General features: G+C 35.5%; 57 protein-coding genes, 1 pseudogene and 1 riboswitch (1 of these 59 running past the window's edge). Of the genes and pseudogenes, 11 read left to right on the top strand and 47 right to left on the bottom strand.

Features of this window, described 5'->3' with window-relative positions; genetic code table 11:
• From MKY90_RS05390 to MKY90_RS05330, 13 genes are all read right to left on the bottom strand, one after another.
• Window positions 1-1,241, bottom strand: the 5' portion of a protein-coding gene (locus MKY90_RS05390) for a PH domain-containing protein (protein ID WP_341090681.1). Its footprint begins 178 nt before the window's first position; only the first 1,241 of its 1,419 coding nucleotides appear in the window; its start codon is at window positions 1,239-1,241; the stop codon falls past the left edge of the window.
• Window positions 1,234-1,710: a PH domain-containing protein gene (locus tag MKY90_RS05385; RefSeq protein WP_002186468.1), complete on the bottom strand. Its 477-nt coding sequence runs from the start codon at window positions 1,708-1,710 to the stop codon at window positions 1,234-1,236. Before MKY90_RS05385 ends, MKY90_RS05390 begins: the two co-directional genes overlap by 8 nt.
• A gap of 74 nt (window positions 1,711-1,784) precedes the next feature.
• A complete protein-coding gene (locus MKY90_RS05380) occupies window positions 1,785-2,081 on the bottom strand; it encodes a protoporphyrinogen oxidase (protein WP_341090678.1) in 297 nt (98 codons plus the stop codon).
• Window positions 2,082-2,339: 258 nt separating this feature from the next.
• Window positions 2,340-3,329, bottom strand: a complete 990-nt coding sequence (locus MKY90_RS05375) for a hypothetical protein (RefSeq protein WP_341090676.1) — start codon at window positions 3,327-3,329, stop codon at window positions 2,340-2,342.
• 801 nt (window positions 3,330-4,130) lie between these two features.
• Window positions 4,131-11,459, bottom strand: coding sequence for a SpaA isopeptide-forming pilin-related protein (locus MKY90_RS05370; protein WP_341090674.1), 7,329 nt, complete (start codon window positions 11,457-11,459; stop codon window positions 4,131-4,133).
• A gap of 60 nt (window positions 11,460-11,519) precedes the next feature.
• Window positions 11,520-11,612: riboswitch (cyclic di-GMP riboswitch) on the bottom strand.
• A gap of 171 nt (window positions 11,613-11,783) precedes the next feature.
• Window positions 11,784-12,320, bottom strand: coding sequence for a TetR/AcrR family transcriptional regulator (locus MKY90_RS05365; protein ID WP_078184623.1), 537 nt, complete (start codon window positions 12,318-12,320; stop codon window positions 11,784-11,786).
• A 417-nt stretch (window positions 12,321-12,737) separates the two neighbouring features.
• Window positions 12,738-13,004 (bottom strand): CPCC family cysteine-rich protein, encoded by a 267-nt coding sequence (locus MKY90_RS05360; RefSeq protein WP_341090672.1) that lies wholly within the window; start codon window positions 13,002-13,004, stop codon window positions 12,738-12,740.
• Window positions 13,001-13,438 carry a hypothetical protein gene (locus MKY90_RS05355; RefSeq protein ID WP_002188650.1) on the bottom strand — a complete coding sequence of 146 codons (438 nt, stop codon included), beginning with the start codon at window positions 13,436-13,438 and terminating at the stop codon, window positions 13,001-13,003. The genes MKY90_RS05360 and MKY90_RS05355 overlap by 4 nt, the downstream gene beginning before the upstream one ends.
• A 211-nt stretch (window positions 13,439-13,649) precedes the next feature.
• Window positions 13,650-14,303, bottom strand: a complete 654-nt coding sequence (locus tag MKY90_RS05350; protein ID WP_016093140.1) for a DUF975 family protein — start codon at window positions 14,301-14,303, stop codon at window positions 13,650-13,652.
• A 201-nt stretch (window positions 14,304-14,504) separates the two neighbouring features.
• Window positions 14,505-15,944 (bottom strand): PH domain-containing protein, encoded by a 1,440-nt coding sequence (locus tag MKY90_RS05345; protein ID WP_341090669.1) that lies wholly within the window; start codon window positions 15,942-15,944, stop codon window positions 14,505-14,507.
• Window positions 15,937-16,413: a PH domain-containing protein gene (locus MKY90_RS05340; protein WP_063217561.1), complete on the bottom strand. Its 477-nt coding sequence runs from the start codon at window positions 16,411-16,413 to the stop codon at window positions 15,937-15,939. Before MKY90_RS05340 ends, MKY90_RS05345 begins: the two co-directional genes overlap by 8 nt.
• 83 nt (window positions 16,414-16,496) lie before the next feature.
• On the bottom strand, window positions 16,497-16,667 hold the full coding sequence (locus MKY90_RS05335) for a hypothetical protein (RefSeq protein ID WP_002188645.1): 171 nt from the start codon (window positions 16,665-16,667) through the stop codon (window positions 16,497-16,499).
• Window positions 16,668-16,669: 2 nt separating this feature from the next.
• The gene (locus MKY90_RS05330; protein WP_215598972.1) at window positions 16,670-17,254 is read right to left on the bottom strand and encodes a TetR/AcrR family transcriptional regulator; all 585 of its coding nucleotides are present in this window, start codon (window positions 17,252-17,254) and stop codon (window positions 16,670-16,672) included.
• A gap of 156 nt (window positions 17,255-17,410) precedes the next feature.
• Here MKY90_RS05330 and MKY90_RS05325 point away from each other — a divergent pair, with 156 nt between their 5' ends.
• A complete protein-coding gene (locus MKY90_RS05325; RefSeq protein ID WP_407707977.1) occupies window positions 17,411-17,524 on the top strand; it encodes a sporulation protein YjcZ in 114 nt (37 codons plus the stop codon).
• A 193-nt stretch (window positions 17,525-17,717) separates the two neighbouring features.
• Here MKY90_RS05325 and MKY90_RS05320 read toward each other — a convergent pair whose 3' ends face one another.
• The 6 genes from MKY90_RS05320 to ecsA form a co-directional block, all read right to left on the bottom strand.
• Window positions 17,718-18,419 (bottom strand): LutC/YkgG family protein, encoded by a 702-nt coding sequence (locus MKY90_RS05320; RefSeq protein ID WP_098167224.1) that lies wholly within the window; start codon window positions 18,417-18,419, stop codon window positions 17,718-17,720.
• Window positions 18,400-19,830, bottom strand: a complete 1,431-nt coding sequence (locus MKY90_RS05315; RefSeq protein WP_016119766.1) for a LutB/LldF family L-lactate oxidation iron-sulfur protein — start codon at window positions 19,828-19,830, stop codon at window positions 18,400-18,402. The genes MKY90_RS05320 and MKY90_RS05315 overlap by 20 nt, the downstream gene beginning before the upstream one ends.
• A gap of 2 nt (window positions 19,831-19,832) precedes the next feature.
• Window positions 19,833-20,570 carry a (Fe-S)-binding protein gene (locus MKY90_RS05310; RefSeq protein ID WP_002168964.1) on the bottom strand — a complete coding sequence of 246 codons (738 nt, stop codon included), beginning with the start codon at window positions 20,568-20,570 and terminating at the stop codon, window positions 19,833-19,835.
• Between the two features lie 128 nt (window positions 20,571-20,698).
• A complete protein-coding gene (ecsC, locus tag MKY90_RS05305) occupies window positions 20,699-21,406 on the bottom strand; it encodes an ecs operon protein EcsC (protein WP_002030211.1) in 708 nt (235 codons plus the stop codon).
• Between the two features lie 13 nt (window positions 21,407-21,419).
• The gene (locus MKY90_RS05300; protein ID WP_098167223.1) at window positions 21,420-22,631 is read right to left on the bottom strand and encodes an ABC transporter permease; all 1,212 of its coding nucleotides are present in this window, start codon (window positions 22,629-22,631) and stop codon (window positions 21,420-21,422) included.
• Window positions 22,624-23,367, bottom strand: a complete 744-nt coding sequence (gene ecsA / locus MKY90_RS05295; protein ID WP_001292616.1) for an ABC transporter ATP-binding protein EcsA — start codon at window positions 23,365-23,367, stop codon at window positions 22,624-22,626. The genes MKY90_RS05300 and ecsA overlap by 8 nt, the downstream gene beginning before the upstream one ends.
• 581 nt (window positions 23,368-23,948) lie before the next feature.
• Here ecsA and MKY90_RS05290 point away from each other — a divergent pair.
• From MKY90_RS05290 to MKY90_RS05280, 3 genes are all read left to right on the top strand, one after another.
• Window positions 23,949-24,383 (top strand): HIT family protein, encoded by a 435-nt coding sequence (locus MKY90_RS05290; protein ID WP_001016832.1) that lies wholly within the window; start codon window positions 23,949-23,951, stop codon window positions 24,381-24,383.
• Window positions 24,384-24,591: 208 nt separating this feature from the next.
• The gene (locus MKY90_RS05285; protein ID WP_002011120.1) at window positions 24,592-24,954 is read left to right on the top strand and encodes a YtxH domain-containing protein; all 363 of its coding nucleotides are present in this window, start codon (window positions 24,592-24,594) and stop codon (window positions 24,952-24,954) included.
• A gap of 299 nt (window positions 24,955-25,253) precedes the next feature.
• Complete coding sequence (locus tag MKY90_RS05280; protein ID WP_002134805.1) at window positions 25,254-25,811, top strand: HTH-type transcriptional regulator Hpr; 558 nt, start codon at window positions 25,254-25,256, stop codon at window positions 25,809-25,811.
• A 5-nt stretch (window positions 25,812-25,816) separates the two neighbouring features.
• On the opposite strand, the gene MKY90_RS05275 is transcribed toward MKY90_RS05280, so the two are convergent.
• Window positions 25,817-26,152 carry a DUF1878 family protein gene (locus tag MKY90_RS05275; RefSeq protein WP_098167222.1) on the bottom strand — a complete coding sequence of 112 codons (336 nt, stop codon included), beginning with the start codon at window positions 26,150-26,152 and terminating at the stop codon, window positions 25,817-25,819.
• A gap of 118 nt (window positions 26,153-26,270) precedes the next feature.
• On the opposite strand from MKY90_RS05275, the gene MKY90_RS05270 reads away from it, so the two are divergent.
• From MKY90_RS05270 to MKY90_RS05250, 5 genes are all read left to right on the top strand, one after another.
• Window positions 26,271-26,465, top strand: coding sequence for a hypothetical protein (locus tag MKY90_RS05270; RefSeq protein WP_000172693.1), 195 nt, complete (start codon window positions 26,271-26,273; stop codon window positions 26,463-26,465).
• A gap of 447 nt (window positions 26,466-26,912) precedes the next feature.
• Window positions 26,913-27,785: a peptidylprolyl isomerase PrsA gene (prsA, locus tag MKY90_RS05265; RefSeq protein ID WP_061674036.1), complete on the top strand. Its 873-nt coding sequence runs from the start codon at window positions 26,913-26,915 to the stop codon at window positions 27,783-27,785.
• A gap of 293 nt (window positions 27,786-28,078) precedes the next feature.
• The gene (gene helD, locus MKY90_RS05260; protein ID WP_341090659.1) at window positions 28,079-30,415 is read left to right on the top strand and encodes an RNA polymerase recycling motor HelD; all 2,337 of its coding nucleotides are present in this window, start codon (window positions 28,079-28,081) and stop codon (window positions 30,413-30,415) included.
• Window positions 30,416-30,499: 84 nt separating this feature from the next.
• A complete protein-coding gene (locus MKY90_RS05255; RefSeq protein ID WP_341090657.1) occupies window positions 30,500-31,066 on the top strand; it encodes a hypothetical protein in 567 nt (188 codons plus the stop codon).
• Window positions 31,067-31,319: 253 nt separating this feature from the next.
• Window positions 31,320-32,324: a hypothetical protein gene (locus MKY90_RS05250; protein ID WP_341090654.1), complete on the top strand. Its 1,005-nt coding sequence runs from the start codon at window positions 31,320-31,322 to the stop codon at window positions 32,322-32,324.
• 184 nt (window positions 32,325-32,508) lie between these two features.
• Here MKY90_RS05250 and glpD read toward each other — a convergent pair whose 3' ends face one another.
• The 24 genes and pseudogenes from glpD to MKY90_RS05135 all read right to left on the bottom strand — a co-directional run bounded on the left by glpD (window position 32,509) and on the right by MKY90_RS05135 (window position 55,348).
• Complete coding sequence (gene glpD, locus MKY90_RS05245) at window positions 32,509-34,191, bottom strand: aerobic glycerol-3-phosphate dehydrogenase (protein WP_098167214.1); 1,683 nt, start codon at window positions 34,189-34,191, stop codon at window positions 32,509-32,511.
• Between the two features lie 133 nt (window positions 34,192-34,324).
• Window positions 34,325-35,815 carry a glycerol kinase GlpK gene (gene glpK / locus MKY90_RS05240; protein WP_002011107.1) on the bottom strand — a complete coding sequence of 497 codons (1,491 nt, stop codon included), beginning with the start codon at window positions 35,813-35,815 and terminating at the stop codon, window positions 34,325-34,327.
• A 12-nt stretch (window positions 35,816-35,827) separates the two neighbouring features.
• Window positions 35,828-36,649, bottom strand: coding sequence for a glycerol uptake facilitator protein GlpF (glpF, locus tag MKY90_RS05235; RefSeq protein ID WP_002030197.1), 822 nt, complete (start codon window positions 36,647-36,649; stop codon window positions 35,828-35,830).
• A gap of 227 nt (window positions 36,650-36,876) precedes the next feature.
• Window positions 36,877-37,437: a glycerol uptake operon antiterminator GlpP gene (glpP, locus tag MKY90_RS05230; protein WP_000394293.1), complete on the bottom strand. Its 561-nt coding sequence runs from the start codon at window positions 37,435-37,437 to the stop codon at window positions 36,877-36,879.
• Window positions 37,438-37,527: 90 nt separating this feature from the next.
• Window positions 37,528-37,977: a helix-turn-helix domain-containing protein gene (locus tag MKY90_RS05225; RefSeq protein WP_002087188.1), complete on the bottom strand. Its 450-nt coding sequence runs from the start codon at window positions 37,975-37,977 to the stop codon at window positions 37,528-37,530.
• Between the two features lie 273 nt (window positions 37,978-38,250).
• The gene (locus MKY90_RS05220; RefSeq protein WP_050001273.1) at window positions 38,251-39,447 is read right to left on the bottom strand and encodes an oxalate decarboxylase family bicupin; all 1,197 of its coding nucleotides are present in this window, start codon (window positions 39,445-39,447) and stop codon (window positions 38,251-38,253) included.
• A 212-nt stretch (window positions 39,448-39,659) separates the two neighbouring features.
• On the bottom strand, window positions 39,660-39,860 hold the full coding sequence (locus tag MKY90_RS05215) for a sporulation YhaL family protein (protein WP_002087191.1): 201 nt from the start codon (window positions 39,858-39,860) through the stop codon (window positions 39,660-39,662).
• Window positions 39,861-39,937: 77 nt separating this feature from the next.
• Entirely contained in the window at window positions 39,938-40,810 is an 873-nt protein-coding gene (locus MKY90_RS05210; RefSeq protein WP_002186501.1) for an alpha/beta fold hydrolase, read from the bottom strand.
• 237 nt (window positions 40,811-41,047) lie between these two features.
• Complete coding sequence (locus MKY90_RS05205) at window positions 41,048-41,377, bottom strand: Phr family secreted Rap phosphatase inhibitor (protein ID WP_341090647.1); 330 nt, start codon at window positions 41,375-41,377, stop codon at window positions 41,048-41,050.
• Window positions 41,377-42,471, bottom strand: coding sequence for a response regulator aspartate phosphatase (locus MKY90_RS05200; RefSeq protein ID WP_215598977.1), 1,095 nt, complete (start codon window positions 42,469-42,471; stop codon window positions 41,377-41,379). Before MKY90_RS05200 ends, MKY90_RS05205 begins: the two co-directional genes overlap by 1 nt.
• A 256-nt stretch (window positions 42,472-42,727) precedes the next feature.
• Window positions 42,728-43,705, bottom strand: coding sequence for a ring-cleaving dioxygenase (locus MKY90_RS05195; protein ID WP_001072570.1), 978 nt, complete (start codon window positions 43,703-43,705; stop codon window positions 42,728-42,730).
• 44 nt (window positions 43,706-43,749) lie between these two features.
• A complete protein-coding gene (locus MKY90_RS05190; RefSeq protein WP_098167208.1) occupies window positions 43,750-44,694 on the bottom strand; it encodes a ring-cleaving dioxygenase in 945 nt (314 codons plus the stop codon).
• 631 nt (window positions 44,695-45,325) lie between these two features.
• The gene (locus tag MKY90_RS05185) at window positions 45,326-45,583 is read right to left on the bottom strand and encodes a hypothetical protein (RefSeq protein WP_071737263.1); all 258 of its coding nucleotides are present in this window, start codon (window positions 45,581-45,583) and stop codon (window positions 45,326-45,328) included.
• A gap of 18 nt (window positions 45,584-45,601) precedes the next feature.
• Window positions 45,602-46,603, bottom strand: coding sequence for a WXG100 family type VII secretion target (locus tag MKY90_RS05180; protein WP_137076301.1), 1,002 nt, complete (start codon window positions 46,601-46,603; stop codon window positions 45,602-45,604).
• 411 nt (window positions 46,604-47,014) lie between these two features.
• Window positions 47,015-47,347 (bottom strand): DUF2185 domain-containing protein, encoded by a 333-nt coding sequence (locus MKY90_RS05175; protein ID WP_098169169.1) that lies wholly within the window; start codon window positions 47,345-47,347, stop codon window positions 47,015-47,017.
• Entirely contained in the window at window positions 47,340-47,495 is a 156-nt protein-coding gene (locus tag MKY90_RS30380) for a hypothetical protein (protein ID WP_012260494.1), read from the bottom strand. The genes MKY90_RS05175 and MKY90_RS30380 overlap by 8 nt, the downstream gene beginning before the upstream one ends.
• Window positions 47,478-47,756, bottom strand: a pseudogene (locus tag MKY90_RS05170) (MerR family transcriptional regulator); the annotation flags it as partial. The gene MKY90_RS30380 and the pseudogene MKY90_RS05170, both read right to left, overlap by 18 nt.
• Window positions 47,757-47,882: 126 nt before the next feature.
• Complete coding sequence (locus MKY90_RS05165) at window positions 47,883-48,227, bottom strand: DUF2185 domain-containing protein (RefSeq protein WP_012260493.1); 345 nt, start codon at window positions 48,225-48,227, stop codon at window positions 47,883-47,885.
• A 1-nt stretch (window position 48,228) separates the two neighbouring features.
• Window positions 48,229-48,756 carry an ankyrin repeat domain-containing protein gene (locus MKY90_RS05160; protein WP_215598980.1) on the bottom strand — a complete coding sequence of 176 codons (528 nt, stop codon included), beginning with the start codon at window positions 48,754-48,756 and terminating at the stop codon, window positions 48,229-48,231.
• Window positions 48,757-48,772: 16 nt separating this feature from the next.
• Complete coding sequence (locus tag MKY90_RS05155; protein WP_341090634.1) at window positions 48,773-49,696, bottom strand: WXG100 family type VII secretion target; 924 nt, start codon at window positions 49,694-49,696, stop codon at window positions 48,773-48,775.
• Between the two features lie 137 nt (window positions 49,697-49,833).
• The gene (locus MKY90_RS05150) at window positions 49,834-50,076 is read right to left on the bottom strand and encodes a hypothetical protein (RefSeq protein WP_098169104.1); all 243 of its coding nucleotides are present in this window, start codon (window positions 50,074-50,076) and stop codon (window positions 49,834-49,836) included.
• A gap of 123 nt (window positions 50,077-50,199) precedes the next feature.
• Complete coding sequence (gene yhaM, locus MKY90_RS05145) at window positions 50,200-51,144, bottom strand: 3'-5' exoribonuclease YhaM (protein WP_002011096.1); 945 nt, start codon at window positions 51,142-51,144, stop codon at window positions 50,200-50,202.
• A 41-nt stretch (window positions 51,145-51,185) separates the two neighbouring features.
• On the bottom strand, window positions 51,186-54,110 hold the full coding sequence (locus MKY90_RS05140) for an ATP-binding protein (protein WP_341090630.1): 2,925 nt from the start codon (window positions 54,108-54,110) through the stop codon (window positions 51,186-51,188).
• Window positions 54,107-55,348: a metallophosphoesterase family protein gene (locus MKY90_RS05135; protein WP_098169102.1), complete on the bottom strand. Its 1,242-nt coding sequence runs from the start codon at window positions 55,346-55,348 to the stop codon at window positions 54,107-54,109. The genes MKY90_RS05140 and MKY90_RS05135 overlap by 4 nt, the downstream gene beginning before the upstream one ends.
• Window positions 55,349-55,700: 352 nt before the next feature.
• On the opposite strand from MKY90_RS05135, the gene MKY90_RS05130 reads away from it, so the two are divergent.
• Entirely contained in the window at window positions 55,701-55,886 is a 186-nt protein-coding gene (locus MKY90_RS05130) for a YhzD family protein (protein ID WP_000539550.1), read from the top strand.
• A gap of 26 nt (window positions 55,887-55,912) precedes the next feature.
• On the opposite strand, the gene MKY90_RS05125 is transcribed toward MKY90_RS05130, so the two are convergent.
• Complete coding sequence (locus tag MKY90_RS05125; protein ID WP_002064091.1) at window positions 55,913-56,275, bottom strand: hypothetical protein; 363 nt, start codon at window positions 56,273-56,275, stop codon at window positions 55,913-55,915.
• 152 nt (window positions 56,276-56,427) lie between these two features.
• Here MKY90_RS05125 and MKY90_RS05120 point away from each other — a divergent pair, with 152 nt between their 5' ends.
• Window positions 56,428-56,568 carry a YflJ family protein gene (locus tag MKY90_RS05120; protein ID WP_000273535.1) on the top strand — a complete coding sequence of 47 codons (141 nt, stop codon included), beginning with the start codon at window positions 56,428-56,430 and terminating at the stop codon, window positions 56,566-56,568.
• 40 nt (window positions 56,569-56,608) lie between these two features.
• On the opposite strand, the gene MKY90_RS05115 is transcribed toward MKY90_RS05120, so the two are convergent.
• Window positions 56,609-57,025 (bottom strand): hypothetical protein, encoded by a 417-nt coding sequence (locus MKY90_RS05115; RefSeq protein WP_341090628.1) that lies wholly within the window; start codon window positions 57,023-57,025, stop codon window positions 56,609-56,611.
• Between the two features lie 122 nt (window positions 57,026-57,147).
• The gene (locus tag MKY90_RS05110; protein ID WP_002087210.1) at window positions 57,148-57,582 is read right to left on the bottom strand and encodes a hypothetical protein; all 435 of its coding nucleotides are present in this window, start codon (window positions 57,580-57,582) and stop codon (window positions 57,148-57,150) included.
• Between the last annotated feature and the right edge of the window lie 89 nt (window positions 57,583-57,671).

The following is a 57,671-nucleotide window of genomic DNA, read 5'->3' as shown; positions in this document are numbered from 1 at the left end:
ATGATCCCTGTATATTTCGCGAGACCTCGGTGCACCATTACTAACTGATTGTCTCGTATCATATATCCACCACTTTTATATCTAGCGTATGCAAGTATTGTAAATACAATAAATAGCGGTATAAGAACGAACAACGCAGTATGTTGTTTAAAATATATACTCGCACCAGTGATTGGCACAGCGAGCACAGCACTTGTAATCCAGCCCATTACGACGTAACGGCGTAATGCAGCCTTCGGTAAATGAACGATTTCCTCTTCTATTTCATACGGCAACTGTAAATAGGCAAGTAGCTGCTGTACATCTTTTTTCTTCATAAAAGGATGTAACATCACTTCATTCCCTGCCGCTTCTATACTTTGAATGACTTCCACTTCGACAGAGCAATAACCGAAAGGCTGGCGGAGAATTCCTTCTTTCACAGTAATTGCTTGAATGCGGTGTAATTTTAACACAAACTCTTTCTTATCAAATAACCCTTGCACAATACGAATTTCATTTCCGTTTCGCTCTATTTTAAAGTTCGCATATTTTAGCGCATAACCAGCTGTCGAAACGACCCACGAAACCGCCATTAAAATCGCGGCCATAACGATTAATTCATATACACCGTTATCCATCACATACGCTTCCACTTTATTTATGAGCCATTCTGGAAGAAATTGATTAAACTCTGTGTAAATAAGAAGTAATCCAGAAAACACTAATCCGAATCTACCAGACGTAATGGAAGCTACTAAAATCTCTTTCATCGTTAACTGATAAATCGTCTTACTTTCTTCTGCCATGGGTACTTCTTCACTCGCAGTGCTTCTTTTTTTATTTAATAAGGCAATCAGTTCCTTCGCTTCATCTTCTTTAATACCAGCTAACATCAATTCCGGCTCACTACCGCCGCCCGCTACTTCTATATTTAATTTCGTAAGCCCAAGCATTTGATAAATGACATTAGAAGATGTACTAATGTTTTGCACACGGTCTTTATTTAAATAACTTTCCTTCTTTACAAAAACACCGTGTTTTATATGTAAAATATTATTTTCAACCCAGTACACTTTGAAATACCATTTTATAGCTGAAAATATCGTCATAATGAATATAATAAACAAAATGAAAAGATAAAATAAATACCAGGGTTTCACTTGTTCTTCAGGTTTAAACATAACAAGGATAATAAGTGGAAATAAACTAGAAATCCTAATACCTAACAATATCGTGATCGGATGTTGCCTCTTATACACCCTCATCACTCACTTTCGCAAGCTCTCCAATTTGTCTTTTCAGCTGCTCTGCTTCTTCTTTCGTTAAACCTGGAATACTATGAGAAGTTGCCGCTGTTGAAATATGTAATTCTGCTAAATTATACTTTCTCATAATTGGTCCTTGCTCAATCGTTACGTGCTGCACGCGAATCATCGGAATAAGTACGCGTTTTACAACGAACATTCCCTTTTGAATCTCAATCTCTTCTTCATTTAATCTGTAACTATAATAACGTTGACGTAAATTTGGAAATACAAAATAGTCGAGTGGTATGTATATAACTGCTCCTGTCACTAACAATCCAAACAACCAGCCCCACCAGTTAAAGTTAATCATAAAAAAGAAATACGCAATTACGACTGCTAGTATAACTGCCGCCCCAATTAAAGCATGAATTCTCCACACTTTTAGCATATTAGAATGAATCTCCCTCTCTAACGGCTGCATCTCATCACTCCAATTATATGAATTTATTAATTATATATTAGTTGTTATATACAGTTTTGTAAAATTATAGTTCCTTACATTGTGTCGAGCATTTCTTTAAAATTCCCTTCATTAATGGAATACACTTGAAACTGAATGTAATCTATTTCATTCGTATTAGGACGAGCAAATGGCAAAATATTAAATTTAGAAGCTGATCTTCCTAACATATCTATAATCATTAGAGAAACGTCAATATATTCGAAGTCTACACGGAATACTACTGCTTCTCCCGTAAATTCATAATCTTTAATCGCGTCATAAGACTTATTCGCACTAATTAACATCACTTTTAATAGTTGGTTTAAATTTTCTGGCTTAAAATTAATCATGGACACAACTCCTTTTCTTAATAAAACACTACGAAAATAGTGTAATCTTTTACTTTCATAGCCTCACACATTCATTATATTAAAAATAAAGCTAGTTTTTTATAATTTTTTTGATATAATTACTTACGGGAAAAGGGAAGACATTTATCTTCCCTTGTGTTTTTATTTGCATCTAGTACTTTTGCTAGATGCTTTTTTTTATGCTAAACAAACTTAAAAAGGTATCCTCAAATACTTTGAGGATACCTTTTTATCGATTTAGTGTATTTCAACAATTGTACCATCTTCAAATACTTTGAATACGCCAGTAAATCCTGGTCCAGCTGCGCCTTCTATTTTATATGTCGTACGCACTCTAATTTGATAATATTTCTTTCCATTTTCTACTTGCGTATTCTCTAGTGTGTAATCATATTCTTCTTTATATTCATTTTTGATATATTCTTTAGCTTTCTCAAAAGTAAATGCATCTTGATTCTTTCCTGTCTCTACCTTTTTGGGCTTCTCTGCCGTTACCTTTTCATTCTTTTCTGTTTCTACTTTTTGCGACTTCTCTGTCGTTACCTTTTCATTCTTTTCTGCCTCTACCTTTTTGGGCTGCTCTGTTGTTACCTTTTCATTCTTTTCTGCCTCTATTTTTTGGGGCTTCTCTGTCGTTACCTTCTGATTCGTTACTACATTTGTTTTTTGTGCCTTCGTTGCTTCACTCTTTGCATTTTTTTCTTCTTCATCAATTTTAGTGATTAATCCTAAAGCCGTTTTATTATATTCTTCAAGGTTCTTGTTATCTTTTGTTTCTGAAACTACCTTATTTAACATCTCTTTCGCTTCTGCATAATTTTTCTTACTTATTAACTCTTCGCTTTTTGCCAGTTGCTCTTCATACTTCTTTTTTTGTTCTAAGATCGCTACTAATGCTGTTCGTTCTTCCTTGGCTTGTTTTATAAGCGTATTATTTCCATTCTTCATGTTCTCTACTTTTCCAAATGACTTGATTGATTCTTCTACCTTTGTTTCTTCTTTTAACTTCACTGCTTCAATCATTACTTTCGTTTGTTCTACAAGCACTGTTGCATCTGAATCATCTTTTTTCTCATCTAATGCTCGTTCAAATGATGATAAAGCATTTTTATATTCTTTATTCGTTAACGCGGTCTTCCCTTCATCCATTGCTTTGTCAAAATCCCCATTACTACATCCAGCTAGCATTAAAAACGTAAGTCCAATTACCGTTAATAACTTTCTCATTTTCTCTCCCCCTATATATACCTAAAACAATAACATCATATGTATAAAAGTCTGTGTAGTAATTAGACTGAAAGTAAATATGTACTGTACATTTCATTTACTATCATTACTTAAAACTCCTAAATAGTTGGTAGTTGGTTTTCTTCTTCTTTTAAGACAGAAAGGAATTTTAATAAAGCCCTTACTCAGAATCTTTACTACACACACTCTTATACACATAGAAAAATCATTTTTCGTTTATAGTTTGCTATTTCTTCAGCTTTAAATATTCTCAGCTAATTGGAATACAAACTATAATATGTAACATACCGAAAAGCAACAGAAAACAAACCGTAACAAAAGTCACAATTCGTAACTCTCTTGTAACACAAATGTAACATAAAGGTTTTAAACATACAATAGTTTTTTTACATTATTTTCCCCCTCTACATTTTAAGATCCAATAAGATTCCAACCCTAATTTCATCTCCCACCTACTATTGGACTATCGCTCTTCAAACGCTTTAAGAACGGGACTTATTTCCTAAATCATTAAAATTAATTACATAGATTGCTCTTTTTTCAACAAAACACTACGAAAACGTATAACCTTTTCCTTCCATACCTTTACACATCAAATATATATAATAAAGCTAGTTTTTATACTTTTTTTGAAATAAGCACATTCGTGAAGCGGGAAGACATTTATCTTCCCTTGTGTTTTTTATTTGCAGCTAATTCTTTTGCTAGATGCTTTTTTTTATGCCAAATAAAGATAAAAAAGGTATCCTCAAATACTTTGAGGATACCTTTTCACTTTTATTATCTTTGCTGTTTTCTACCTAATACGAGTAATCCAAAACTCATCATTACAAGAAGTGCTCCCATATATGGTTCCACAGGCATTTTCTGCCCTGTCTTCGGTAATTCTTTTTCAGGCTTCTCTGGATTCGTTGTTCCAGGTTTCTCTGGATCTGTTGTTCCAGGCTTCTCTGGATCTGTTGTTTCCGGTTTTTCTGGATCTGTTGTTCCAGGTTTCTCTGGATCTGTTGTTCCAGGCTTCTCTGGATCTGTTGTTTCCGGTTTTTCTGGATCTGGTTTTTCCGGTTTCTCTGGATCTGGTTTTTCTGGACCTGGTGGTGCTAAATGACTCAATTCGTTTAATACTTCTAATTGAACTGAATTTATCATTCCTTTTGTGATTTCAAATGGAATTGGATTAGTTAATTTTTCATATCCTTTTGGTGCTTCTACTTCTACAAGTGTGTAGTTACCTACAGATAGATCTGAGACTTTTGCTTTTCCTTCTTTATCTGTTGTTACTCTCGCTACTACTTTACCTTTTTCATCATGAACTTCAAACACAGCTCCTGATAATATATTCTTGCTTTCAGCAGCCATTTTTGTAATTTCCACTGAACCTTTATCTAACTGTTCATTCTCTACTTTCAATGATAAAACTTTCGTCATACCTTTTGTAATTTCGAATGATACTGGTTCTGTTAGTTCTTTGTAACCTGGTAAGCTTTCTTTCTCTACTAATTTGTACTTTCCTACAGATAAATCTGAAATTGTTGCTTTTCCTTCTTTATCTGTCGTTACTTCTGTTACTAATTTTCCTTGCTCATCTTGCACTTCAAACACTACGCCTGCTAATGCTTTTTGGCTCTCTTTATCTACTTTTGTAATTTCTACATTTCCCTTGTCTAACATTTCGTTTTCTACTGTTAAAGTAAGAGATTTTGTCATACCTTTTTCAATTTGGAAAGTAATCGGATCTACTAATTGCTTATATCCTTTTGGTGCTTTTACTTCTACTAACTTGTATGTTCCAACTGATAAATTAGTAACTTGTGCGTGTCCTTTTTTATCTGTCGTTATTTTAGCGACTACTTGTCCTGCTTCGTCTTGAATCTCAAATACGGCATCAGCTAAAGCATCTTTATTTTCTTTGTCTACTTTTGTAATTTCTACATTTCCTGTATCCACTAATTCATTTTCGACAGTTAATTGTAATGCTGTAACTCTACCTTTTTCAATTTCGAATAAAATTGGTTTTTCTAGTGGTTTGTATCCGGCTGGTGTTTCTACCTCCACCAACTCATACTTTCCAATAGATAAATCTGAAACGTTTGCCTTTCCATCTTTATCCGTTTTTACTTTTGTTACTACTTTCCTTTTTGAATCACGTACTTCAAACACAACACCTTCTAATGGTGCTTTACTATCTTTGTCTATTTTTGTGATTTCAACATTCCCCGTATCCACCATTTCGTTTTCTACAGTGAACGCTAGAGATTTTGTCATACCTTTTTTAATTTCAAATGGTACCGGCTTTTCTAATTTTTTGTATCCTGGTAAGCTCTCTACTTCTACCAGCTTGTACTTTCCTACAGATAAGTCTGAAACGTTTGCTTTTCCTTCCTTATCTGTTGTTACTTTTGTTACTACTTTGCCAGTTTCGTCTTGAACTTCGAAGACTACACCTGCTAACAATACCTTATTATCTTTATCTATCTTCGTTATCTCTACATTTCCCGTATCTACCATTTCATTTTCTATTTTTAATGATAGAACTTCTGTCATACCTTTTTTGATTTCAAATGATACTGGTTCTGTTAACTTCTTGTAACCTGGTAAGCCTGCTTTTTCTACTAATTTGTACTTGCCTACAGATAAGTCTGAGACTTTTGCTTTTCCGTCTTTATCTGTCGTTACTTCAGTTACTACTTTACCTTGCTCATCTTGTACTTCGAAGACTACACCTTCTAATACTTTTTGGCTGTCTTTATCTACTTTTTTAATTTCTACTGAGCCTTTATCTAACTGCTCATTTTCTACTTTCATTGATAGGACTGTCGTCATACCTTTTTTAATTTCGAATGATACTGGTTCTGTTAATTTTTTGTATCCTGGTAAGCCTACTTTTTCTACTAATTTGTACTTTCCTACAGATAAGTCTGAGATTTTTGCTTTTCCTTCTTTATCTGTCGTTACTTCTGTTACTACTTTTCCTTGCTCATCTTGCACTTCGAAGACTACGCCTTCTAATACTTTTTGACTGTCTTTATCTACTTTTGTAATTTCTACTGAGCCTTTATCTAGCAGTTCGTTCTCTACTTTTATTGATAAAACTTCCGTCATACCTTTTTTAATTTCGAACGATACTGGTTTTGCTAGTTTTTTATATCCTGGTAAGCTTTCTACCTCTACTAGCTTATATTTCCCTACTGATAAATTTGAAACGTTTGCTTTTCCATCTTTATCTGTTGTTACTTTTGTTACTACTTTATCTTTTTCATCTTGCACTTCGAAGGTTACGCCCGCTAATACTGCGCCACTTTCTTTGTCCACTTTTGTAATTTCTACTGATCCTTTGTCTAACATTTCGTTTTCTACTGTTAAAGTAAGAGATTTTGTCATGCCTTTTTTAATTTCGAACGATACTGGCTCTGTTAGTTTTTTGTAACCTGGTAAGCCTGCTTTTTCTACTAATTTGTACTTGCCTACAGATAAGTCTGAGACTTTTGCTTTTCCGTCTTTATCTGTCGTTACTTCTGTTACTACTTTACCTTGCTCATCTTGTACTTCAAAGACTACGCCCGCTAATACTTTTTGGCTGTCTTTATCTACTTTTGTAATTTCTACTGAGCCTTTATCTAACTGCTCATTTTCTACTTTCATTGATAGGACTGTCGTCATACCTTTTGTAATTTCGAATGATACTGGTTCTGTTAATTTTTTGTATCCTGGTAAGCCTGCTTTTTCTACTAATTTGTATTTTCCTACAGATAAGTCTGAGATTTTTGCTTTTCCTTCTTTATCTGTCGTTACTTCTGTTACTACTTTTCCTTGCTCATCTTGTACTTCGAAGACTACGCCTTCTAATACTTTTTGACTGTCTTTATCTACTTTTGTAATTTCTACTGAACCTTTATCTAACTTTTCGTTCTCTACTTTCAATGATAGGACTTCTGTCATACCTTTTTTAATTTCGAACGATACTGGTTTCGCTAGTTTTTTGTATCCTGGTAAGCTTTCTACCTCTACTAGCTTATATTTCCCTACTGATAAATCTGAAATTGTTGCTTTTCCATCCTTATCTGTTGTTACTTTTGTTACTACTTTATCTTTTTCATCTTGCACTTCGAAAATTACGCCCGCTAATACTGCGCTACTTTCTTTGTCCACTTTTGTAATTTCTACTGAACCTTTATCTAACAGTTCGTTCTCTACTTTCAATGATAAAACTTTCGTCATACCTTTTTTAATTTCGAACGATACTGGCTCTGTTAGTTTTTTGTATCCCGGTAAGCCTGCTTTTTCTACTAATTTGTACTTTCCTACAGATAAGTCTGAGACGTTTGCTTTTCCATCTTTATCTGTCGTTACTTCTGTTACTACTTTTCCTTGCTCATCTTGCACTTCAAACACTACGCCTGCTAATGCTTTTTGGCTCTCTTTATCTACTTTTGTAATTTCTACATTACCCTTGTCTAACATTTCGTTTTCTACTGTTAAAGCAAGAGATTTTGTCATACCTTTTTCAATTTGGAAAGTAATAGGATCTACTAATTGCTTATATCCTTTTGGTGCATTTACCTCTACCAACTTGTATGTTCCAACTGATAAATTAGTAACCTGTGCGTGCCCTTTTTTATCTGTCGTTATTTTAGCGACTACTTGTCCTGCTTCGTCTTGAATCTCAAATACGGCATCAGCTAAAGCATCTTTATTTTCTTTGTCTACTTTTGTAATTTCTACATTTCCTGTATCCACTAATTCATTTTCGACAGTTAATTGTAATGCTGTAACTCTACCTTTTTCAATCTCGAATGAAATTGGTTTTTCTAACGGTTTGTATCCTGCTGGTGTTTCTACTTCTACCAACTCATACTTTCCAATAGATAAATCTGAAACATTTGCTTTTCCATCTTTATCCGTTGTTACTTTAGTAACTACTTTACCTTTTGAATCACGTACTTCAAACACAACACCTTCTAATGGTGCTTTACTATCTTTGTCTATTTTCGTGATTTCAACATTCCCCGTATCCACCATTTCGTTTTCTACAGTAAATGTTAAAGACTTCGTCATACCCTTTTTAATTTCAAATGATACTGGTTTTTCTAACTTTTTATAACCAGGTAAACTTTCTACCTCTACTAATTCATACTTTCCTACAGGCAAATCTGAAACATTTGCTTTTCCATCTTTATCTGTCGTTACTTTTTTCACCTCATTGCCCTTTTCATCTTGGACAACAAACGTTACTCCCGCTAACGGTGCCTTATTATCTTTATCTATCTTTGTGATTTCTACATTTCCCGTATCTACCATTTCATTTTCTATTTTTAATGATAGTACCTCAATCATGCCTTTTTTGATTTCAAATGATAATGGCTCTGTTAGTTTCTTATAGCCTGGTAAACTTTCTACTTCTACTAGTTTGTACTTTCCTACTGATAGGTCTGCAATTTTTGCTTTTCCATTTTTATCTGTTGTTAATTTCTTTATTACTTTTCCAGCTTCATCTTGCACTTCGAAGACTACACCTTCTAATGCTTTTTGACTGTCTTTATCTACTTTTGTAATTTCTACTGAACCTTTGTCTAACTGCTCATTTTCTACTTTCAATGATAAGACTTCTGTCATACCTTTTTTAATTTCGAATGATACTGGCTCTGTTAGTTTTTTGTAACCTGGTAAGCTTTCCGTCTCTACTAATTTGTATTTTCCTACTGATAAGTCTGAGACATTTGCTTTTCCATCTTTATTTGTCGTTACTTTTTTCACCACTTTGCCTTTTTCATCTTGCACTTCGAAGACTACGCCTGCTAATGCTTTTTGGCTGTCTTTATCTACTTTTGTAATTTCTACTGAGCCTTTGTCTAATTGCTCATTTTCTACTTTCAATGATAAAACTTCTGTCATACCTTTTTTAATTTCAAATGATACTGGCTCTGTTAGTTTTTTGTAACCTGGTAAGCTTTTCGTCTCTACTAATTTGTAATTTCCTACTGATAGATCTGAAACGTTTGCTTTTCCATCTTTATCTGTTGTTACTTTTCTTACTACTTCACCTTTCTCATCTTGGACTTCAAATTCGACACCCGCTAATACTGCGCCGCTTTCTTTGTCCACTTTTGTAATTTCTACATTACCTTTGTCTACCATTGCATTTTCTACTGTTATTGGGAATATGCCGTCCCCTGTTACATTTACTTCGAACTCTTTTTCTTTTAATTGGTATCCTTCGGGCGCTTTCGTTTCTTTTAAAATATATTTTCCTGGTGCTAACGGTTTAGAAATTGCCTTACCGTCTTTATCTGTAATAATATGTTCAACTACTACACCGTCTTTTACTACATCAAACTCTGCATTTGCTAACGCTTTACCACCATTTTCCGAATCAATTTTCTTTAATTCAATTTGACCCTTTTGCATGGTATTTTTAATTTCAATTGTTTTTGTTTCTCCAGCTTGAAGTGTAACCTCTACCGGACTTGTTAATTTTTGATATCCTTCAGGTGCTACTTTTTCATAAATTTTATACGTTCCAGGTGCTAAAGTTTGAGGGGCTGAAAAACCTTTTTTGCCTGTTTTCAGTACTGCAACAACCTTATCCTCACTATTTCGAACTTCAAATTCGGCACCTGTTAACTCTTTATTCGGATCCTCAGCATCTATTTTATGAATAGCTACTGTACCGTCTTTTGGAGGTTCAGGCGGCGTAACCGTTACTTCATTTGATGTTAATTTCTTATCATCAAAATGTAATTCTGCTTTATTAGGAATCTTCTTATCTACGTAAGAAGATAAGTCTGCATCAGCTTTAATTTTCGCCTTAATATTCAAGTTAATTATCTGGTCCTCATATGACTTATAGTCAAAACTCTCACCGAACGTAAATATTACTTCACTTTTTTGTTTATCTATCTTTAGTGTTCCTTTAGAAGTAATATCTTGGCCATTTTGATCATACACTTTTGCCTCTAATACTTCTAATACATCTTCTAAATCATCACTAATTACCATAGATGTGTATTTAGGAGGATCGTTTGGTATATGTGTACCAACTTGATATTGAATAGGTTGATCCATTTGCGCTAACTGCTGATTCTCTACAAGCTTACCATTCTCATCAACTATATTCTTTTCAATACTAGGTGGATTATCGTCGCCTGAACCGGTTCCTCCCCCACCACTTACGAATACTTCTCCTACTTTTTCTTCAGTTTTAATATTTTTTCCTTCTAATTTCACTGTATTTTTATGAGGCTTTGCAGCAGGATTTGTAACCTTTGTTTTATATCTTAAAATATAGCCTTTTGAACTGTCTGGAAATTCAATTGTAAATCCAGCCTTCGTTGCATTTATTTTAATGTTAGATAAATCTGCTGGCTTAATATTTGTTGGTGCATAACCATCTTCAAATACAGCCTCTTCTAATACTACGCTGTCTGTAATTAACTCATGCCCAGGTCCTAATGTATCAGTTAATTTCAGATCTTGCATTTCTGTTCCAGTTGCATTTACATATACAAGCCAATCAGCAATGGACGGATCTTCTTGATTATAAGAACCCCATTTCAATAGGTTATCTGTATTGGGCTGCGGCTTCGGCCTCTCTGTCGTATTACTTACATTTACTTCTTTATTTACGATTTGACCATCAACGTTAAATTCTAATGGGATTTTTTGGACACCATCATATGCTTCTAGACCAAAGTAAAATTCTACGAATAAAGAACCTTTAACGTTATTCTTTCCTTCTACATAATCACCCATAGTACACGTTAATAGACCCTTTTTCATCTCACATGTACCAACTGTTTTGCCTTCAGCATCTTTTAAAGGAAAACTCATATTCATAAGATCTTTTCTAAATTCTTTTGGCATATCAATTGTGAATTTATCTCCACTTTTTATTTGCTCTTTAGCTGACCACTTCACTTCTACTTTCATACCATCTGAGGCCTGATATGGTTCAGATGTTGTGCCATCAGTACGAGAAATATTAATCTCGTCCACTGGATTTTTTATCACAGCGGCTTGAATAACTGGAGCCCATACATTCAGCACTGAAAATAATACTAGAAAAACTAATGAAACCATTGAAATGTGCCTTTTAGTACTTTTCTTTTGCATAATTCCCTCCTGATTTTTTATATTTATATAACAAAAAAAGACCGTCCGGTTGCATCAAAAATGTGCAACCAGACGATCTTAGTAACCAATAAATATTACCGTAGACTCTAAGCTTTGCGGCCTATCCTTTCGAATAGTGTGCTAAAAATATTTTTTATTCTTTTTTTGTTTCATTTTCCTCTTAAACCAAATATTACTATACCGTCTGGACGGTTATAATTCAACACCATATAAAATTGTTCTATTATTCTAATAAAAAAATAATTCCCCACCGGATTAAATAAACCAATGGGGAATTATCTTTTATTCTATAGTTTATATATTCTATTTATAGGAAGCGTTAATAAGGGTTTGAATCACTTTTTCTCTTAATTCGGGACTTAGTCTTCCGACCCCTAAACATTCCGAATACCATAATCCATCAGCTGCTAATCTAATAATTGTGGCACAAACAGAATCCATTTCATCATTTTCTATTTTAGTTTGCAATTGCTGAAATGCTTGTTGTAATGGCTCAAGTAATTCAGGTTTTAGCATTAATGCTGCCATCATACTACTACACAACTCTTCTGTTCTTTTCTCATTACTTAATCTTTCCTCTACAAAAGAACGAACCCACCTTCCTTTCTTCTCTGTGTCTTCCGTTACCTTATTATGAATAGCACCATGATACTCCTCTGTCCCTTTAAGTATCATGCCTTCTATTAAAGCTTCTTTATTTGAAAAGTGATACAATAACCCACCTTTACTTACACCTGCCTCTTTTGCTACTGCTTCTAAAGTTAACTTAGCTACTCCTTTAAATTGAACAATTTGAGAAGCGGCGGCTAAAATTTTTTGCCGTGTTATGCTCGTGTTCATTCCTTTTTAAACCCTCATTTCTACTAATTCTATCTAAATACGTATTTTATTTTTAATATTGTTGAATACTACTAGATATTTTTTATTCAATATAGGCTTCATTACATTTGAATTGTTAGTTGCTTCTTCTATTAAAAATTTCCATATCATCCAATATGATAACATTAAATACACTCCGTAGACTATACATCTATACATTTATATAAATTCCTAATATTCCCATAAAAATGAAATACAATTTTAACGAGTCGATTTCCTATCTTTTAGTTTTCAAGCATTTTTCGACGCTGGTCTTCCTACCACCCTATCAGCTTTATTGTTTTATTTTATAAGACGGTGCCAATTCTTTAATCACTAAATAAAAAATGTTATTACTTCTCTTTCTATAAGTAATAACATTTTCTACCTATAAACCACTTAACAAATTTCTCTCCAACTAGCATCCTTCACATCTTCACTAGTCAGCTTTCTAACTGATCCAACGAAACATTCCTCGCAAGCACCAAACGCAATGAAATTTCTCTGCGCTTGTCTTAACGAGGGCTCATTTGCTCCGCCTTCAAAGTCATGATCGTTAAACTGAACAGGATCATCTTCCCAATAACATATGTTACAGATTTCATATGTACCTGGTGGTTCTTCTTCTAACGTTTTATATCCGCAGCATGGACAAGTGTATTTCATTCTGTCACTCCATTATTAACTTGTTTTTTCTCCCATATATTCCGGCCCACAAAGAATGTCACAGCGCAAATCATAGTTATTCCCATGAAAAAAATATTAGAATCTTCATATGTAGTTGGAATCCCAACCGTTACTGAAACAATACTACAAGCTAAAAGTAAATATAATAATAAAGATATAATATAGCTTAATTTAAATCGTAAAATGATACCTCTAAACAATAGCTCACCAAGAAGACAGCCACCTAAAATGATAGGTACTCCAAAATACAATGTAAGGACTCCCATTTGCGCAGTAGATTGAATTATCTTTCCAATTATGTTCGGCGAAGTCATCTCATCATTTTTTCCCATCCTATCATATAAATCAAGTGCCGTTGCTGAAATAAAGAAACTTAATATAGAAAATGAATACGGAATTAAAAATTTGCTCAATCTCATTCACCTCACTTTTTTCCTTCTATATATATATTATTCACTATTTCCTATCATTTTCACATAAAAAAATAACCCTCTATGATAAAACATAGAGGGAATAATTTCTATATAAAAACCTATACCTTATCCCGAAAACAGAATACATATCAAAACACCTAAACCATCTGTTCCCTATATTCTTTAGAGGATAAGTGGTTTAGATGTTTTATTAGAAAGTAGTACCTTCTTTTTTATAATATTCTTTTGAAATCTCTTCATAAAATGCTGCCGATGTCGCGTAGAAATAAGGTGCTAACCATAAGAAACCGATTCCTATAGTAAGAATACTTAAAATGAACCAGCCAAGGAAACTTAAGCATAGTAAAAAGTAATCCATTTTATGTCCGTTCATCATACGGCGACTTTCGGTAATTGCTTGATTCGCTGTGTATTCTGGATGATCATTCAAAATAAAATACGTCATAGAATAAGAAAATGATTTAATAATACCCGGAATAATAAGAAGTAATGTCCATAGAATTACGTATACATACATTAGTAAATATGTTAAAAATGCCTTCATAAACTTACTTCCATCGCTAAACCATCTAAATAAATGACCGATACTAGCATTAGTCCCACGAATTACATTTAAAACTAAGTAATAGGCACCCGTTGTTAACGGACCGATAATAAGCATTGCAATAATAGTTACTGTAAGCGAATCACTTGCTTCTTCCCAACCCCAAAACATTGAGAAAACACCTGTGGTTAGAAGTTCGATAGCTCCAATAAGGATTCCAAGTAATAAGGTTGCCCCTACCGCTAATCCCCATTTTCCTTTTAATGAATCAAGTGCTTCTCTTTTCAACTGACTTATCATATATAACCTCCTAATATTATTTCTACATTAGTATACCATTTATATCAAAAATTTCACGAATTTCCCTGAAATAGAAAGGTACTACTTTTTTTCTGATACGTATTGAGAAATGTGAGCTGTATTTGCACCCATATATGAATCAAACTACTCATTTCTCCATAACAAAAAAGCCTGCCTTTCATACTAGGCAAGCCATTCTATTTAATTCTCACTTAATTTCTTCTTATACCAATCCTGCATTCTCTCCGCATCTTCTACTCTCGTATGCTCTAGTTTATAATTCGATGATGCACTAGAAAACGTATACGTACATAAATCCGCCCGGCGCTGGAAATATGATTGTGTTTTTTCAATTGATTGGACGTGTCTTCTTCTTACAAGTCCTGTATGTTTCCCAATACTACGATGTATAATCGTAATTTGTTCTCCGTTTACACCGTAACCATTTGTTTTAAATGTTGCGTATCCAAGTGTAAAGATGAGGATAGCTAGCGGTAACAACGCCCACATGATGAAATACTTTTCAAAGTATATGCTTATCCCAGTAAGCGGGATTGCTAGCATTGCGAAGAAAATGAAACTATCAATTAAATAACGGCGCAAGGCTGCTTTTGGTAATGCAGTAATATTTGTATTCAGTTCATATGGCAATTGTAAATGAGCGAGTAACTCTTGCACACGATCTTTTCGAATAATCGGATGCAGCGTAACTTTGTCTTTCTCTTCTCCCAATCCCTTACTTTGAATGACTTCGACTTGCACAGCACAATAACCGAACATCTGACGGAAAATACCTTCTTTTATCGTAATCCCTTGAATGCGGTGTAACTTTAGTACAAGTTCTTTCCTTTCAAGTAATCCTTGAGAAATACGCACTTCATCGTTTTTTCGATTTACTGTGAAATTACCATGTTTTAACGCGTAACCAATTGTAGATATAATCCACGAAAGGACGAGTAAAATAGCTACCATGTAAATCCAGCCGTATATATCATGATCCATTACATACGACTCTACGCTATTTTTTATCCATTTCGGAATGTACTCATCTACTTGGTGATACACGAAAAAGATTAATGAGAATAATAGTCCAAACTGACCAGATGTAACAGATGCTAATAAAATTTCTTTCAAAGTTAATTTGTACTCTGTCGCTTGCTTTTCCTCTGTCATAACTTCTTTTTCTACTACTTCTTCTGATGTTTCTTCTGCTTTCACTTCTGGAGTTGGCTCATTTAGTAAGGAAATAAGCTCCTTCGCCTCGTCTTCCGTAATACCAGCTAAGCTAACTTCTGCATCATCGCCTCCGCCAGCTGTTTCGATTTGAATTTTCTTTAAACCGAGCATTTGATATAACACGTTTGAACTTGTATTAATCGTTTGAACACGTTCTTTATTTAAGTAGCTCTCCTTCTTCACAAAGAGCCCTTGTTTAACATGTAATACGTTATTTTCAACCCAGTATGTTGTGTAATACCATTTTTCAAAAGCTGAAAAGACGGTGAATAAACCGAATCCAGCGGGAATTAAATACCAAAATGGAAACTTTCCATTTAAACTAAACATGAAAATAAGTAATGGTATAAAGTCTGTTATTTTTAATTCTAATAACATCGTAATGGGATGCTGCCTCTTATACATCCTCATCACTCACTTTCGCTAATTCTGCGATTCTCGTTTTTAACATTTCTGCTTCATACATCGTTAAGCCTGGAATGCTGTGAGAAGTTGCTGCCGTTGCAATATGTAATTCTGCTAATCCATATTTTCTCATAATTGGCCCTTGTTCAATTGTCACGTGCTGTACACGAATCATCGGTACTAATACGCGCTTTACTACGAAAAGACCGTGCTGAATTTCAAGCTCTTCTTCATTTAATTGATAGCTATAATAACGCTGACGTAGTTTCGGGAATACAAAGTACGAAAATGGTGCTAGCGCAACTGTTAACCCAACCATCACATACAAAATCCACGCCCACCAATCAAACTTTATCATAAGGAACAGGTAAGCTAAAATGACGAGAATACCGATCCCTTCCTCAATTACAGCACGAACTTTCCACACCTTGACCATGTCAGGATGAATTTCATTTTTCAATGGATCCATGTAACCACTCCAAATCTATTAATCTAATATTTGAATTGTCTCAATCTATATTTTACATAACTTTACATAAAATTGAAAATTTATTATTTATCCTCTTTTTTCTCAGGAATAAAATACCCGAACCAAAGCAGCCAAACTAAACTAATTAACGCGAACCAACCTTTATCCGCTTGAAAAGCTTCAATCATACCTGGGATTTTATAAATTCCAATTAACCCCAGAAAACCGAGCCACCAGTTTTTCTGCATTTTCATTTTTATTCCCCCTCCTTCATTACGTTTTTCACATTTCGAATCCAAATTTCTTTATACTTTAAATCGAATCCTATTAATATGTAATTACTCATATTATCAATAACGAGCGCTAACGTATGCGCGTTTTCTTCAGTTGCATGTTGTGACACAACACCAAGTTCCACACCTTTCTTTAATAAATCGTGGAATCCATTTAAAAACTCTTCTTGTATTTCAAATAAGCGTTTCTGGTACTTTTCATTTCGCGTCGCAGTTACGATGAATTCATTTATAACGCGTAATATGCCTTCTTGACCTCTATACTCAGACAACATATGTAAACCATCTGCGATTAATTTTTCTTCAAAATTTTCTTTCGTATATTGTTCTTTAACGAAGTAACCCTCGAATTGATATTCAGAAAAAATCTCTTCAAATAAAAAATCAACTAGCGCTTCTTTAGACGGAAAATGATAATAAATAGCTGGCTTTGATATGCCAACTTCTTTTGCAATCATTGAAAGACTCATCTTCTCAATACCGTGCTCTGCCATTAGTTTAAATGATGCCTCTACAATGTTCTTCGATGTTTGTAAATTCTTTGTCATACTGTACCTCACTTATTTTTACTTACCGGTCGGTAAGTAAATTGTAAAATGAAAATGAATGATTTGCAAGTTAATTAGAGTTTTAAAAGGAACTTCTTGATGAACCTAGAAAAATATAAAGTAAAAACAATGTATAACGATAAGGAGGATTTTCATATGGGATCTGGCGGTAAAGATGGTAAGAGCGGTAGTAGTGGGCTTTTATTATTCATTCTGCTCTTTATCGTATTCATTATAATTGGAGCTAGTTATAGTGTGTTTAGCTTCTAAGAAAAGACACAATTCAGTTAGTTATAGTAGCGTAGAAAACTTAAACAGAGATTAAAATTTTCCTTCTTAAGGTTTCTTCACCAGTAAGGGCACACAAAATAGAAAGCCCCGGTTATATTTAACAGCCAGCGCTTTCTATTTTCAGTATTCTTATAATGCTTCATCTATATTTCCAACTCGCACACGTAAATCGTTATTGATCATCCACAATAATATACGCTGTTCTAATTGGCCCATGTACACCTACGACAAGGTTCATTTCAATATCCGCGCTATTTGATGGACCAGAAACGAAGTTCACACAAGCCGGCAAGTTTTCTCCCGCTTTACTTTGATCATGAATCAGTTTTGTAGCTTGGGTTAATCTTGGCACAATCGTACTTTTAGGAACGATTGCAATATATGACTCCGGAAGAAGACTCACATGTCTTCCTTTTAAACCGTCATTAAATAGTACAACGGTTCCTGATTCTGCCAAAGTCATATCACTGAACGTAATGCCAAGGTCAGCAGCTTTCGCAAATTTTACGTCCTCTTCTTTATGATCTAATCCCCATGTACGAAAATGTGTTGTTCCTTCATTGTTGAAACATGGCGTAAGACCGTACTCATTAAAGCGCTCATCATTCGAACATATAACAGATTTGATATTCCAATCTGTTATAAAAGACCCCAATGTTTCAACAAGATTTCCCTTTGTTGTTCGCTTTACTTCTGTATGAATGACTTCGCAGTGCTCTATTAACTTTAATACAAGTTCGTCTTGCGCCAGTCCGTCAAAAACATCCCACTGCGGGGAAAAAGACCAGTTCGGTTTTTCCACTGCTTCTGGACGTTTCCTACCAAGCTTTTCTGATAACTGGAGTAAAAATTCCTCACGATTTTGGATGGCCATCATTGTTCTCCTTTTCGTGTTTTTCAAACCACTCTCGAAACGGTTGTTTTTTCGGAACTGGAAAATCTCTCGCATCCGTCCAAGCTTTTAACGGCCCAATTCCACGCTCGATCTTATCCCCTTTTGCAAGAGGTTTTAATGCATACGGAGCGCTCTTCGCTGCAAAAGAAAATAGTCTAGGACTCTTAACCGCTTTTTCAAAACCTTTCATAGCCACGTTCCAAGCTACGGGTGATTGTTTTTCTTCTACAATGCGGCTGCGGTGTTTAATTAATAAGTCGTGTAACGGGATTTTCACTGGACACGCTTCTGTACAAGCACCACAAAGGCTAGATGCGTAAGGTAAATCCTTATATTCATCATATCCCCCTAAAAGCGGTGTCAACACAGCTCCAATTGGTCCTGGATAAATAGAGCCATATGCATGCCCACCAATATGCCTGTATACAGGACACACATTAATACATGCCGCGCAACGAATGCACTGGAGGACACTTTGGAATTCTGTTCCTACAATATCGGAACGACCATTATCAACAATGACTAAATGAAATTCCTCAGGTCCATCTGTTCCGCCAGGCTCAGTTAACCCTGTAATATAACTTGTTAACTTTTGTCCTACAGAACTTCGGCATAGAAGTGTTACTAAAACATCAAGCTCTTCCCATGTTGGAACAATACGTTCCATCCCCATAACTGTAATCAACGTTTTTGGAAGTGTCGTAGTAAGTCTTGCATTTCCTTCGTTTGCTACGATAGAAATTGATCCCGACTCTGCAACAGCAAAGTTACATCCAGTCACCCCTATATCCGCTGCAAAAAAATCATCACGTAAATACGATCTTACAAACCTCGCCATTTCCGTAGGATCAGATGTTCCAGTGTAATTTAACTTTGTTTTAAATATTTCACAAATGTGCTCTTTATCTTTGTGAAGACACGGAACAACAATATGTGATGGAGGATCGTGGTCGTTCACTTGTAGAATAAATTCAGCAAGATCTGTTTCTAACACTTCCGCTCCAGCTTCTTCAATCGCTTCATTTAAACTAATCTCTTCCGTTACCATCGATTTTGATTTCACAATTTTTTTCGCGTTTTTCTTTTTTACAATCTCTTTTACATATTCCCTTGCGTCTTCTGCAGTCTTTGCGAAATAAACGAAACCACCGTTTTTCTCAATATTTTCACTCAGCTCATATAAATAATAATCAAGGTTTTCTAATGTATGCTTTCGAATTTCTTCTCCTAAAGCTCGCCATTCTTCCCAGTTTCCAAGACTCTCAGTAGCTTTTAATTTCTTAACTCTAAGACCATCTTGCGCTTTCCTGACAGCCTGTCGCATAAATTGATCCCCAATGCCTGTTGCAGTACGCTTATGAAAGGGATCGTTCCCAATTTTCATTCCCATCTCTATATCCCCCCTTGTTTTCGATCTTCATTTAATACTTGAGCAATATGTTTTACATCAATTGGATAACCATTGCGTGTTAAACGTCCTTTTATATTCATTAAGCAGCTACAATCCATCCCAATTAACAATTCCGCACCGGTTTCCATAATATGCTTTACTTTTTCTTCAACCATTTGCTCAGAGATTTCTGGCATTTTCACCGAGAATGTCCCTCCAAATCCGCAACAATCATAATTATGCGGCAATGAAACAACTTCCAGTCCCTTTACACACTTTAATAGTTTTTGCGGTGGTTCCTTAATCCCCATTAATCGGCTCATATGACAAGATGTATGAACCGTTGCTTTTTTATGAAGCTCTGCACCTAAGTCTTCTTTCCCTAATACTTCCACAAGAAATTGTGTGAATTCATATGTTTTATTTCCAAGTTCAGTAGCTTTTTTCTTCCAATCCGCTTCACTTTCAGAAAATAAGCTAGAAAACTCGTGAACCATCATCGCGCACGAACCCGATGGTGCCACAACATATTCTGAACTAGCAAAGGTTTCAATCATATGCTTTGCAGCTGTTTTTGTTTCTTTCACATACCCGCTATTATAAGCAGGTTGTCCGCAGCAAGTTTGGCTTTTAGGAAAATCAACTTCACAGCCTAAATCTTCAAGAATTTCGACGACATCACTTCCGACCTCTGGATAAAAAACATCTGCCACACAAGTGATAAAAATTGATACTTTCATATTTGCACCCCTAAATACAGTAAAGTAATCTCAATTAACTCTATTTGTATATTATTGGTAAAAAAATGAAAAATATGAATAAAAATAACAAAAAGCACCCTAAATTACACATGTAGGGTGCTTTCTTTTTAATTTCTATTCAGCAATCGCATACGATAACAATTCATCGTCACTTCTCCGAGTCTTTGCAGTAATTGATAGTTCGCATATGCGCCGACTGGGGCACCGATGATTGGAACGAGTTGAAGCATTTTTGCTAAATCGATATAGTCTCGGTATTCTGTTTGGAACTTTTCCCAGTCCATATGATTTTCTTCTTCTGTATCCCACGTTTCAATCGCTTTCCATACTTCTTTTCGGTGATCGTCACTTGAAAAAGCAAGTTGGAAAACGTGAAGAATAAAAAGGCGCTCTTCTTTTTTACTCGTATCAAATCCGTACAATGTTGCTGCATCAAATAAAAATTTTATTTTAATAGTAAGTAATAACGGGAAATCGGCAAGACCAAGGAGAATACCACCTGCTCCTGTTCCTGCCCCTTCTGCCGCTGCGACTTTTTTGTACTCATCCATTTTTTTACGTACTTCATCGTCTCGTCTTTGCAGTGACCAGTTCGTTTCTTTTAGCTTCGGTTTTATGAAGTTTGATCCAGCACTAATTGTTTGCACCATCATCCGAATCGTTTCTGTTAGTACCTTTTGCACTTTCGCGGGCACTAGTTGTTGCACTTTCACCTGCACTTTTTTAGAGAACCGTGTCATCATAGAAGAATCTTTCATGAATGTAGCTTTCCACTGCTCCAATTCTTTTATAACCTTCTCTTCATATGTAATCATAGGTTCATTCCTTTCAGTTTAAACGCTCAATGCGCTTTGCACCGTATTGATAAACGAAACCAATACTAAATAATATGCTTACTACAAATAAAATGCCGGTCATTATGAAATCTTTCGTCGCAAGTGCAAATATAACTGTAAATACAACGCTGCCGATAATAAGAATCGCATTTAATAAAGTAAGGAAATCTCTCTTCTTCTCGTCTCCCCCTACCGGATATAAATCAAGCCAAACTTTCATACGGTGATGTTTCCAAAGGGTTAAGAGCTGGTAGCCGATTAAGTATAAGAAAACAAGGCTTACGATAAAACGTCCATATAAAAATGGGATAAAGTAAAGAATAATTCCCCCAAGAACGAGTAAACGCATATATAATCCGAAATAGTTACCCGATCTTAAAAATGTTCTCGTATATAAGTATAAATATGTACGTTTCTCACCAATCATCGAAAGAATGAAATCAAGCCATTTCCTACGTGATACTCTCTCTTTTAACGCTGGTACATCAACGAACATATTCGCAATGCGGTACAGCAGCATCATTTTTTTACCTTCTTCAGAAATTAAATACTCCCAGTTTAGCGGCTTTCCTTTCACCTTTTGATGCATAACAGCAAGGTATAGTGCCATAAGAAAGACAATCACACCGGTAAAAATGACTGAAGTACGTTCTACAAGGACGTACACAAATATGCCGTTTAAAATAAAACGAATAAACCAATCCGCTCTTTGTACATTTTGATCTGTTAAAAATGATTTTTCCCACGCTACGAATAAATTCCACGCTTTTACAATGACAAACGCGATTACAATCCATATGTAATTGGCACCTGTTTGTTTCATTTGCTGGAAATATAACGGGGCAAGCGCAGCGGCTACCATTGCGATTATGTATAACTGAATCATAAACGTAAAAAGAAATGCCTTCGTAAAATAAGGCTTTAACTTTTCTTCAACTGGCAGCAAATACACGAGGTCTGCTTCTTTTAATAACGTTTGGACTGACCCAGCTGTTAATACGAGGCCAAGTAAGACTGCCATAACAATCGCTGTCGGAAACGAAGGTGTTAACGTTTGTAACCATTGCTGGTAATAATACGCTCCTGCGCCGATGATAAATACGAAAATAAATTTCAAATGATCATTAAATACGTATTTACTATATGTACGAACTTCTTTTAGAAAGTGCCGAAATCGTTCTTTCCATAACGCTGTGCTATTCATAATCTTCTTCCTTCGTTAACGCAATATAAATATCATCAAGCGTTGCACCAGGCATATTAAACCCGGATTGAAGTTCTGATAATGTTCCCATCGCTCTCACTTCACCTTGATGCAAAATAATGAATGAATCACAATAGCGCTCTGCTGTCGCTAAAATATGTGTACTCATTAAGATGCCCGCACCACTCTTTTTCATTTGATCCATCATTTGAAGAAGTGATTGAATCGCTAACGGATCAAGCCCCACGAAAGGTTCGTCCACAATGTAAAGTGATGGTTCAACTAAAAATGCACTCATAATCATCACTTTTTGTTTCATCCCTTTTGAGAAATGAGACGGAAACCATTTTAAGCGATTTTTCATGCGAAACTCTTGTAATAGTTGCCCTACGCGTTCTTCATATTGTTTTTCATCTACACCGTACGCCATCGCTGTTAATTTCAAATGCTCTTCTAACGTTAACTCATCATATAATACTGGCGTTTCTGGAATGAAGGAGAAACTAGAACGGTACGCTGTCATATCATCACGAATTGTTTTCCCGTTAATTGTGACAGTTCCTTTTTTCGGCTCCATTAAACCGATGATATGTTTAATTGTCGTACTTTTCCCGGCTCCATTTAAACCGATCAAGCCGACAAGTTCGCCTTTATTAACAGAGAACGAAACATTTTGCAGTACAGGTCGTTTCGTATACCCTCCTGTAACATTTTCTACACGCAATAACTCGCTCATACGACACCACTTTCTTCATTTATATTCATTCACTTTTGTAAGAAATGTATATATTCATCTTACCAAAAATCATGGTGCACTACATAGTATCGATGCCTTCAAAAAAAAATTTAAATTTCTTGGCATATATTTTTACGAAAGCGGACATCATAATTAGTGAAGAAGGAACACATTGAAAAAGCAACCACCAATTGATGAGTACAACAACATAGTGAAGTCATCATGAAATGGGGTGTCCAAGTTGGACAATGAAATTTACACATAACCAGATAATTTGTTTCATTTTCGAAACGGGGTGTCTCCGAAAGAGCATATACTGTTTTAAAAAATAAACAATTTCATTTTAAAAAAAGATTGCAATTCATTTCACTTGAAAATGGGGTGTCTACGGCAGAAACTTTAGCCGATTTACCGTGCATTTCTTAAATAAATGAGGTGTCTGCGAACCGTAAATTATAAAAAATGCTTTTTCAATCCATCTTCAGAAAACAGGAAGCTGAGTCAGCTTCCTGTTTTTCGTGTTTGTTCTCCTATGTAATTATGGTAAAATACGGCTAAGACTATTTGAAAGGATGAGATCGATGAATCATACAGCGGACAATTGTATTTTTTGTAAAATCATTGACGGGCAAATCCCTTGCTCAAAAGTATACGAAGATGAACATGTACTTGCATTTTTAGATATTAGTCAAGTAACAAAAGGACATACTCTTGTTATTCCGAAAGTACACAAACAAGACATTTTTGCGTTAACGCCAGAAATCGCATCACATATTTTTGCTGTCGTTCCAAAAATCGCAAATGCAATGAAAGCAGAATTTAATCCAGTTGGTTTCAACCTACTTAACAATAACGGCGAGAAAGCTGGACAAACTGTATTCCACTTCCACCTTCATTTAATTCCACGCTACGGTGAAAACGATGGTTTCGGTGCTGTTTGGAAATCACACCAAAATGAATACACAATGGAAAATTTACAAAACATCGCAAGTACAATTGCAAATAGTGTGAAATAGTGCCACTATAATAAGAAGTAATACATAATAAGCCGATTCCTCTGGCATTTATTGTATGGCTTCTTTCTTCACAAAAAATGCCGGGGGTATGATTTTTTGTGCATAGCATGTACAAGAGAGAAAAGCTCACTTTTCTTCCCCTTGTCTTAAAGATATGCACACTTTTATACATCATGAATACGAACGAAAAATAAGGAGGTTTCCTTTTATGTCAAAAGCTAAATCCTTTATTACAGGTGTACTTTGCGGCGGAGCAGTTGCTGGACTAGCCGTTCTTTTCTCAACTCCTTCTTCTGGTAAAGCTATGCGCGGTAAGCTGAAAGAAAAAGGAACTGATATTAAAAAAACATTAGCTGATATTACAGCTGATACGAAGTTATTAAAGCGTCAAATCGTTGAAACTGCTTCAGAAGGTAAAGAAGTATTCCAAGAACTAAAAGACGATATGCATGACACGCTTTCTAACTGGAAACAAGATATTTCTCAAAACAAACGACATATCGAAAAAGAAATTTTAGACATTCAAAAGTCAATTGAGAAACTACAAGAAGCCGTTCCAGAAAAAGCGTAAACATATTCCTGCTTAGTTTTTTGCATATAACAAATATTTTTCATACGAATTGACCTTAACACGGCATATCACATAGATATGCCGTGTTTTTATGCATTTACAATATATGTTATCCCTTAACATGTAAAGACAACACATGTATTCTCGACTCATAAAACGCTTCCATAGTTATGCATGATTTGTATAGAATGTTATTTTTCCGAAAAATTTTCACAATTCTCACAAAAAGACTTTATTAATTTTTATTTTACTGGCATAATAGATAATAATGAAAAAAGAATGTTAAAGTGGGTGAGTAAATGAAAAGTGGAGAAAAAAATTACTCGGTAAAAGAAGCGATGATTTTCAGCCAACGTATTGCTCAATTATCGAAAGCGTTATGGAAATGCGTAGAGAAAGATTGGCAACAATGGATTAAACCTTACGATTTAAACATTAATGAGCATCACATTTTAACCATCGCTTATCATTTAAAAGGGGCTTCTATTTCTGAGATTGCTAAGTTTGGAGTTATGCACGTATCAACGGCGTTTAACTTCTCTAAAAAGCTTGAAGAACGCGGCTATCTTATATTCTCAAAAAAAGAAGATGATAAACGAAATACGTACATTGAAATTACAGACAAAGGGGAAGAATTACTACTTCGTTTAATGGAGGAGTATGACCCTGAAAATAATTCTGTTTTTAATGGGGCACTTGAACTTCGTAATTTTTACGGTAAGTTCCCAGAAAATATCGAACTTATTGCGATCCTTCGCAATATTTACGGACAAGACTTCATCGATATTTTTGAGAAATCATTAGAAGATATTGAGGAGAACTTTACGGAATCCGATCAAAAGTTAGTTAAGAAATAATCTATTTATTTTTTCGCAATCATGCTTAAGAATTCATTCATAAGCGGCTTAAATAAACCTTGTTTTGCTAGCGCTTCCGCAGTTTCGTGTACTTCGAGCTGATGTGGAAGCGCTTTTTCAAATTGATCTAATAGCGCATCAAACAATAGAAGGCCTTCTGCTTTCTCCACTACATATTGTTCGTTCAGTCTTTCACAAAGTTTTAGTATACGTTCGATGTCTTTTTTACGAGCTTTTTTCTTTATGATTAAAGAATAAAATGGACACTTTTCTTCATCAATCATTTTAAATAGTAGGTCTACGTAGTATTCAGCTTGTTCTAGTCTTCTTACAACGTCCATTTTCTCCCTCGCTTCCTAACACAAAGTCTTCTATTTCTGAATTTTGTAACACGAACAAAATATCGTATGATACAATATATAAAGTATATGTATTTTAGCCAAAAGGAGGTCTCGCCTCATGACTCTTATAACCGTTGTTTTTGTTGCATTCGCACTTCTTGTTATATTTTACACGAATTTCATGACACATACACTGTGTGAGCGAAAACAAATATCTGCGAGCCGCCAGCCCGGTGTCTTTCGAGTTATTAATGTATGTATTACCATTCTATTAATTTCTAGTTATGTAGAAATTATATTTCATGGAAAGTGAGGAAGGAAGCCCCTTCCTCATTTTTTTCCTCTATAAGCAAATTATACCTACTATAACTAATAAAATAAACAGTACAAGTAATAAAATAAGTTTTGAATTCATCCCCCATCCCCTCCTCTTTTCTGTATATGCGACATCCGCCCAATATGGTACCCTTTCAAAATCTGACACAAACTGGTTAAAATTTCTTTATCAATAGGAAAACCCGTCGAAATATGATATATTAAATTTTGTACATATTGCTTATACTATGAAATAAACGACACGCATCTAAACTTTATCCTAAAGCCTCGGTAAGCCCTGTTAAGCATGCTTTTACATATAAAAAAAGCAAAGACATCAGTGAGACTTAATCAGGTTCTTATGAACGAAAATAACCTATCATAAGGCGTTTCTTCATTCGTATGGGATAAATTAAAAATACATAATAGTAGGAGTGTTTATTGAATGAAGAAAGCTATGCTTGCCTTAGCCGCAACAAGTGTAATCGCATTATCAGCATGTGGAACATCATCATCATCAGACAAAATTGTTACATCTAAAGCTGGTGACATCACTAAAGAAGAGTTCTACAATCAAATGAAGACACAAGCTGGTAAACAAGTACTAAATAACATGGTTATGGAAAAAGTACTTATTAAAAACTACAAAGTCGATGAAAAAGAAGTAGACAAAAAGTTCGATGAAATGAAAAAGCAAGTCGGTGACCAATTCGATACACTAATGAAACAACAAGGCCTTAAAGAAGAAACAGTTAAAAATGGCGTTCGCGCTTCATTAGCTCAAGAACAAGCGATTGAAAAAGCAATTACTGATAAAGACTTAAAAGCAAAATTTGAGGACTATAAGCAAGAAATTAAAGCAAGCCATATTCTTGTAAAAGATGAAGAGACTGCTAAAAAAGTGAAAGAAGAACTTGCACAAGGTAAATCTTTCGAAGAGTTAGCGAAAAAGTACTCTGAAGATCCAGGTTCAAAAGAAAAAGGTGGCGACTTAGGATTCTTCGGACCAGATAAAATGGTAAAAGAATTCGATGAAGCTGCTCGTAAGCTGAAAAAAGATGAAGTAAGTGAACCAGTAAAAACACAGCATGGTTACCATATCATTAAAGTAACTGAGACTCATGCTGACGCAACTTTCGATAAAGCAAAAGCTGACATCAAAAAAGAAGCAGTTCAAGAAAAAACACAAGATGCTCAATTTATGAACGATCTTATGATGAAAGAAATCAAAAAAGCTGACGTAAAAGTTGACGACAAAGATTTGAAAGATCTTTTCGAAGAACCAAAAGCTGACGCTAAAAAAGACGCAAAGAAATAATGAAGTGAAAAAAGCTTGGGTAGCCCCAAGCTTTTTTATTTTGTAGTAGTTTTTTACCGATAAATCGATATACTCCCCCATCTTACTCCATTCAACAAAAAAAAACCTTGATTTCGTACAGCACGAAACCAAGGTTTATCTTATTATCATTGATTAAATTAAAAAACTATGTTAAATTAGTACAGAAACGCATTCGCTAAAAATAAAAGAATGTATTTATCCGTATCTTAATTGTACACCAAAACACATCTTCAGTCAACCTCTATTTTTCACTTTTAAAGGAGTGCTTACGTATGAACAAAAAACTTGATCAAGAGCAAAAACGATTGGATAACGTAATAGAAACGATTACGGAGCAAATTGATAAACTGGAAAGCGAAACTGGCAGACGCCGGGCAGAAGTAATCAACATTCGTAAACACTTTTGGGATGATGTAAAAGTTAATACTGATACTTTTGACGATTATCTTGAAACAGTTATCAACTTAAGACAACAAGCTCAGTCACTAGCCGTAACACAAATTACCCATAAGCACACCTTTAATCGACTTGCCGCACTACGCCGTATGCATAAAGCACCTTACTTCGGACGAATTGATTTCAAAGAAGAAGGAGAAATTGGTGCAGAACAAATTTATATCGGCGTTGCTACACTTACCGATGCAAGCGGAGAAAACTTTCTCATATACGATTGGCGCGCACCAATTTCAAGTGTTTACTACGATTATCCACCAGGACCGGCTGAATACAGCACACCAGGAGGCGTAATCTGCGGTAATGTGGAGAAGAAATTACAATATATAATTCAGAATGGCGAGATTGATTCAATGTTCGATACGAGCCTCACAATTGGCGATGAAATTCTGCAACAAGCGCTCGGAAAAGGAACAAACAAACATATGCAAAGTATCGTTGCTACTATCCAGCGCGAGCAAAATGAAATTATCCGTCACGATGAAGGGCGACTACTTATCGTTCAAGGAGCTGCTGGTAGCGGTAAAACGTCAGCTGCCCTGCAGCGAATCGCCTACTTACTATATAAATATCGCGAATGGCTAAAAGCAGATCAAATCATTCTCTTCTCCCCTAACTCCATGTTCAACAGCTACGTATCTAACGTACTGCCAGAACTCGGTGAAGAGAATATGCAGCAAGTTACATTCCAAGAATATTTAAACCATAGACTAAGTAAGTCATTTGACGTTGAGGATCCTTACGAGCAATTAGAATATATGCTAACTGAAACGAATAGCGCAAATTATAAAACTCGAAATGCGAGCATTCGATTTAAAGCATCTACTCAATTTTTCGAGATGATTAGAGCGTACAGACAATCTCTTGAATCTTCAGGCATGCTATTTAGAGGAATGAAATTTAGAGGAAAACTGATTGCCTCTGCTAAAGAAATTACAGAGCAATTTTATAATACTGATTCCTCCCTCCGCTTCCATAATCGAATTGAGAAGTTAACGGATTGGCTAAACAAACAAATAGACACAATTGAAAAAACAGAACTGAAAAAGCCTTGGGTAGAAGAAGAAATTGAACTACTTAGTAAAGATGAGTATCAAAAAGCTTATAAATACTTACAGAAAAAAGGCGAGTTTGATGACAACTCCTTTAATGATTATGAGAAAGAAACGAAAGTACTTGGACGTATGATTGTCCGCAAAAAATTAAAACCGTTGCGTAAAGGCGTTCAAACATTGCGTTTCATCAATTTCACAGGAATATATAAACAACTCTTCACAGATGCATCATGGGTTACTGGCGAAAAGCCTAAAGAATGGGACGAAATTTGCTCATTAACTGTGAACATGCTTGATGAAGGAAAGCTACATTACGAGGATGCGACTCCATTTTTACTTTTAAAAGAATTAATTGAAGGCTTCCAAACGAACAGATCAATTAAACACGTACTCGTAGACGAAGCACAAGATTATTCTCCGTTTCAGTTCGAGTTTTTAAAACGTCTCTTCCCTGCCGCAAAAATGACAGTGCTCGGAGACTTTAACCAAGCAATATTTGCCCATGCGAGTGAAGCAGTGAATTTCAATACACTTACTAGCTTATACGGACCAGATGAAACGAACGGCATTAACTTAACTCGTAGCTATCGTTCAACAAAACCGATAATTGAATTTACACGGGACCTCGTACCTGAAGGAAAGAACATTAATGCATTTGAACGTGACGGTGAGAAGCCTACAGTAACTAAAGTTTCGGATTACAGTGAGCTGCATGATCGTATCACTTCCAAAGTTGCTGAACTACAAAAACAACAGCACAATACGATCGCAATTATATGTAAATCCGCGGCTGAAAGTGCCGCTGCCTACGAAGCACTCAGTCATATCGAGAATATTAAACTTGTGAAAAGTAACTCAGCCGAGTATGAGCAAGGCATCGTCGTTATCCCTGCTTATTTAGCGAAAGGTATCGAATTTGATGCTGTTATTATTTACAATGCTTCTAAAGATGTGTACAGCGATGAGAGCCTACGTAGATTGTTCTACACTGCTTGTACACGCGCAATGCATGAATTGCAGCTTTATAGCGTTGGTGAGGTTAGTCCTTTTGTAACAGGGGCTGCTTCGGAGAGTTTTAAATGTATAACGCAAACACCTTGATTTTTATCAAGGTGTTTTTTTATGCAGGACTTACAACTAAAAAATAGAATATATCATTTTAGAAAAAAGCTAAGGAGTGAAAAGATGAACCATTATTTTATTGCTATTTATGACGGCGTGTTTCCTACCGAGAAATTACATACCATTTTACAGTCTAATCCCACTTTTACCGAACTAAACGTCCGCACCATTTCAATCTCATCACCAAGACCTTTCACCTTATTAGTTGGTGAAGAAAACGATGTACTAACAACTGGACTTACAGATAAATACCACTTATTAACGAAAGAATTACAAGCACTTGAACAGCAAGAGAAGTACTATTACGTATACGATTATAAAATTAGAAAGACCATCGAGAATCCTACCCAAAAATGCTTTCCATTAGCCAAAATTAATATAAGTGTTACGAAATTCCATAAAATGATTCAAAAAGTAAAAGACTTAAAACGACCTGTATTTGCGGGCTATAATATCTCTTCTCATGACTCGGACATACTTACAATTGATGTACTTCTTTCTTCACCTTTATTAGATCCTAAAACTTCCGAAAAAGATGCGGAAGAATACTTATATTTACAACAACTCATTCACAAACTCTCTAGCGATGAGCTACGTATTTCTATTAAAGCAGATTCACTTATTTCATAAAAAATTTTATATACAAAATCACACTACATAGGATTATAAAAAAGTAACATTACCTCCCCTTATAATTTATTTTTTTACAAATAACACGCTACCCAGACTACGGATACGTCTAAATTTAAGGTTTAAAAATTCATAAGATTAGATTGCATATAAATCCATTGTTTTTTCGTACTATACCGAAGAATATTACTTTATATTAATCTGCACATTTTAAGTTCCTGTAATTCTATTTACATCTTTGGAGGCAAAAGATATGAGTGATTTAAAAGGTTTTATTGTATATTTAACAATAATGTTTATATTGATTCCAGTTTTAGTATATTTTTTATTAACTAAGATTTTAGTTCCTATTTTAGAGAAGATAGGTCAAATCATTTCATCACTTTTAATTAAAAAATTCAAGAAACAAATTTCAGGATTTATGATATTTATAGAGGTTATAGTATTATTTTCTACAATTTGGTTTATTTATGAAGCTTTTGATACACTTTTATTCAAAATTGAACACACGATAAGTAAATTTGTATATGTATGTTCTATTTATTTAACAGTAATTATATTGTTGGGAAGTACTTTATCAAATTTAAGAACACACGGTGTAGAGTACAAAGGTCTCATCGGAAAAATATCAAAGAAGATTGATTCGAAAAAATTTTATGTTATAAATAGAATAAAAAATTCTTATAAAACCCTATACACATTGTTATTATATAATTTAATTTTATTTGTAATAGTAGTCGGAAGTGCTACTTTCCGTAATATTTCAATACATCTATTTTATATTTTTTGTTTAAGTGTCCCTATTTTTTTAGTTATGTTTGTTTATTTAACAAAAAATAAAGTAGAACAAAATGTTAGGAGAATTATAAGTTACTTTTTAATCATTGTTTTAGTAATCTTAAAGAGTTTTAAAGATTTTAGTGTATTGATAGAAATGGATATTCAAAATCCAGTTACAGATTATATGACATGGATTTCTATAACAATTTTTACGGCTATGGATAGATTTATAAAAGCTATTATAGACGATCGTAATGATTGGAGAAAAGATCCTGAAGATATCAATGATGGTGAAGATCAGAAAGATGAGCAACCTGTTATTATTTCTGTAAGTAATAGTGAAAAACGCTTACTTACTGATGAACTCAAAGAAACATATATCATTTTGGAAAATGGCATTTCAAAAGTTGAGTTAGAACAATCCGATGCCACCTTCTTAATGGAACAACTTAATGAAATTAAAAAAAAGAAAAAGTAATTCGAATGAATAGCTTTCTCATACTATATTTATCACCAGAACAAACCAAAACCAATAAAAAAATTTAAGTAAAAAAACTCAAAATAGCCAAATACTCATAGTTTATACCCTACAAAAAAGAAAGAACGAATTGTGTATTCTCAAACCTACGCAATTCGTTCTTCCAAAAACATATCTATCTATTTTACGCTAACGCAGCTGCTTGCTCTTGTTGATCTACAGGAATTACAGCGTCTGTTAACGCTTTTTCTAATTCAGCTGTGTATTTCATTTGCTCTTCTTTGCTCCAGCCTAGTTTCGCAGCCATGTAGTTGATTACTGCTTCTTTCCACTCGTATACCCAGTGGATGTTGAAGAATACAGCGCCTCTGCGGCGTACGAAGAAGTCAACTGGTTTCGCTGTCATTTCGTAATCCATTGCGTATACAAGTGGGATTAGAACGTCTAGCGGCATGTTGTATTCTTTTGCTTCGTCTTTATGTTTTTTCGCTAAGTCAAACAGTACGTCAACGTTAGAGCCGTAGAATTTCGCGAATTTTTCAGCTTGTGCTGTCGTTAAACCATATTTCGTACCTTCGCCTGCTTTTTTCGCAACAAATGCCGGGAATCCGTGTGAACCACTTACATGACCACCAGAGATTGGCATATGTTTCGTATCGCTCTTCTTATATGAGCTATGGCCTTCTTTTTGTAATAGATTCGTTACGTAGTCTACTACCATTTCAGCCATTTTGCGGTATCCTGTTAATTTACCGCCCGCGATTGTAATTAAACCAGATTCAGAAGTCCAAATTTCATCTTTACGAGAAATTTCAGATGCATTCTTACCTTCTTCATAAATTAGCGGACGTACACCAGCCCAGCTTGATTCCACATCTTTTTCTGTAATTTTCACGCTTGGGAACATGTAATTAATCGCATTAATGATATATGTGCGATCTTCTGTTGTCATGTGTGGTACAGCTGCGTCTTTATCATAGAACGTATCTGTTGTACCTACGTACGTTTTTCCTTCGCGAGGAATCGCGAACACCATACGTTTATCTGGTGTATCAAAGTAAATTGCTTGCCCTAATGGGAAACGTTTTTGGTCAATTACTAAATGCACACCTTTTGATAACTGAAGTACTTTCCCTTTTTTAGAGTTATCTTTTTCACGAAGTGTATCTACCCAAGGACCAGCTGCGTTTACAATTTTCTTACCGTAAACTTCATACACTTCTCCGTCTAGTAAATCGATTACACGTACACCGCATACTTTTCCATCTTTATATAAGAAACTGTCTACTTTTGCGTAGTTAACAGCTTTCGCACCATGTTCAATCGCTTCTTTCATTACTTCAATTGTAAGACGCGCATCGTCTGTACGATATTCTACGTAGTAACCGCCGCCTTTTAATCCTTCTTGTTTTACAAGAGGCTCTTTATTTAGCGTTTCTTCACGGTTAAACATCTTTCTGCGCTCGCTTCGTTTTACACCTGCTAAGAAGTCGTATACACGAAGACCAATTGATGTACTGAATGACCCGAACGTGCCGCCTGTATGGAACGGAAGTAACATCCACTCCGGTGTTGTTACATGGGGACCGTTCTCATATACGATCGCACGCTCTTTCCCCACCTCTGCTACCATTTTCACTTCAAGTTGTTTTAAATAACGTAAACCGCCGTGTACAAGTTTCGTTGAACGACTTGATGTACCTGCTGCAAAGTCCTGCATTTCAAACACAATCGTTGATAAACCGCGTGTTGCCCCATCTAATGCAATACCAGAACCAGTAATACCTCCACCAATTACGATCACATCTAACTCTTGTTTATTTACTCCATTTAATACGTCTTTACGTTGTTTACTTGAAAATTTCATGGTAATTCCTCCCTTTGATAACGAAAAAAGAGACCACAAGCTCCGCTATAGATTTCGCCTCTATAGCGTGTTGTGGTCTCTCCAAATCTCCTACCGAATTATTAACTTGTCATCATTATAACACTGTTTATGATTATTTGAAAGCTTTAGTTGCTTCAATTGCTTTTTTCCATCCAGCATATAGCTCTTCGCTTGTTTCCGCTTCCATCGTTGGTTCAAAGCGCTTGTCCATATGCCACTGTGCTTTAATTTCATCTTGGTTTTTCCAGTATCCAACCGCAAGACCAGCTAAGTATGCTGCACCTAAAGCTGTCGTTTCATTGATCACTGGACGCTCTACAGGAACGTCTAAAATATCACTTTGGAACTTCATTAAGAAGTTATTCTTAACTGCTCCGCCATCAACGCGTAATGTATTTAGTTCAATACCTGAATCTGCTTCCATTGCGCATAGTACATCTTTCGTTTGGTATGCTAAAGATTCTAGTGTTGCACGAATGAAATGCTCTTTCGTCGTACCGCGTGTTACACCAAACATAGCGCCGCGTACTTCACTATCCCAATACGGTGTACCTAGTCCTACGAATGCCGGTACTATGTATACACCTTCAGTTGATTCAACACGGCTAGCGTACACTTCGCTCTCGCTCGCATCTTTAAACATACGCAGTCCGTCACGTAACCACTGAATTGCAGAACCAGCTACGAAAATACTTCCTTCTAATGCGTAATTCACTTTACCATCTAAACCCCATGCAATTGTTGTTAATAGGCCATGCTCAGAAGCTACTGCTTTTTCGCCTGTGTTCATTAACATAAAGCAACCAGTTCCGTAAGTGTTCTTCGCCATACCTTCACCGAAACAAGCTTGTCCAAATAATGCTGCTTGCTGGTCACCAGCTACACCTGCGATCGGTACATTTTGACCGAAGAAGTGATAATCAATTGTTTCTCCATATATTTCAGATGATTGACGTACTTCTGGAAGCATGCTCTTTGGTACTGTTAACATATCTAGAAGCTCATCATCCCACTGTAAGTCGTGAATGTTAAACATTAATGTGCGTGATGCATTTGAGTAATCTGTTATGTGCGCTTTACCGCCAGACAATTTCCATACAAGCCATGTATCAATTGTTCCGAATAATAACTCGCCGTTTTCTGCTTTTTCTCTTGCACCTTCAACGTTATCTAAAATCCATTTTACTTTCGTACCAGAGAAGTATGCATCAATTAAAAGACCTGTTTTTTCGCGAACCATCTCGCTATAACCTTTTTCTTTTAACTCATCACAAATTTCAACTGTTTGACGAGATTGCCATACGATTGCATTATAAATTGGTTTTCCAGTCGTTTTATCCCATACAACCGCTGTTTCACGTTGGTTCGTAATACCGATACCAGCGATTTGTTCTGGTTTCACATCTGCTTCACTTAAGCAAGTTGCGATAACTGCTAAAATAGATCCCCAAATTTCTTGTGCATTATGCTCAACCCAGCCTGGCTTTGGAAAATGTTGTGTAAACTCTTTTTGAGCTGAATGAACGATTTTTCCTTCTTTATTGAAAAGAATTGCGCGTGAGCTTGTTGTTCCTTGGTCTAATGAAAGAATATATTTTTTCATATCAGTTTCCCCCTATGCTACTTTTCTACTATTTGTAGTAGCTCCACTTTTTTTACTTGTCATATAAGAGATTGCTAGTACAATCACAGTTGTAATAATCACATAAATAAGTGCTGAATTTTGTTTTCCTTCAAATACAACTTGATGGAATAATCCTGCAAGTGATCCACCTAAAATTGGACCAACTACTGGGATCCATGCATACTTCCAGTTTGAACCGCCCTTTCCTGCAATCGGAAGGAAGAAGTGTGCAATACGCGGACCTAAATCACGAGCCGGGTTGATTGCGTATCCTGTTGTTCCACCTAATGATAAACCAATACTTACAATTAAGAAACCTACGATAAATGGATTTAAACCATCTGCAAATTTATTTGCTCCAATTGCTAATATACCAAATACTAAAACGAATGTTCCAATCATTTCACTTAAAAGGTTTGTAAATGTGTTCGGAATTGCTGGACCTGTTGCAAATACACCTAACTTTGTTCCTGGATCTTCTGTTTCTTTCCAGTGTGGTAAGTAATGTAAATATACAAGAACTGCCCCTATAATTGCCCCAATCATTTGTGCTGCGATATACATAGGTACATCACTCCATGGGAACGCTCCCTTAAAAGCAAGTCCTATCGTTAAAGCCGGATTCAAATGTGCCCCACTAATTGATCCAACTGCATACGCTGCCATAGCAACCGCTAGACCCCAACCCATTGTAATTACAATCCAACCAGAATCTTTCGCAAACGATTTCTTTAAACTTACACCAGCGCAAACGCCGCCACCAAGTAAGATTAACAATGCAGTCCCTATTAATTCCCCTAAAAATGCTGACATAAAATCCCTCCACAATCAATTTAAATGCTTTCGAAAAGTGATAGAGGTAAAATGAATGGCCATTCGTTTTTTTCAAAAGAAAAAGATCCACAGCTTACATGCTTCTATATAGTATATATAGAAACAATAAAATGTGGATCTCTTCTTTTCTCCGTCACGTTTATTAACTTGTCTATAATGTTAACCCTTAATGAAAGCGGTGTCAACAGAATTTTTTCACATTTTCGTCACTTTTTTTGGTAATGTTTCCATAGTTCTTTTTTCGATGTCGTAATTGCTGTCGCACCAGCATTTAACGCTCTTTCAACGTCTTCTACCGTTCGAATAAAACCACCTGCTAAAATTGGTACACCTGTACGCTCTTTCACCTCAGCAATGACACCCGTTAACGCACCAGGAAGCACCTCTATATAATCCGGCTTCGTCTTTTCTAGCAAATTACAGCTCTTTTCCATTGCGCTAGAATCAATTAAAAAGATGCGTTGAATGGAGACGACACCTTTTTGCTTCGCCTTCATAATTACGCTCGCCTTTGTCGATAATAACCCGTACGGTTTATATTCTTGGCATAAAAACTCCGTCGCATGCCCATCACTTTGTAATCCATGGATCAAATCCACATGTAAAAATACTTTTTTATTATGCTGCTTCGCGAGCGACACAACACTCTTCAATTGACCGACATGAATATCTAAAATAACTATATACTCATACGAACTATGTAATAGCTTCTCCAAATCTTTAATTTGCCTCACTGCCGGCAAAATCTTTTGCTCATGAAATTCCATTCTAAACGTCCCCTTCCTATCTATCCTTTATAGTACACAATTTGGGTGAAAAGAACAGCTAGTGTAGGGGATTTCTTACAAATCTTTCTCTTATCTATATATTTTCTTCAACTTATCAGAAACCGTACCACCTATAATCATTAATAGGAGCGGTAAAAAATTCATTACATATGGTGCATCTGCGACAATTGTAATGCTTGCTCCTGCAAACTTATTTAACGCCCATACAACGATTTTTGTAATAAATAAAAATACGCCCATCATAAATAGACTATCGAAAAACACCTTCCATTTCGGATACGCTAATTGCTTACTATCCTCAATTACTTTTTGCGTCAACTCTTCATCACTCCTCAATAACTCATCAATTGTAATACCGAACAGATCACTTAAATGAATAATAATTTCAATGCTCGGATAGTTCTTTCCCGTCTCCCATTTCGAAACAGACTGCCTACTTACATGAATTTTTTCAGCCAAATCATTTTGCGACCAATTTCTTTTTTCCCTTTCTTCTTTTAAACGTTCACTAAAAATCATACTGTGTTTATCACCTCTCTATGTCTAGTATGGTCAAATAAATGATGAAGAGTAAAGCTAGTTATCGTTGCGTAACCTGTGCAACTTGTGCGTTACACTTTAAAATGGCGCCATTTCATACTCTATGCCATGCAGATTTCATATGTTTTTCTTCTATAATAATTTCCCGAACAATAATACAAATAACGAATACTAGTAAAGACAGGACTAGACATAAGAAATACGCCATTCCTTCCTATAGTTCTCCAGAAAGAATAACGCATATATCCATGTTTACTCATCCGTTTTCGGTTTATAAGAAAAACCCGGATATTTCACAACAGGCCACTTTTCTTTACGTAAAGAATCCATCAATTGCGGGCCAACATGTACATTACTTTCCACTATTTCTTTAGGAGTCAGTGCCATCCATTGATTTAACGATACATCTTCAAAACGGTTACTTTTAAACATCTCTAAAAACCATAATGTTTCATTGCCTGTGTTTTGAATATAGTGTCCAGTCGCAAACGGTACATATCCGACATCACCAGCTCTATAATCAAATGTACGAGCTGTACCATTTCCAAGAAACACCGTCATTCTCGCTTGCCCGGTAAGATAATATTGCCACTCATCATTATTCGGGTGCCAATGAAGCTCTCTCATTCCACCAGGCTCAATTTCAACGAGCGCTGCTGCGATTGTTTTGGAAATAGGAAAATTCGTAGAATCTACAATTCGGACGCTACCACCAGGAGTCTTAATCGGATTTTGTTTTAACAGTTCATGTTTAAATGTTAAAGGAACTTCTCCTTCTGGCGACTGAACTTCCTGATTTTCAAGCGAACCCGGTACCTCCCCTTGATAAATATAAACTTGATCTGAAGGAATGGAGTGAAAAGTACTTTCCGGCACTCCGAAGTTAGCCGACAACACTTCTTTTGGCGTATGTGCAAACCAGTCAGAAATAGCTAAAGTAGATAGATCAGAAAAATGTCCATCATCGAAAACGAGCAGAAATTCACAATGTTCCAATCCTTGAATCGAATGCGGGATACCAGGGGGAAAGTACCAAAGATCACCTGGACCAACGTCAGCAATGAAATTTCGCCCTTCTTGGTCAACGGCAGTTATACGTGCCTTTCCTAAAAGCATATATGCCCATTCTGCTTGTTTATGCCAATGGAGTTCACGTACTCCTCCGGCCGTTAAACTCATATTTACACCAGCAATCGTAGTCGAAACCGGAAGTTCTCTAACAGTAATCTCCCGGGACCACCCACCGTGTTTTAAAATCATAGAAGTGTCTGAGAACGAAAATTTCAAGTTAGGAACTAAGCCAGCATCAGTTATAGGCGGAACGAGCATATTCGGATTTTGAATATCCCGCATAACATTACGAGGTCCAGAATCTATCGCACCAGCTCCATCGCTACGGATTGGCTGTGGTATACTCCCTCCCGCTTCATTAACAGTACGTTTTTTCATCATTACACTCCTTTTTCATCCGATTATTAAGTAAAAAGCCTCCATCATAGTGTATGAATTGGGCTTTGGATGGTTACTGTGACTATGGATACAAGGGGTTCTGCCTTAACAATCCGCTAAATCTTGATGCGATCTTAATTTAAAAGGGAGTATCCAGCAAACTAACATATAAAAAAGAAGAGAAATCCCTTTCTCTTCTTTACAAGTTTCTATTAAAGCAATACCGAATCTTTATCACTATCCTGATTCCGTTTCTCTCGTTCTTCTTCTAAGCGCTTCATATATACTTCGCCTTCTTTTTCGATAAAATCATTATCCATCTCTTGCTCTTTTTTCGAAGTATATAAAACCATGTAGCCACTTAGTACAATCCCAATGATTACAAGATAAATCCACCATGGTAAAGTTTCCACTTTCGTTCATCCCTTTCCTTAGACAAGCCTTATTAGTTTCACTTTATGAGGAAAGAAGTGGATTTATGCTTAAAATTTTATTGTGGATTCTTCGCGAAGAACGCTTGTACATATTCCATAAACTCGATTGGCTCCTGGCGAAACGGTGCGTGGTATCCTTTTTCAATGATATGGAACGTACTATTTGCAAATAGCTCATGATACAGTTCACCATTTTTCCAAGAAACACTCTTATCGTGTCGTCCCCATATAATTAAAGTCGGTACCTTAATTTTATCTGCTTCCATCGCAATGCGGCGCTCTCTCATTTTCGTAAGCTGATCATAATGCTCTTTATCATCGCGACTATTTTTCACTTCATTTTTATTATAATCCGTAATCTCTGTTACAGTTTGTAAGTCTGTCGATAGTGGCGGCACTTCATAACTTTCTTTTTGCTGGAAAGACTCTATTCCTGTAGAATCCGCTAAAACGAGATGCGTTACTGCATCCGGATATAAATACGCTAAATTTAGAGACATCTCTCCGCCCATCGAATGACCAAGTACTGCGAATTGATCGTATCCGAGTTTCTTCATTAACTTATAATATAAATTCACTTGCGTGGGAAACGAATACTGAAAATCAATTGGTTTAGAAGAACGCCCAAACCCTAAAATATCAACCGCAATAATCGTATGGTCCTTTACAAGTTCCGGATAAATATCATTAAACCCATCTGAAGAACCACCGAACCCGTGAAGCATAAGTAAAGGCGGTTTCCCCTCACCAATTTGCTTAAAATAAATCGTCTGCCCATCAATCTGCGCCATACTCTCTTTCGTATTCAGCCTCATCATCACAGTATCTTTCACTTCTTCAACCTTCGCAATCGGCTTATCAACGAAGTTACATACTATTAATAAAACAAGAACAATACCGCTAATCATATAAAACTTAAACCGTTTCAAAATCCCCGTCTCCTTTCTCATGTTGCTATTTAAAGTTTTTACATTATTTGGTTGTTTTATGTTCTTTTTTAATTGTAACCACTTTAGTTACAATTATATTAAAAAAATATAAATCATTTCTATTAATGATGGTTATTTTGTAACTATTATAGTTACATATTTAAAGTAAGTCAATTCTTTTTACGACCAAAAAGAAAAGGGACCTCGTTATGAGGTCCCTTCACTTTATTATTTAATTTAAAAATGGTCAGCGTGTGAGTCTTGCTTGCTAATACCGCCACCGTCACCTTTATTGAAGTTGGCTGGTGCTCCTCCATCGCCTCTATTATCTGCTGGTGCTCCACCTGTATCTCCAATGTTAACGTAGTCTGGTCTTGCTGGTGCTCCTCCGTCACCTTTATTATCTGCTGGTGCTCCGCCTGTGTCGCCAACGTTAACGTAGTCTGGTCTTGCTGGTGCTGGAACATCACCGTGCTCCGCTTGTTGTACAAAAGAACTATTTAAACCGACAGATACAATACCAACTAACACTATACCAGTTACAGCCATACCTATTTTTTTAAACATTATTTTAATGCTCCTCTCTCTATCTTCTTCTCTTTTGCCTGTAATGCTTTGTAAAAATAATCACTTGCTTTCATGTAATTAGCATCCTCACGAAACTTTATTGCAAGTTTTTCCACATATTCCTGAGTGTAACTATATAAAGATTCTTTATCAAAATAAGTAATTCCTTTAAGGATAATCTGCTCTAATTCTTTAATAGGAACATTACCATTTACTGCTTTTAAAATACTAAAATGATGTATATACTCTTCATTTTCTAACTCCATACAAATATTTAATCCTCTATCAATTAATTCTTCAGCAATGTTTGTTTCTCCCAGTTTAAAATGTTCCCTAGCTTGTAGGAAAATCGCTTTGAAATGTGCTGGGAATTTCTCTGTTACTTCCGAAAGATGTCGAATAGCTAGTGCAGAAAGGTTTTGACTTGCGTATAGCCATCCTAAATTATGACGTACCCTTAAAAGCAATATAGCGTTATCCTGTTTTTGTAGAATATCTATCGCTGAATTTAGACACTCTTCTGCTTGTTCATATTGCTTTATTTGTATGGCAGTTAGTCCTAAAAGATTTTGAGATAAAGCAATATTCATATCTTGTCCTGATTGTTTTGAAAAAATTTCTTTAGCTTTATTTACATATTTTATTGTATTCATTGGTTGCCTTGTATTGTAGAAAAATGCAGAAAGACGATAACAGAATTCCCCATATTCTAATTCATCAGGAATATATTTTATTAGTGTTTTGGCCTTCTCATAACATCTACTTGCATCATTGTAATTTGATATTAGAGTTGCATGCGTTGCCTTAAAAAAATAATAGTAATATGACAAACGATTTTCAGACGTTTTATAAATTTCATCAATTTTATCAAAACTATTTTTAGTAATTTGTAAGCCATCCGCCAGCACTTTATATCTAAAATCTAATAAAGAGTAATATAGCCATAAATCCCCATCCTCTTTTACATTAGAAAATTCACTCTCAATATCTTCCTTCATTTCCCTAGCTTTCTCTATATCTTGCTGCAACATTACACGATACCAATTATCTAAAGAATGTTTCATTTGCTCCTTCGTTACTACATCTGTTCCCATACCTTCGCATCCCCTTTTCTCCAAATTCAAAAAATTAGAATTTTTATACAATTATCCGAATTGTATATTATCACCCCTTTTATATGTATTGAAAAATAATTGTCAGAAAATTTATAATTTAAATGAATTATACCAAATATTTCTATTTAAAAAACTTGAGAAACATTTTTCAGAAAGTTTTATAGCCCAAATAAAAAAGCAAGCAATTCCAGCTATCAGCTAAAACTACTTACTCTTCTACTTATTATTTCTATCTTTACTCTTTAATAAATTCCTTCGTACTTCTCACTGTATCAATCGGACGAACTAATTTTTCGATTTCTTCACGCTTTGGCTCTAAGAATGGAGGTAAAGATAATTTTTCCCCAAGTGTTTCGTATGGCTCATCTCCCATAAACCCTGGGCCATCTGTTGCGAATTCAAATAAAATTTGCGGCGCAACTCTTGCGTATAATGACTCAAAGAAGTGACGATTTACATAACCAGATGAAGGGAGTCCAACTCGACTTAGTCGCTCAATCCACTCTTCTAATACAGCACGATCCTCTACGCGGAATGCAGCATGATGCACTGTACCAAAACCTTGTTGTGCTTCAGGAAGAACCGTATTATGTTCTACAATGACAGATGCACCGTTTCCACCTTCACCTACTTCAAATAAGTAGAATTCTCCTTCTTGAGCAATCTCTTTAAATAATAGAACTTTTTCTAACACTTCTTTGAAATAACTAAAGTTCGCGATACGGATAAATACAGGTCCTAAGCCAGTAATTGCGTATTCTAATGGAACTGGTCCGTTTTGCCAAGGTGTACCTGATTCCACCCCTTTATCCAATTCATCTGAGATTAATTGATAGTGTTGATCATCAAAATCAACGAAAGAAAGAGTTTTCTTACCAAATTGCTCTTTAATTCCTGTATGTTCTACTTCAAGACGGTCAAAACGTTTCACCCAATACGCTAATGCTGCGTCAGTTGGAACGCGGAATGAAGTTTTTGAAATTTCATTTGTACCGTGTACCCCTTTTGGAACACCTGGGAAGTCAAAGAATGTCATATCTGTTCCTGCACTACCTTTATCATCTGCAAAGAATAAATGATACGTTTGAATATCATCTTGGTTTACTGTTTTTTTAACTAAACGCATTCCTAAAACGTGAGTGAAAAATTCATAGTTCTTTTCTGCACTACTTGTAATTGCTGTAACGTGGTGAATTCCTTTTAATTGGTTCATTTTATATTCCTCCAGTGGTTTTTAATTTTATATTTTCTCTTCTATTATTTCTCTTCAATAGGTGCTAATTTCGCTTCAATTTCTGCTCGCTGACCTTCTAAGAACGGTGGTAAATCAAGTTTTTCTCCTAAATGCTCCACATCTCCATCAACTGTAAATCCTGGTCCATCTGTCGCAATTTCAAATAGAATTCCGTTTGATTCACGGAAATATAAGCTTTTAAAGTAGAAACGGTCGATAATGCCTGAAGAATGGAAACCTTTTTGTATCACCTGTTCTTCCCAATAAGCTAGCTCTGCATCGTTTTTTACACGAATTGCTAAATGGTGAATGCTACCGCGGCCCGGCTTTTCAGTAGGACCATCTAAATATTTCACAACGATTTCTCCAAAGGCTTCCCCTTTTATAGACTGGAAAATCGCTTCTTCATCATTTCGGCTAACCTCTGTATAACCAAACATCTCTGTAAGTGTACTCGCCAATTTATCAAGTCTACGCACTGTCATTTCCACAGAACCCATTCCTTGAATTTGATGCTGTGCAGGAACTTCTGATTTCTCCCAAGTTTCCCAGTGCTCCACTTTTTCTCCGTTTGAAACGAGTAGTACGAGACGTAGGCCTTCCGCATCCTCAAATTGCAAAGCAGGACGATTTGCATATGTTGTTATTTCACTATGTTTTACACCAAATCCCTCAAATCGTTCTTTCCAGTAATGTAAGCTTTCCTCTGAAGGAACGAGTAATCCGATTCGAGTAATTGCATTCGTACCACGATACGTTTTTCCTACTAAAGGCATTTCAAAAAATGATAGTTCCGTACCTGGACTTCCTGTTTTATCTCCGTAAAATAAATGATACATGGATGGATCATCTTGGTTTACCGTCATTTTCACACGACGTAAACCAAGTACATTTTTATAAAAATGGTTATTCTCACTTCCTTTTTTTGTAACCATTGAAATGTGATGATGCCCTTTAATTTCATACATTGATAATTCCTCCGTTTCATTTTACTAGTCAAGTGATACCTAAAAAATAATATTTCCAACAAATAATATGGTTATTAACTTTTCAATTTATGCTTATTATGTTTTTGTAAATTCATCTTAGTTTTTACTGAATAAGTTACTTCGTTTTTTTAATCGAAAGCAATTGAGTGTATGTTTTTCATATGACTCAATCGCTTTCGTTAATATCACTTTACAACTCAAGTGATTAAAAAGCAAGTTATTTATCTCAAATTCGAGACATTTTTTATTGCATAACATTTTGGACTAGAGAATGATGAATTTCTATATGGGATAACGTCATAAAAATGTGGATTTACAAAGCTAAGTTCATTTGCAACTAATGCAATCCCTTATTTAGAAAAAGCTGTTCTTTTAAGATCAAATAACTAACCGATTTTTTCTACATATGTCATGTATTTCATATTTTTTCCTCCTATTATTAATCAGCAAGGTTTATAGATTAATAATCTACGTTTCAATAATACTCTTCTTGGCAGGGTAAAGATGTTACTTTAAATGAAGTCTATGTATAAGTCTATTAACCTAGTAACAGTATGAAAAAAACCGACTCTTTATTTGAGCCGGTTTTTTTATATCTTTGTTTGTTGTTCTATACTCCATATGTCATTTCGTCCAAAAATTCTCCGCCATTTCTCAGGCATATTACTATCCTAGAAATCGCACAATTAAAATAATGCTTTCTTGTTCCGATTGATTCTTCTGGAACAGGTTCTAAATCATAAAACATTTCCTCTTTTTTATGAAAATACATTTTCCCAACTTTTTCTGGTGATTCAGATGGATAATATTGATATACAACTATCTCTTCATCTTCAAATTCTTTATTCATTGTTATATGGATTGCCATAGTGTATCTCCTCCATTTTTATTCTGCATCTATATCAGGTATTTTCCAAGGGCGACCGGATCTTAAAGTTGCATCATGTGCTGTTTTATAATCAGTTTTAAAAATCCCTTCAAATCGAGATTCGAATATTTCATGTCTAATTAACTCCATATCATTTGATAAAAATTCTCCACTTTCAAGACGTTTCCATCCTTGTGCTATTGGATAATCCGGATGAAATCTACCGATCCCTAATTCTCGTAAATCATGTTCTTTAAAAAATACATGTTCTTTCGCTCTTCTTATATGTCTTTCATTTATTCCTGTATTTTTAGCTATAGTCTGAACATCTGTAGTGGAATTTCTAATTCCTTCATAGGATTTTATTGCATCCTCTTCTCGTCTAAGCCATTCGTTTAGGGAAATATTACCGTTTCGTCCACCGGAATTAATGTAAACTGAGCGATCTACTTTTGATGCTTTTTTAGCTGTATCAGCGGCCTCAGCCGCCTTTGCAGTCATTTTAACACCTTTTCCTACTTTGGCAATCTTTCCAACTGGTGTAAGACCAGCTACCGCCATTCCACCAGCAAAGATTCTATCCCAAGTGGAAAGTTTTTCGCCAGTAGATGGATCAATACCATCCCAAGCACGACGAACATCGTATTCACCACTGACTTCACCGGCAATATCTCTAGCTAGTTTTTTACCATCAAAGCCTTTCTCTTCAGAAGATGTTTTACCGCACATTGCACCTTCTTCCATTGTAACATCTTGATCATCCGCATTGCGAAATTTTTCAGCGATTCGTTTCAAATCTTCTTCTACTTGTATAATTGAATTGATAGATGTAAAAGCTTTTGGTCTCGCATCATTGAACATTTGAACGAATTGTTGATTAGAGGCACCAATCCATTGAAAACACAAATGATTAATTTCATTACATAAATTATTATGTATAGATTCTAATGCGATTCGGGTATTACTTGCACGATTAGCAACTTCTTCTAGCATTTCAGGTGTCACTTTGATTTGAACCATTTCTTTCCTCCCTTTCCCCAATTAAAATCATGAGATAAAAAGAAAAAAATGTAAATGCAGAAACTTTAGATTAATATAATAATTTCCATGTAAAATAAAATCTGCTTAATTGCAAATAGAACCTATGTGTATGTGAAATAAAGTTAGTAAAATAAAAGAGCATCCCCAAACGGAAATGCCCTTTTATTTCAGGTTTAAATTACACCCATTTCTTTTAACATATCAATTAAACTAGTATAGAAGTATTCACATGCTTCTGTCTCAAAATTAAATATCTTAATATTACTCTTTATTACTCGCTTACTATAATATTTTACATTCTTTTCGAAGATATTTAATGAATTCACACTTGGTAAATTTACATCTCCTCGAACCATTTTACCTTGTTGTCTTTAGATTTTCGTATTCTCATCAAACTTCTTTACCAGTTAAATTATCAACAAATCTTATTTTTCCATTTTCAGAAACTAATTGTAAATCACTACCTATTGGTAGTTCGTATATTCCCAGAATGGCCGGTTCAATATTTGCTACAGTATTAAAATTACATACTACTAAATTATCAGGATTATTAATGTAATCATCATCATCAATTTCTGAAAAAAATCTCCAACCATTATCTACCGCATCTATTGATTGCTCTCTCAATATCCATTTCAATTTTCCTGTTTCATTTATTATATTTTTTGAAACAATACAAGCCCCAGCTTTTTCAATAAATTCAATAGGCTCTTTTTTATTCATATTTTTCCATCCTTTCAATTAAACTTGCTCCATATGGGAATTTTCTAGCGTATTCAATAGCTGAAAATCCTGTACTATCTTTAGAAGTTAAATCTAAGTTTGGTTGAGAAAACCACAAATTATATAACTTTTCTAATACTTCATCCAATTTCTTTTCTATTTGCGATTTTTCTTCTTTTGAAAGAAACGAATCAATTTCTCTATTACACCATCTCGAACTTGATCATAAGACCATTTTTGCACCTGTATTTTTTCTCTTATAGCTTTTAATTCTTCTATATTTTCCTTCGAGTATCTCGAATATCCTTCCTGACTTCGCTCTGTTTGACCATACTTTAAGCAAATCGAGAGTCACCCCTAAATGATCCGCAATAATTTTCGGTGTATACATTTCCGATTTTAGTTCCAATTTTCATTTCACCCCTGTTCTCAAACATAAATCTTCATAAAACACCCTATATGTCTTCTATACATCTAGATAAAACAAAAAGAGCATATCCCTTTCGGAATTGCCCTCTCAACTTAAAAAATAATATCAATTTCCTTTTAAAATTTGATCAATCTCTTTCTCATTTTCACTTATTAAATCATAAAATCCTACATGAATATCTTCTTCATACAGCCAACATAAATCAGTACCATAAGGAGCATCAAAAATTTCTAACATAACTGGAGCTATTTCTAATATAGAGCTTGCTCCTAATACTTGAAAATTACTAGAATCATTTACATATTCATCATCATCTTCCGAAGAATAAATAGTCCACCCATTTAATTGAGGAATTTCTGATTTTTCCCTAAATGTATAACGTATTGATTTTCCAGCTACAACATTTTTAGAAACAATAAAGCCCCCGTAATCAGAATTATTTACTTTCATATTAACACTCCTCAATAATAGTTAATAAATCATTTCTCCAAGAATACTCTTTAGCATAATCTACACATGATTTTCCAGATTGATCTTTCAAATTATAGTTTGAACCATTTTTAATAAGTAATTTATACATGTCTTTATTGTCTTCTGTAGACAATTTATTTATCGTAATAGCATACTTCAAAGGAATAGCATTATATTTATCCAAAGCATTTATATTAATTTCATTATCAATAAGTAATTTTGTTATCTCTAATTCATATTCTATTGTTGGGCGTAAAACACAAAAATAAAACATATGCAATGCATTCCTTTTATCTTTAGCTGTAGTGTAATTAATATCAATACCCTCTTCTAGTAAAAATTTTATAATTTTAAGTTTTTCACTAGAATTTTTATTATTAGTCATAGCCATGCACAATAAATTAATATCTAAATCACTATCAATTTGATTAATATCACCATCATAAAATTTTTTGAAATCTTCAAAAGTTCCTTCTCTAACTGCATCAAAAACATTTAATATTTTCATTCCATCATCTTCCTAACTACTCATATTTATGACTTCTATTTACAGAGGGCTTTTCTAATCTGAAATTATCCGAATTAAACTGAAATTCTTTTAACTCTTTAAGAGTAATCTCACGATTTTTATATTTCTCAAACATATTCTTATAAGTATTTCCTTCTGTATGACCAAAATCTACTTTATTTTTTCGTGCCTGTCCAGGTTTCCAGTCAAGTACCTCACTAGTATTAGGATCCCGTAAAATCCCATCTGGGTCTATCTGTTTATCAAAAACATCTTTTTCAAATTCATATTTCTTTTTACCAGATAACTGTGGTCTACCATTAGGCTTTCCGTTTTTAATATAGGGACCATTTTCTAAAGCTTTATCTGAACCCTTAACTTTTTTAGCTGTATTTACAGCATCAGTAGCCTTAGCAGTCATTTTAACTCCTTTTCCTACTTTAGCTATCTTTCCAAAGGGTGTAAGGCCGGCTACAGCCATGACACCTGCCCCAGCACGTTCCCACCCCGAAAGTTTTTCGCCAGTAGATGGATCAATACCATCCCAAACACGACGAACATCATACTCACCACTTATTTCCCCAGCTATATCCCTGGCTAATTTTCCACCATCAAATCCTTTTCCCTCCGAAGAAGGTTTACCACACATTGCCCCTTCTTCCATTGTAACATCTTGATTATCTGTGTTACGGAATTTTTCGGCAATTCGTTTCAAATCTTCTTCTACTTGTATAATTGAATTGATAGATGTAAAAGCTTTTGGTCTCGCATCATTGAACATTTGAACGAATTGTTGATTAGAGGCACCAATCCATTGGGAACACAAATGATCAATTTCATTACATAAATTATTATGTATAGATTCTAATGCGATTCTGGTATTACTTGCACGATTAGCAACTTCTTCTAGCATTTCAGGTGTCACTTTGATTTGAACCATTTCTTTCCTCCCTTTCCCCAATTAAAATTATGAGATAAAAAGAAAAAAATGCAAATACAGAAACTTTAGATTAGTATAATAATGTGTATATAAAATAAAAGAGCACCCCCAAACGGAAATGCCCTTTTATTTCAGTTTTAAATTACACCCATTCCTTTTAACATCTCAATTAAACTAGTATAGAAGTATTCACATGCTTCTGTCTCAGAATTAAATGTCTTAAGGTTACTCTTTGTTCCTCGCTCATTATAATATACTTTCCATACTCCATTCTGTTCATTAAAACAATACGATTCGTTTGGTAATCCACCCTTTAAACTATATAAATCCTTTGGCACCTCTTCTTGTAATAATTTCTGTTCTAACTCATTTTTTCGCATGTTTAGAACCTACCCTTTTCAATGCTTCTTCTTCAATTATTTCATTTTAACTATTTCATTTTTAATAAAGAAAACAGCCCCACTAAGCTTTTAACACTTAATGAGGCCATTCTATTCACAATCTTAATTATGGAAAGTTGGCTTATAGAACGAACGATTATCAAGCGCAAAGACACGTTCTGTGTATTCGCCTGGTTTTGTGCGTCCTAATGCGCGGTCCATCATGTTCATTTTTGCATCTAAGTTATCGATGTAGTGCAGAATTTCTGCTTCTTTCACTAATGGTGGTTTTGGGCTACCCCATTCTGCTTTTCCGTGATGGGAAAGGACGATGTGCTGAAGGATTAATACTTCCTCTGCATCGATTTGTAGTTCGTCTGCTGCTTTACCAATTTCGTTCACCATGATAGAAATGTGGCCTAGTAAATTTCCTTCTAACGTATACGTCGTAGAAATTGGTCCAGATAGCTCAAATACTTTACCAAGATCGTGTAAAATAACGCCCGCATATAGTAAGTCTTTATCTAACGATGGGTACAGAGCCGAGATAGCTTTCGCTAAATCTAACATTGATACAACATGATAAGCTAGTCCAGATACGAACTCGTGATGGTTCTTTGTCGCTGCTGGATATTCTAAAAATTCATTTTGATGCTTATTTAACAAATGTCTTGTTAGACGCTGTATGTTCGGGTTTCTCATTTCAAATATGTATTGCGTAATTTTCTCAACCATATCTTCTTTTTTTATTGGAGCTTTTTCTACAAAGTCTGAGATGTCTGTTACTTCATTCTCATTCGCAACACGAATTTGTTTCACACGTAATTGAATACGTCCTTTATAGTTTAGAATATCTCCAGCTACTTTAACGATTGTTTCCGCTACATATTGTTTCTCAACTTCTGGCGATACGTCCCATAGCTTTGCTTCAATATCTCCACTTGGATCTTGTAAGATTACTGTTAAAAACGGCTTGCCATTGCTTGCGAGACCTTTTGTCGCTGTTTTAATTAACAAGAAAACATCGACTTGTTCACCAACTTCATATTCTACAATTTTCTTTTTCATTCGAATTCCTCCACCAAATCAGTTACTTTTAGTATAGCATACTACAACTCATTTTCTTTACGCTTACGTGTTAATTTTATAATCTCATTTTCTGTAAAATACGTTAATAAATGCGCATGGCATGTAAAGAAGATAACTTGTCTATCTTTCGCAATTTCTTTTATAAGTTCAATCGTTCGATTCGTCCTTACCGCGTCAAAATGTACGAAGCTATCATCAATAATAAATGGATAGTCATGCTCAAACGTTTTCGCTAGCGCGAATCGCAATGATAAATATAACTGCTCCGCTGTCGCTTGGCTTAGTTCATGACTGTAAAAACGCATACCATCGTTACGTTCGACAATGAACGGTTCCGCTTCTGACGGTGAGAATATTTTACTATATCTCCCGCCTGTTAAATACACGAAATACTCTTCGGATTTTTGTAAAATACGCGGAAGATGCACTTCATGATAATACTGCTTCGTTTTCGTTAGCACTGTCTTTGCGGCCGCATATGCAGCCCACTTCTTCACTTGTTCACGCACTTGCGCTTTTTTCATTTCCCACTCATGTAGTAAATCACCATACGTACTGCCTTCTTCTAAATTCGCAATTTCTATTCGATGCTTCGCAATACGCTCTGTCAGTTCTTTCTCTTGCGCCAGACAGTTTTGCACGGCTGTAATTTCTTGCTTTAATTTTTCATCATAACCGTCAGCCTCATAATGCTCAGCTAATGACAAACTCGTTAAGCGCTGTTCTAACAAATCAATTTGAGGTAATAAACGCCCCACTTGCTTATCCGCGTCTTCACGTTTCTCTGCCAATTTTCCTGCTTCTAAAAACATCTCTTCATCTGTAGATTCTGCGATATGCCATAACCCATCTCGCTCTACTAGTAGTTGTTTTAATTGCTGCTGCATGAACTCATATTCTTCTTGCCATTCCGCCAGCTTCTCTTTCAGCTGCTTACAAGTTTGGCGCTTTTCTTTTTCATTTTGCATACGACTTTGCGCCTCATGCAAATTACTATACTCTTTACTACCGATAACAGTTTCTAGTTTATGCTCAAAGTGCGAAATCATTTCATATAATGAAGATTTCCGCTCGCCTTGTTTATCTAGCTCACGATATAATTGCTGCATTTTTTCAATACGCTCAAACGCTGGCAACATGTGCGCATATGTAAAAAATTCAGGGAACATATAGCGCGTTTTATACGCATCTACTTGTTCTCCTATTTGGAAAGTTTCTCTCTCCCATTCTTCATAAGATGAAACGACTTTATCATAAGCACGTTCCATTTGTTGTAATTTATAAGACTCTCGCTCAAATAACTTTCGAATCTCTTCATCCTTTTCTAACTGATAACGAACGGACATCGCCTCTTCACTTTGACGCCCGCCAGCACTTTGCTGAAGAGTAAGAAGCTCTTCTTGTAATCCACCCGAAGGATCTTTATATAAAACGAGTGCTAAAACAATCCCTACAAAAACAATCACACTAATAAATAACAGCACGCGGTTATCTATAAATAGACTCGTGAATAAAACAAGCGTGTTAATAAGAAGTAAAAGAAGACAAATTCTTTGCCACTGTTTTTTCTTTTGCATAGCCGCCCCTGTTTTTTCCTCATACTTACGCTTCATTCTCTCTGCGCCCATTCCTAAAAATGCCGCATCCTGAAATGATTTTTCTCTCTCAACTAACGTATTTCGTTCTTCATCAGCTAACATTTGCTTACTTATTTGTCTTATATTTTCTTCTTGCTCTTCTAATTGCTCCTGAGCCGTTTTAAAACGTTCATCTAGTTGTGCTTTTTGCGATTCTAATTCACGCGCCTTTTGCACAGTTTGCATAATTAATTCTTTCGTCGCTAAACTTATATCAAACGAAAGAACAGTCTCTTGTTCAAAAGTAGCGCCAATTTGTTGCTGTAGTTCTGCGATTTCTTCTTTTATATTCGCAATACTTCCCGTCATATCACGCATTTCTTGGCGTGCATTTTCATAAGACATATGCTGCATACGAAGTTCTTCTACGTAACTTTCTTTTTGTAAAAATACTTCATCTATTTCTGTGGAATCAATTTCTGATTGCACTGTTTCTATCTTTTTTTGAAGCGAATCTACTTGTACTTGCAGCGGTTCTATCTTTGCCTTTACCGCCTCATAGCGCGCCATTCCGTTTACAGGAAACTGCCCCCTCTCGCTTTTCAACACTTTCTCGTGCGCACTCTTTTCAATAACGAGAGGCTCAAGCGCCGCTAATATTTCATAGTCTTGCTTTCGTCTTTCGGCTGACTCTTTTTCCGCACGAACAAAGATAAGTTTCTCTTCACTTTCTTTTAACTGCTCGACCTGTTTTTCATACGTGCCAATCTTCCCTTGCCACTCTTTCATCTTTTCCTCAATTTTCTTCATCTCTTGCAGTGACACGTTAATTTCAGGATTACGACCACTCGGCTTAAAACGCTGATTCATTTCTTTTTCTAATTTTTTATCTAACTGCAATAACGCATCACTTCCGACTGCGCTGGCCGAAAATAAATAATTGCCGATATCCGCTTCGCCGAGCTGATGAATATTTTGAAGACCATGCATATCAAATGAAAAAACAGAATCAAATAAGCTTTCATTCACACCGCTTAATATATCGTTTAAAATATCTTCGCCGCCAGTTTTCCCGCCTTCAAAATAAACGGTCACCGCGCCTACTGCCGTCTTTGGCAATCGTTCAATTTTCAAACGGCCGTACTTCTCTGTTTGAACAGTCATCGCTCCGCCGTACTTCCCGCCTTCTTTCGGCTCATAACGGCGCTGTCCTCTCGTCGGAAAACCGAATAAAATACTTTTCATAAACGAGCGAATTGTCGATTTCCCCGCTTCATTTTCACCGTACAGTACCGTCAGCATTGACAGATCCATTTCCACATTTTCTAGTTTTCCATAGCCATAAATATGGAGTTTTTCAATTCTCATTTTTTATCCCTCTCTTGCTGGAATAATTGCTCTAAAATAATATTTTTCGCTTCCTTTTGAATCTCTTTCTTCTCTTCTTCCGTAAAAGCTTCAATGCTATTACGCGCTACAGGAGATGTCCAAATGGTGCGCAACACTCCGTCCATATTTGTGAAAGCTTCTAACTCTTTCAGCACACTACCGACGAAATGATTTTCTTCTTTCAAACGTTCAATTTCCGCAAAAGAAACCGTCTCGTTTTTCCACTTCATCGCATATACAAAGTCTTTTCGCTCTTCTCCCGCTGCTAAAATATGAAAAATCTCTTCCACGCGCTTGTCTTCACGCAAATAAGGAGCAAGTGGTCCCTGTCCTGTAAATATGACAGTTAAAAGCGTACCTTCCTCTTCTCTTCTGCATTCATTCATCGCACTTGACGCGCTCGTCATAAGATCATCAACAGTTTCAAGTCCATCAATATTCACTTCTATCTCATCCCACACAACATCCGCCGTATGGAAAAATGAACACTGCGATCCTTGTTTCGTGAGTTCAATAAGGTACGCACCCTTCTCGCCCGTCTCCTTACGATGACGCCCTTGTATATTACCTGGATAAATAATGTACGGCTCTTCTGATAAAATTTCACGTTTATGTATATGGCCAAGAGCCCAATAATCAAACTGCTTTTCCTTCAGCTCACGAATTTGAAACGGTGCATAGCGATTATGCTCTGCATCCCCTTCCACACTTCCGTGAAGCATTCCAATATGAAAAGGCGCATCACTCATTTTCGTATACTGCGCTGTCATATTATCCGTTACCGCTTGCTGCAAATAACTAAACCCGTAAATAGAAGCTACAAGCTCACCATTTTTATAAAATGACTTCTCTTCCACATAAGGCTCCGTAAACACGTGAACATTTTCCGGAAACTCAATCGCTGCCCAGCTTCCCCCTAAATGATCGTGGTTACCATGAATAATAAAAACGGGAATATCGTACTGCGAAAGTCTCTTCATTTGCTCACGCACAAACACTTGCGCCCTCAAACTTCTCGTCTCCGCATCATACAAATCCCCGGCTAGTAATACGAAATCAACGCGCTCTTGAATCGCTTTATCAACAATACGCTCGAACGATTCAAACGTACTCTGCTTCATTCTCTCCCAAACAGACTGTGGTACATTCATCTCCATCCCTTTAAACGGACTATCCAAATGCAAATCAGCCGCATGTATAAACTTCACTTGTTTCACAAATAACGATCCTTTCTATAGTTCAAAAGTTTCATCTTATCCGCATGAACACAAACAATAAATGCTCAATTGGCGAAAACTAGTAATAAGCAGGAAATAAAAAATCCCCCACTGATTAAAGTTTCACTTTACCCCGTATTAACGGGCAGTAGGCAAAGAAGCCAATCTGAAAGTAAACTGCCCATAAATACCCGATTGGTTCAACTAATAACTAGTGGGGATGAAAAGACTCCCCACTAGTTAAAGTTTCACTTTATTGTAACACGCAATGTCATATATTTCTTTGCATATTCTAGTGATTTATGCCAAAATAGTTATAAGATTCTGATTTTTATTATTGGAGGGAATTTTCATGGGAGTATACGTTCTAACAGTCTTTGAAAAAGATGGTTCAAAAGCATTAGACGAATCATTCGAGGCAGCAACTGAAAAAGAAGCGAAAGCAAAAGGTGAATCTATTTTACAAGAAAAAGGATTGCATGAAAAAACACATCGCTGCACATCTTCTGCAGGTAAGCTCGTTTTATTCCAGCGCTAAAAAAAGAAGCGTCATCCGCTTCTTTTTCACTCTACTATATCTTCGTCACACCACGTAAACACCACATCTAGAATGCGATTACCGATACGTACGCGTTTATTCCATTTACCTGTTTGGATCTGATGTTGCAATTCCGCTTTCATCTTTTCCGTCCAGTCGTGAATCGTGTCACTACGGTCGTACGGATATACGCCCGGAAACTCTTCCTGCAGAAGATGCAAGCTCTCTGCATCAAAATGAAAATGGAAGAAGTAGTTTGCTGTAAGCGATGGTTCTTGCAATCGTAAAAAATGATCATCAACTTGCTTTCTATTTCTATAGAAAGTAAAGATATTCACTTTACCGCTCGTAATTTGGTCAATTTGAATTTCGTGCTTCTCTATAATCACGTCTTGCCCACCTCGTTATATACTACCCTTAGTATATATGTCTTTTGCAACAAAGTTAACCATTTTCGCGCGAAATTCATTTCCTTCATTATATTACCCGTACCTCCAAGTACAATCAGGACAAATAAACAAAGTTGAAGGGGAGCGATCACATGTATTTCGGAAGCAAAGGTTGGTATGTAAAAGAACTTAAAAAATTAGGGATTCGTACTTACGAAGGTAAAAAACTAGAATCTTATCGTACACATATTTTATCTAGTTTACTTGAGAGAATGAAGAAAGCTTCGGCTTAATAGATGTAGGAAGCGACTACGGTTGCTTCCTTTTTATTTACTAAATAAAAAGGAAATCATCATCCCTTAACTTTACCGTTATACTTCCTTGATAGAAACCGCCCATTATCAACTGAATCTCTATTACCGAATACTCTTCCAGATAATCATTTGTATATATTTTAAATTCTCCATACTTATTAACCGGTCCGCTTCCAACATACATATCGCCACTCGTTATGACAATTGTTGAATGAGGTTCTGCACGGCCCAATACACAATTATCACCATATTCCACAGAATCTATCGTTATTTTTTGATGCATATTATTAACTGAACCTATACAGTTCTTATTACACAAATTAACATCTCTTTCTTCAGCCCTCGATAGCGCTCGATTTCTACTAGTCTTTTCTGAAGAGAAAGCAACATTCCCCAGCCAACTAAACCTATCAAATGTAGTAATAGGTAGAAACATCTACGTTAACTCCCCCATTCTTCCAATACTTCCATCTCATTTTTTATCAACTACGGTCTTTTAATGAACTTACAGCAATACGTTTTATGTTGGGGTAAAAGAAAACAGCTTTGGTTTTCCATTCAATTTCGCACTGTTAATTTGTACAGAACACATAGAATACTGTTTTTCACCCCAGATGTAATGACAACACCACACAAAAGAAACCACGATCCATTAAATGTAAATCCACCTTCAAATATATTAATAATAATTATGTTGCCAATTATTAAGAGAATCCATGAAATTGAATACTGTTTTCCATTTGTAATATATAAAATTTCATCCTCATAACAGACTGTTATTCCCCCACCTTGCCAAACACCAATAGCGAAAGAAATAAGCGTAACTGCCAGTAACTCTGCTTGTAAATCCCTAGTCATTGGTTGCGGCGCCGTATAAGTAATAATCCCTATCATCATGAGAAAAGTTATAATATCTATCCAGTTTAATTTTCTTTGTTTGCTTTGCAGCCAAATAAAGAAAATTAATACAGGAATTAAAAGCAAAGTTTCCATTTACTTATTCTTCTTCCTTTCCTACATTAGAAACGTCTATAATTGTAATGCAATTAGATTGTTCTTAAATCTCTCATACTTTCTGAAGC

The organism is Bacillus sp. FSL P2-0099, assembly GCF_038007445.1.
GTDB classification, from domain to species: domain Bacteria; phylum Bacillota; class Bacilli; order Bacillales; family Bacillaceae_G; genus Bacillus_A; species Bacillus_A mycoides.
Note: the sequence above shows the minus strand (reverse complement) of the source record. Positions and strands in the feature narration are given on the sequence as shown.

Excerpts from the sequence above, each read along its gene's own strand:
- MKY90_RS05315 (WP_016119766.1), bottom strand. The coding sequence starts at position 19,830 with ATGGGAATGAAAATTGGGAACGATCCCTTTCATAAGCGTACTGCAACA.
- MKY90_RS05380 (WP_341090678.1), bottom strand. The coding sequence starts at position 2,081 with ATGATTAATTTTAAGCCAGAAAATTTAAACCAACTATTAAAAGTGATG.
- ecsC (WP_002030211.1), bottom strand. The coding sequence starts at position 21,406 with ATGATTACATATGAAGAGAAGGTTATAAAAGAATTGGAGCAGTGGAAA.
- MKY90_RS05340 (WP_063217561.1), bottom strand. The coding sequence starts at position 16,413 with ATGGATCCATTGAAAAATGAAATTCATCCTGACATGGTCAAGGTGTGG.
- glpP (WP_000394293.1), bottom strand. The coding sequence starts at position 37,437 with ATGGAATTTCATGAGCAAAAGATTTTGCCGGCAGTGAGGCAAATTAAA.
- MKY90_RS05225 (WP_002087188.1), bottom strand. The coding sequence starts at position 37,977 with ATGATTTTTAGTGAACGTTTAAAAGAAGAAAGGGAAAAAAGAAATTGG.
- MKY90_RS05250 (WP_341090654.1), top strand. The coding sequence starts at position 31,320 with ATGAGTGATTTAAAAGGTTTTATTGTATATTTAACAATAATGTTTATA.
- MKY90_RS05165 (WP_012260493.1), bottom strand. The coding sequence starts at position 48,227 with ATGAAAGTAAATAATTCTGATTACGGGGGCTTTATTGTTTCTAAAAAT.
- MKY90_RS05325 (WP_407707977.1), top strand. The coding sequence starts at position 17,411 with ATGGGATCTGGCGGTAAAGATGGTAAGAGCGGTAGTAGTGGGCTTTTA.
- MKY90_RS05110 (WP_002087210.1), bottom strand. The coding sequence starts at position 57,582 with ATGGAAACTTTGCTTTTAATTCCTGTATTAATTTTCTTTATTTGGCTG.
- MKY90_RS05385 (WP_002186468.1), bottom strand. The coding sequence starts at position 1,710 with ATGCAGCCGTTAGAGAGGGAGATTCATTCTAATATGCTAAAAGTGTGG.
- yhaM (WP_002011096.1), bottom strand. The coding sequence starts at position 51,144 with ATGAAAAAGAAAATTGTAGAATATGAAGTTGGTGAACAAGTCGATGTT.
- MKY90_RS05310 (WP_002168964.1), bottom strand. The coding sequence starts at position 20,570 with ATGAAAGTATCAATTTTTATCACTTGTGTGGCAGATGTTTTTTATCCA.
- MKY90_RS05285 (WP_002011120.1), top strand. The coding sequence starts at position 24,592 with ATGTCAAAAGCTAAATCCTTTATTACAGGTGTACTTTGCGGCGGAGCA.
- MKY90_RS05180 (WP_137076301.1), bottom strand. The coding sequence starts at position 46,603 with ATGGTTCAAATCAAAGTGACACCTGAAATGCTAGAAGAAGTTGCTAAT.
- glpD (WP_098167214.1), bottom strand. The coding sequence starts at position 34,191 with ATGAAATTTTCAAGTAAACAACGTAAAGACGTATTAAATGGAGTAAAT.
- MKY90_RS05130 (WP_000539550.1), top strand. The coding sequence starts at position 55,701 with ATGGGAGTATACGTTCTAACAGTCTTTGAAAAAGATGGTTCAAAAGCA.
- MKY90_RS05185 (WP_071737263.1), bottom strand. The coding sequence starts at position 45,583 with ATGGCAATCCATATAACAATGAATAAAGAATTTGAAGATGAAGAGATA.
- MKY90_RS05195 (WP_001072570.1), bottom strand. The coding sequence starts at position 43,705 with ATGAACCAATTAAAAGGAATTCACCACGTTACAGCAATTACAAGTAGT.
- MKY90_RS05300 (WP_098167223.1), bottom strand. The coding sequence starts at position 22,631 with ATGAATAGCACAGCGTTATGGAAAGAACGATTTCGGCACTTTCTAAAA.
- MKY90_RS05155 (WP_341090634.1), bottom strand. The coding sequence starts at position 49,696 with ATGGTTCAAATCAAAGTGACACCTGAAATGCTAGAAGAAGTTGCTAAT.
- helD (WP_341090659.1), top strand. The coding sequence starts at position 28,079 with ATGAACAAAAAACTTGATCAAGAGCAAAAACGATTGGATAACGTAATA.
- MKY90_RS05290 (WP_001016832.1), top strand. The coding sequence starts at position 23,949 with ATGAATCATACAGCGGACAATTGTATTTTTTGTAAAATCATTGACGGG.
- MKY90_RS05220 (WP_050001273.1), bottom strand. The coding sequence starts at position 39,447 with ATGAAAAAACGTACTGTTAATGAAGCGGGAGGGAGTATACCACAGCCA.
- MKY90_RS05370 (WP_341090674.1), bottom strand. The coding sequence starts at position 11,459 with ATGCAAAAGAAAAGTACTAAAAGGCACATTTCAATGGTTTCATTAGTT.
- MKY90_RS05150 (WP_098169104.1), bottom strand. The coding sequence starts at position 50,076 with ATGCGAAAAAATGAGTTAGAACAGAAATTATTACAAGAAGAGGTGCCA.
- MKY90_RS05280 (WP_002134805.1), top strand. The coding sequence starts at position 25,254 with ATGAAAAGTGGAGAAAAAAATTACTCGGTAAAAGAAGCGATGATTTTC.
- prsA (WP_061674036.1), top strand. The coding sequence starts at position 26,913 with ATGAAGAAAGCTATGCTTGCCTTAGCCGCAACAAGTGTAATCGCATTA.
- MKY90_RS05160 (WP_215598980.1), bottom strand. The coding sequence starts at position 48,756 with ATGAAAATATTAAATGTTTTTGATGCAGTTAGAGAAGGAACTTTTGAA.
- MKY90_RS05120 (WP_000273535.1), top strand. The coding sequence starts at position 56,428 with ATGTATTTCGGAAGCAAAGGTTGGTATGTAAAAGAACTTAAAAAATTA.
- MKY90_RS05345 (WP_341090669.1), bottom strand. The coding sequence starts at position 15,944 with ATGTATAAGAGGCAGCATCCCATTACGATGTTATTAGAATTAAAAATA.
- MKY90_RS05175 (WP_098169169.1), bottom strand. The coding sequence starts at position 47,347 with ATGAATAAAAAAGAGCCTATTGAATTTATTGAAAAAGCTGGGGCTTGT.
- MKY90_RS05190 (WP_098167208.1), bottom strand. The coding sequence starts at position 44,694 with ATGTATGAAATTAAAGGGCATCATCACATTTCAATGGTTACAAAAAAA.
- MKY90_RS05270 (WP_000172693.1), top strand. The coding sequence starts at position 26,271 with ATGACTCTTATAACCGTTGTTTTTGTTGCATTCGCACTTCTTGTTATA.
- MKY90_RS05360 (WP_341090672.1), bottom strand. The coding sequence starts at position 13,004 with ATGAAATACACTTGTCCATGCTGCGGATATAAAACGTTAGAAGAAGAA.
- MKY90_RS05375 (WP_341090676.1), bottom strand. The coding sequence starts at position 3,329 with ATGAGAAAGTTATTAACGGTAATTGGACTTACGTTTTTAATGCTAGCT.
- MKY90_RS05275 (WP_098167222.1), bottom strand. The coding sequence starts at position 26,152 with ATGGACGTTGTAAGAAGACTAGAACAAGCTGAATACTACGTAGACCTA.
- MKY90_RS05350 (WP_016093140.1), bottom strand. The coding sequence starts at position 14,303 with ATGATAAGTCAGTTGAAAAGAGAAGCACTTGATTCATTAAAAGGAAAA.
- MKY90_RS05200 (WP_215598977.1), bottom strand. The coding sequence starts at position 42,471 with ATGGGAACAGATGTAGTAACGAAGGAGCAAATGAAACATTCTTTAGAT.
- MKY90_RS05140 (WP_341090630.1), bottom strand. The coding sequence starts at position 54,110 with ATGAGAATTGAAAAACTCCATATTTATGGCTATGGAAAACTAGAAAAT.
- MKY90_RS05255 (WP_341090657.1), top strand. The coding sequence starts at position 30,500 with ATGAACCATTATTTTATTGCTATTTATGACGGCGTGTTTCCTACCGAG.
- glpF (WP_002030197.1), bottom strand. The coding sequence starts at position 36,649 with ATGTCAGCATTTTTAGGGGAATTAATAGGGACTGCATTGTTAATCTTA.
- MKY90_RS05335 (WP_002188645.1), bottom strand. The coding sequence starts at position 16,667 with ATGAAAATGCAGAAAAACTGGTGGCTCGGTTTTCTGGGGTTAATTGGA.
- MKY90_RS05365 (WP_078184623.1), bottom strand. The coding sequence starts at position 12,320 with ATGAACACGAGCATAACACGGCAAAAAATTTTAGCCGCCGCTTCTCAA.
- glpK (WP_002011107.1), bottom strand. The coding sequence starts at position 35,815 with ATGAAAAAATATATTCTTTCATTAGACCAAGGAACAACAAGCTCACGC.
- MKY90_RS05205 (WP_341090647.1), bottom strand. The coding sequence starts at position 41,377 with ATGTTTAAAAAAATAGGTATGGCTGTAACTGGTATAGTGTTAGTTGGT.
- ecsA (WP_001292616.1), bottom strand. The coding sequence starts at position 23,367 with ATGAGCGAGTTATTGCGTGTAGAAAATGTTACAGGAGGGTATACGAAA.
- MKY90_RS05330 (WP_215598972.1), bottom strand. The coding sequence starts at position 17,254 with ATGACAAAGAATTTACAAACATCGAAGAACATTGTAGAGGCATCATTT.
- MKY90_RS05320 (WP_098167224.1), bottom strand. The coding sequence starts at position 18,419 with ATGGCCATCCAAAATCGTGAGGAATTTTTACTCCAGTTATCAGAAAAG.
- MKY90_RS05115 (WP_341090628.1), bottom strand. The coding sequence starts at position 57,025 with ATGTTTCTACCTATTACTACATTTGATAGGTTTAGTTGGCTGGGGAAT.